The organism is Psychroflexus sp. S27, assembly GCF_002810405.1.
Lineage (GTDB): Bacteria > Bacteroidota > Bacteroidia > Flavobacteriales > Flavobacteriaceae > Psychroflexus > Psychroflexus halocasei_A.
On the sequence record NZ_NEXQ01000019.1, the window covers coordinates 1 to 57,671 of the forward strand.

The 57,671-nt window shown below is 33.3% G+C and carries 53 protein-coding genes, 2 rRNA genes and 1 riboswitch (1 of these 56 running past the window's edge); of the genes, 27 read left to right on the forward strand and 28 right to left on the reverse strand.

The window, feature by feature from the left end; translation table 11 throughout:
- Positions 1-806 (forward strand): 23S ribosomal RNA (locus CAP47_RS02675); the annotation flags it as partial.
- A 76-nt stretch (positions 807-882) separates the two neighbouring features.
- Positions 883-990 (forward strand): 5S ribosomal RNA (gene rrf / locus CAP47_RS02680).
- A 184-nt stretch (positions 991-1,174) separates the two neighbouring features.
- On the opposite strand, the gene CAP47_RS02685 is transcribed toward rrf, so the two are convergent.
- On the reverse strand, positions 1,175-2,581 hold the full coding sequence (locus CAP47_RS02685; protein ID WP_100775280.1) for an MBL fold metallo-hydrolase: 1,407 nt from the start codon (positions 2,579-2,581) through the stop codon (positions 1,175-1,177).
- 160 nt (positions 2,582-2,741) lie between these two features.
- Here CAP47_RS02685 and CAP47_RS02690 point away from each other — a divergent pair, with 160 nt between their 5' ends.
- On the forward strand, positions 2,742-3,191 hold the full coding sequence (locus tag CAP47_RS02690) for a GatB/YqeY domain-containing protein (protein ID WP_100775281.1): 450 nt from the start codon (positions 2,742-2,744) through the stop codon (positions 3,189-3,191).
- A 291-nt stretch (positions 3,192-3,482) separates the two neighbouring features.
- On the opposite strand, the gene CAP47_RS02695 is transcribed toward CAP47_RS02690, so the two are convergent.
- Entirely contained in the window at positions 3,483-3,866 is a 384-nt protein-coding gene (locus tag CAP47_RS02695) for a PUR family DNA/RNA-binding protein (protein WP_100775282.1), read from the reverse strand.
- 66 nt (positions 3,867-3,932) lie between these two features.
- Positions 3,933-5,690 carry an ABC transporter ATP-binding protein gene (locus CAP47_RS02700; RefSeq protein WP_100775283.1) on the reverse strand — a complete coding sequence of 586 codons (1,758 nt, stop codon included), beginning with the start codon at positions 5,688-5,690 and terminating at the stop codon, positions 3,933-3,935.
- 152 nt (positions 5,691-5,842) lie between these two features.
- Here CAP47_RS02700 and CAP47_RS02705 point away from each other — a divergent pair, with 152 nt between their 5' ends.
- The 4 genes from CAP47_RS02705 (at position 5,843) to CAP47_RS02720 (ending at position 8,230) form a co-directional block, all read left to right on the forward strand.
- A complete protein-coding gene (locus CAP47_RS02705) occupies positions 5,843-6,784 on the forward strand; it encodes a transcription antitermination protein NusB (RefSeq protein ID WP_100775284.1) in 942 nt (313 codons plus the stop codon).
- Between the two features lie 46 nt (positions 6,785-6,830).
- On the forward strand, positions 6,831-7,307 hold the full coding sequence (locus tag CAP47_RS02710; protein WP_093241072.1) for a DUF1573 domain-containing protein: 477 nt from the start codon (positions 6,831-6,833) through the stop codon (positions 7,305-7,307).
- Positions 7,308-7,311: 4 nt separating this feature from the next.
- On the forward strand, positions 7,312-7,605 hold the full coding sequence (gene yajC / locus CAP47_RS02715) for a preprotein translocase subunit YajC (protein ID WP_093241069.1): 294 nt from the start codon (positions 7,312-7,314) through the stop codon (positions 7,603-7,605).
- A gap of 73 nt (positions 7,606-7,678) precedes the next feature.
- Positions 7,679-8,230 (forward strand): thioredoxin family protein, encoded by a 552-nt coding sequence (locus CAP47_RS02720; RefSeq protein WP_093241066.1) that lies wholly within the window; start codon positions 7,679-7,681, stop codon positions 8,228-8,230.
- Between the two features lie 86 nt (positions 8,231-8,316).
- Here CAP47_RS02720 and CAP47_RS02725 read toward each other — a convergent pair whose 3' ends face one another.
- From CAP47_RS02725 to CAP47_RS02745, 5 genes are all read right to left on the reverse strand, one after another.
- On the reverse strand, positions 8,317-8,865 hold the full coding sequence (locus CAP47_RS02725) for an HNH endonuclease (RefSeq protein ID WP_093241063.1): 549 nt from the start codon (positions 8,863-8,865) through the stop codon (positions 8,317-8,319).
- 65 nt (positions 8,866-8,930) lie between these two features.
- The gene (locus CAP47_RS02730; RefSeq protein ID WP_093241060.1) at positions 8,931-9,542 is read right to left on the reverse strand and encodes a hypothetical protein; all 612 of its coding nucleotides are present in this window, start codon (positions 9,540-9,542) and stop codon (positions 8,931-8,933) included.
- A gap of 6 nt (positions 9,543-9,548) precedes the next feature.
- Positions 9,549-10,310, reverse strand: coding sequence for an ABC transporter ATP-binding protein (locus CAP47_RS02735; RefSeq protein ID WP_093241057.1), 762 nt, complete (start codon positions 10,308-10,310; stop codon positions 9,549-9,551).
- A 1-nt stretch (position 10,311) separates the two neighbouring features.
- On the reverse strand, positions 10,312-11,328 hold the full coding sequence (locus CAP47_RS02740; protein ID WP_093241054.1) for a FecCD family ABC transporter permease: 1,017 nt from the start codon (positions 11,326-11,328) through the stop codon (positions 10,312-10,314).
- A 6-nt stretch (positions 11,329-11,334) separates the two neighbouring features.
- Entirely contained in the window at positions 11,335-12,486 is a 1,152-nt protein-coding gene (locus CAP47_RS02745) for an ABC transporter substrate-binding protein (protein ID WP_192869927.1), read from the reverse strand.
- A gap of 67 nt (positions 12,487-12,553) precedes the next feature.
- Positions 12,554-12,762, forward strand: a riboswitch (cobalamin riboswitch).
- Between the two features lie 28 nt (positions 12,763-12,790).
- Here CAP47_RS02745 and CAP47_RS02750 point away from each other — a divergent pair.
- Positions 12,791-14,626 carry a TonB-dependent receptor plug domain-containing protein gene (locus tag CAP47_RS02750; protein WP_192869928.1) on the forward strand — a complete coding sequence of 612 codons (1,836 nt, stop codon included), beginning with the start codon at positions 12,791-12,793 and terminating at the stop codon, positions 14,624-14,626.
- A gap of 4 nt (positions 14,627-14,630) precedes the next feature.
- A complete protein-coding gene (locus CAP47_RS02755) occupies positions 14,631-15,674 on the forward strand; it encodes a YncE family protein (RefSeq protein ID WP_100775287.1) in 1,044 nt (347 codons plus the stop codon).
- Positions 15,675-15,725: 51 nt separating this feature from the next.
- On the opposite strand, the gene CAP47_RS12480 is transcribed toward CAP47_RS02755, so the two are convergent.
- Both CAP47_RS12480 and CAP47_RS02760 read right to left on the reverse strand, forming a co-directional pair.
- Entirely contained in the window at positions 15,726-16,142 is a 417-nt protein-coding gene (locus CAP47_RS12480) for a sugar transferase (RefSeq protein WP_238140946.1), read from the reverse strand.
- Positions 16,135-17,109: a nucleoside-diphosphate sugar epimerase/dehydratase gene (locus CAP47_RS02760; RefSeq protein WP_238140936.1), complete on the reverse strand. Its 975-nt coding sequence runs from the start codon at positions 17,107-17,109 to the stop codon at positions 16,135-16,137. Before CAP47_RS02760 ends, CAP47_RS12480 begins: the two co-directional genes overlap by 8 nt.
- Before the next feature lie 130 nt (positions 17,110-17,239).
- Between CAP47_RS02760 and lnt the strand changes: the two genes are divergently transcribed.
- On the forward strand, positions 17,240-18,814 hold the full coding sequence (gene lnt, locus CAP47_RS02765; protein ID WP_100775288.1) for an apolipoprotein N-acyltransferase: 1,575 nt from the start codon (positions 17,240-17,242) through the stop codon (positions 18,812-18,814).
- Here the strand turns inward: lnt and CAP47_RS02770 are convergent.
- A complete protein-coding gene (locus CAP47_RS02770; protein ID WP_192869929.1) occupies positions 18,811-19,518 on the reverse strand; it encodes a CDP-alcohol phosphatidyltransferase family protein in 708 nt (235 codons plus the stop codon). The two genes, lnt and CAP47_RS02770, sit on opposite strands and share 4 nt — an antisense overlap.
- A gap of 206 nt (positions 19,519-19,724) precedes the next feature.
- On the opposite strand from CAP47_RS02770, the gene CAP47_RS02775 reads away from it, so the two are divergent.
- From CAP47_RS02775 to CAP47_RS02785, 3 genes are read left to right on the forward strand one after another with little or no spacing between them, the layout of a single operon-like run.
- The gene (locus CAP47_RS02775; protein WP_100775290.1) at positions 19,725-20,744 is read left to right on the forward strand and encodes a PorV/PorQ family protein; all 1,020 of its coding nucleotides are present in this window, start codon (positions 19,725-19,727) and stop codon (positions 20,742-20,744) included.
- A gap of 52 nt (positions 20,745-20,796) precedes the next feature.
- The gene (locus tag CAP47_RS02780) at positions 20,797-21,561 is read left to right on the forward strand and encodes a LexA family transcriptional regulator (RefSeq protein WP_100775291.1); all 765 of its coding nucleotides are present in this window, start codon (positions 20,797-20,799) and stop codon (positions 21,559-21,561) included.
- Positions 21,562-22,215 (forward strand): DUF2461 domain-containing protein, encoded by a 654-nt coding sequence (locus CAP47_RS02785; protein ID WP_100775292.1) that lies wholly within the window; start codon positions 21,562-21,564, stop codon positions 22,213-22,215.
- On the opposite strand, the gene CAP47_RS02790 is transcribed toward CAP47_RS02785, so the two are convergent.
- Positions 22,212-23,480, reverse strand: coding sequence for a 3-deoxy-D-manno-octulosonic acid transferase (locus tag CAP47_RS02790; protein WP_192869930.1), 1,269 nt, complete (start codon positions 23,478-23,480; stop codon positions 22,212-22,214). The two genes, CAP47_RS02785 and CAP47_RS02790, sit on opposite strands and share 4 nt — an antisense overlap.
- A gap of 42 nt (positions 23,481-23,522) precedes the next feature.
- On the opposite strand from CAP47_RS02790, the gene CAP47_RS02795 reads away from it, so the two are divergent.
- On the forward strand, positions 23,523-24,692 hold the full coding sequence (locus tag CAP47_RS02795) for a DegT/DnrJ/EryC1/StrS family aminotransferase (RefSeq protein WP_100775294.1): 1,170 nt from the start codon (positions 23,523-23,525) through the stop codon (positions 24,690-24,692).
- Positions 24,693-24,783: 91 nt separating this feature from the next.
- On the opposite strand, the gene gldG is transcribed toward CAP47_RS02795, so the two are convergent.
- Genes gldG through CAP47_RS02815 form a run of 4 tightly spaced genes read right to left on the reverse strand, consistent with a single transcriptional unit; the run spans position 24,784 to position 28,310 of the window.
- Positions 24,784-26,448 carry a gliding motility-associated ABC transporter substrate-binding protein GldG gene (gene gldG / locus CAP47_RS02800; protein WP_100775295.1) on the reverse strand — a complete coding sequence of 555 codons (1,665 nt, stop codon included), beginning with the start codon at positions 26,446-26,448 and terminating at the stop codon, positions 24,784-24,786.
- Positions 26,448-27,179: a gliding motility-associated ABC transporter permease subunit GldF gene (gldF, locus tag CAP47_RS02805; RefSeq protein ID WP_100775296.1), complete on the reverse strand. Its 732-nt coding sequence runs from the start codon at positions 27,177-27,179 to the stop codon at positions 26,448-26,450. The genes gldG and gldF overlap by 1 nt, the downstream gene beginning before the upstream one ends.
- A 1-nt stretch (position 27,180) precedes the next feature.
- Positions 27,181-27,477, reverse strand: coding sequence for a putative quinol monooxygenase (locus tag CAP47_RS02810; protein ID WP_100775297.1), 297 nt, complete (start codon positions 27,475-27,477; stop codon positions 27,181-27,183).
- Positions 27,474-28,310, reverse strand: coding sequence for an S-adenosyl-l-methionine hydroxide adenosyltransferase family protein (locus CAP47_RS02815; RefSeq protein ID WP_100775298.1), 837 nt, complete (start codon positions 28,308-28,310; stop codon positions 27,474-27,476). The genes CAP47_RS02810 and CAP47_RS02815 overlap by 4 nt, the downstream gene beginning before the upstream one ends.
- A 95-nt stretch (positions 28,311-28,405) precedes the next feature.
- Between CAP47_RS02815 and CAP47_RS02820 the strand changes: the two genes are divergently transcribed.
- Positions 28,406-29,353, forward strand: a complete 948-nt coding sequence (locus tag CAP47_RS02820; RefSeq protein ID WP_100775299.1) for a PhoH family protein — start codon at positions 28,406-28,408, stop codon at positions 29,351-29,353.
- 4 nt (positions 29,354-29,357) lie between these two features.
- On the forward strand, positions 29,358-30,308 hold the full coding sequence (locus tag CAP47_RS02825) for a phosphoribosylaminoimidazolesuccinocarboxamide synthase (RefSeq protein ID WP_100775300.1): 951 nt from the start codon (positions 29,358-29,360) through the stop codon (positions 30,306-30,308).
- 75 nt (positions 30,309-30,383) lie between these two features.
- On the opposite strand, the gene CAP47_RS02830 is transcribed toward CAP47_RS02825, so the two are convergent.
- Complete coding sequence (locus tag CAP47_RS02830) at positions 30,384-31,169, reverse strand: zinc ribbon domain-containing protein (protein ID WP_100775301.1); 786 nt, start codon at positions 31,167-31,169, stop codon at positions 30,384-30,386.
- A 2-nt stretch (positions 31,170-31,171) separates the two neighbouring features.
- Positions 31,172-32,266 (reverse strand): Nif3-like dinuclear metal center hexameric protein, encoded by a 1,095-nt coding sequence (locus tag CAP47_RS02835; protein ID WP_100775503.1) that lies wholly within the window; start codon positions 32,264-32,266, stop codon positions 31,172-31,174.
- A 43-nt stretch (positions 32,267-32,309) separates the two neighbouring features.
- Between CAP47_RS02835 and lpxK the strand changes: the two genes are divergently transcribed.
- A complete protein-coding gene (lpxK, locus tag CAP47_RS02840; protein ID WP_100775302.1) occupies positions 32,310-33,332 on the forward strand; it encodes a tetraacyldisaccharide 4'-kinase in 1,023 nt (340 codons plus the stop codon).
- Here lpxK and gap read toward each other — a convergent pair.
- From gap to rlmH, 3 genes are all read right to left on the reverse strand, one after another.
- A complete protein-coding gene (gap, locus tag CAP47_RS02845; RefSeq protein ID WP_093240989.1) occupies positions 33,301-34,305 on the reverse strand; it encodes a type I glyceraldehyde-3-phosphate dehydrogenase in 1,005 nt (334 codons plus the stop codon). The two genes, lpxK and gap, sit on opposite strands and share 32 nt — an antisense overlap.
- A gap of 1 nt (position 34,306) precedes the next feature.
- Positions 34,307-35,191, reverse strand: a complete 885-nt coding sequence (gene lipA / locus CAP47_RS02850) for a lipoyl synthase (protein ID WP_093240984.1) — start codon at positions 35,189-35,191, stop codon at positions 34,307-34,309.
- An 88-nt stretch (positions 35,192-35,279) separates the two neighbouring features.
- Positions 35,280-35,753 (reverse strand): 23S rRNA (pseudouridine(1915)-N(3))-methyltransferase RlmH, encoded by a 474-nt coding sequence (gene rlmH, locus CAP47_RS02855; protein ID WP_093241149.1) that lies wholly within the window; start codon positions 35,751-35,753, stop codon positions 35,280-35,282.
- 43 nt (positions 35,754-35,796) lie between these two features.
- On the opposite strand from rlmH, the gene nadC reads away from it, so the two are divergent.
- From nadC to CAP47_RS02885, 6 genes are all read left to right on the forward strand, one after another.
- A complete protein-coding gene (gene nadC, locus CAP47_RS02860) occupies positions 35,797-36,660 on the forward strand; it encodes a carboxylating nicotinate-nucleotide diphosphorylase (protein WP_100775303.1) in 864 nt (287 codons plus the stop codon).
- Positions 36,660-37,586, forward strand: coding sequence for a YihY/virulence factor BrkB family protein (locus tag CAP47_RS02865; protein ID WP_100775304.1), 927 nt, complete (start codon positions 36,660-36,662; stop codon positions 37,584-37,586). Before nadC ends, CAP47_RS02865 begins: the two co-directional genes overlap by 1 nt.
- Positions 37,587-37,602: 16 nt before the next feature.
- Positions 37,603-38,163: a chalcone isomerase family protein gene (locus tag CAP47_RS02870; protein ID WP_100775305.1), complete on the forward strand. Its 561-nt coding sequence runs from the start codon at positions 37,603-37,605 to the stop codon at positions 38,161-38,163.
- 38 nt (positions 38,164-38,201) lie between these two features.
- Entirely contained in the window at positions 38,202-40,646 is a 2,445-nt protein-coding gene (gene priA, locus CAP47_RS02875) for a primosomal protein N' (RefSeq protein WP_192869931.1), read from the forward strand.
- Between the two features lie 86 nt (positions 40,647-40,732).
- A complete protein-coding gene (locus CAP47_RS02880; RefSeq protein WP_100775306.1) occupies positions 40,733-41,674 on the forward strand; it encodes a hydrogen peroxide-inducible genes activator in 942 nt (313 codons plus the stop codon).
- A 122-nt stretch (positions 41,675-41,796) separates the two neighbouring features.
- Entirely contained in the window at positions 41,797-43,374 is a 1,578-nt protein-coding gene (locus tag CAP47_RS02885; RefSeq protein WP_100775307.1) for a SulP family inorganic anion transporter, read from the forward strand.
- A gap of 128 nt (positions 43,375-43,502) precedes the next feature.
- On the opposite strand, the gene uvrB is transcribed toward CAP47_RS02885, so the two are convergent.
- The 7 genes from uvrB to CAP47_RS02920 form a co-directional block, all read right to left on the reverse strand.
- Positions 43,503-45,509, reverse strand: a complete 2,007-nt coding sequence (gene uvrB, locus CAP47_RS02890; RefSeq protein WP_100775308.1) for an excinuclease ABC subunit UvrB — start codon at positions 45,507-45,509, stop codon at positions 43,503-43,505.
- An 81-nt stretch (positions 45,510-45,590) separates the two neighbouring features.
- On the reverse strand, positions 45,591-45,977 hold the full coding sequence (locus CAP47_RS02895) for a T9SS type B sorting domain-containing protein (protein ID WP_192869932.1): 387 nt from the start codon (positions 45,975-45,977) through the stop codon (positions 45,591-45,593).
- Between the two features lie 105 nt (positions 45,978-46,082).
- Positions 46,083-47,918 (reverse strand): choice-of-anchor L domain-containing protein, encoded by a 1,836-nt coding sequence (locus CAP47_RS02900; protein WP_153043478.1) that lies wholly within the window; start codon positions 47,916-47,918, stop codon positions 46,083-46,085.
- 84 nt (positions 47,919-48,002) lie between these two features.
- On the reverse strand, positions 48,003-49,544 hold the full coding sequence (locus CAP47_RS02905; protein WP_100775311.1) for a T9SS type B sorting domain-containing protein: 1,542 nt from the start codon (positions 49,542-49,544) through the stop codon (positions 48,003-48,005).
- On the reverse strand, positions 49,525-50,595 hold the full coding sequence (locus CAP47_RS02910) for a hypothetical protein (RefSeq protein ID WP_100775312.1): 1,071 nt from the start codon (positions 50,593-50,595) through the stop codon (positions 49,525-49,527). The genes CAP47_RS02905 and CAP47_RS02910 overlap by 20 nt, the downstream gene beginning before the upstream one ends.
- Positions 50,596-50,631: 36 nt before the next feature.
- A complete protein-coding gene (locus tag CAP47_RS02915) occupies positions 50,632-51,456 on the reverse strand; it encodes an ABC transporter permease (RefSeq protein ID WP_100775313.1) in 825 nt (274 codons plus the stop codon).
- A gap of 2 nt (positions 51,457-51,458) precedes the next feature.
- Positions 51,459-52,355, reverse strand: a complete 897-nt coding sequence (locus CAP47_RS02920; RefSeq protein WP_100775314.1) for an ABC transporter ATP-binding protein — start codon at positions 52,353-52,355, stop codon at positions 51,459-51,461.
- An 86-nt stretch (positions 52,356-52,441) separates the two neighbouring features.
- On the opposite strand from CAP47_RS02920, the gene CAP47_RS02925 reads away from it, so the two are divergent.
- The 4 genes from CAP47_RS02925 to CAP47_RS02940 all read left to right on the forward strand — a co-directional run.
- Positions 52,442-53,503: a hypothetical protein gene (locus CAP47_RS02925; protein ID WP_100775315.1), complete on the forward strand. Its 1,062-nt coding sequence runs from the start codon at positions 52,442-52,444 to the stop codon at positions 53,501-53,503.
- A gap of 52 nt (positions 53,504-53,555) precedes the next feature.
- Positions 53,556-55,475: a M1 family metallopeptidase gene (locus tag CAP47_RS02930; RefSeq protein ID WP_202820545.1), complete on the forward strand. Its 1,920-nt coding sequence runs from the start codon at positions 53,556-53,558 to the stop codon at positions 55,473-55,475.
- A 33-nt stretch (positions 55,476-55,508) separates the two neighbouring features.
- Entirely contained in the window at positions 55,509-57,362 is a 1,854-nt protein-coding gene (locus tag CAP47_RS02935; protein ID WP_100775317.1) for a CocE/NonD family hydrolase, read from the forward strand.
- 211 nt (positions 57,363-57,573) lie between these two features.
- A protein-coding gene (locus CAP47_RS02940) for a GbsR/MarR family transcriptional regulator (RefSeq protein ID WP_100775318.1) crosses the window boundary here: on the forward strand, positions 57,574-57,671 show its beginning. The gene runs 373 nt beyond the window's last position; only the first 98 of its 471 coding nucleotides appear in the window; the start codon lies at positions 57,574-57,576; its stop codon lies beyond the right edge, outside the window.

Genomic DNA, 57,671 nt, shown 5'->3' on the forward strand with positions numbered 1-57,671 from the left:
CCTTTACTATAGCTTAGTATTGACTTTGGATAAGTGATGTGTAGGATAGGTGGGAGACATTGAAGCTGCATCGCCAGGTGTGGTGGAGTCATTGTTGAAATACCACCCTTTACTTGTTTAAGGCCTAACCCCGCATTTGTGGGGGACATTACTTGGTGGGTAGTTTGACTGGGGTGGTCGCCTCCAAAATAGTAACGGAGGCTTCTAAAGGTTCCCTCAGYACGCTTGGTAACCGTGCGTAGAGTGCAATGGCATAAGGGAGCTTGACTGAGAGACCYACAAGTCGATCAGGTACGAAAGTAGAGCATAGTGATCCGGTGGTTCCGCATGGAAGGGCCATCGCTCAAAGGATAAAAGGTACTCCGGGGATAACAGGCTGATCTCCCCCAAGAGCTCACATCGACGGGGGGGTTTGGCACCTCGATGTCGGCTCGTCACATCCTGGGGCTGGAGAAGGTCCCAAGGGTTGGGCTGTTCGCCCATTAAAGTGGCACGCGAGCTGGGTTCAGAACGTCGTGAGACAGTTCGGTCTCTATCTACAGTGGGCGTTAGAAATTTGCGTGGATCTGACTCTAGTACGAGAGGACCGAGTTGGACAAACCTCTGGTGTATCTGTTGTTCCGCCAGGAGCATCGCAGAGTAGCTACGTTTGGCAGGGATAAGCGCTGAAAGCATATAAGCGCGAAACCCACCACAAGATGAGATTTCTTTAAAGGGTCCCCGTAGACTACGGGGTTGATAGGCTACAGGTGTAAAGGCAGTAATGTCACAGCCGAGTAGTACTAATTACCCGAAGGCTTATAATAGCTAGCTCTTTTATTTATAAATAGAAAATGATTGTATCTGTATTTTATCTTATCTGATATGTTGATATTAATGACTTAAGGTGGTTATAGCAACGAGGCTCACCTCTTCCCATTCCGAACAGAGAAGTTAAGCTCGTTAGCGCCGATGGTACTACTAACGTGGGAGAGTAGGTCGCCGCCTTCCTTTATATACTAAAGCCTGTAAGAGATTCCTTACAGGCTTTTTTGTTTTACTTCATTTTGTATTAAATCTGATCTTAAGATGTTACGGTGAAGTGTAAGGCAAAACTCACGCTCACAATTTTAAACAAAAAAAGCTGACCTTCTATAAAGCCAGCTCATTTCTAAGAAATTTATTATTAATGATTTTATTGTTTCGATGGACAAGTCGATTCAGTTGTTGAGATTTCAAGTTCTTTGAATACTTCAAAACCACCCTCAATGTTGATTAAATTATGCTTACCTCGCATTTTTAATATTGAACTGGCGATGACAGATCGATAACCACCTAAACAATGTAAATAAAAGGCTTCTTTATCAGGGTAAGTTTCTAAGTGATCATTAAGTTCTGCTAAAGGCGTATTAAGTGAATTTATTAAATGTTCTGAATTATATTCTGTTTCTTTACGCACATCGAATATAGGTAGTTGATTAATTTTTAAGTTTTTAAACTCTTCAGCTGATATAGAGTTAACCTTGTCATATTCTTTTCCTGCTTTCTTCCAAGCTTCAAATCCTCCTTTTATTAAGCCAAGTGTATTGTCAAAACCAACACGCGCTAATCTTATCACAGCTTCTTCCTCTTTCCCTTCAGGTGTAACTAATAGAATGGATTGTTTGATATCTGAAATTAGTGCACCAACCCATGGAGCAAAGTCTCCATTTAAACCTATAAAAATAGATTGTGGAATATGACCTTTTATAAACTCATCTTCACTTCTAACATCTAATATTATTGCATTTGTATTGTTAGCCACAGTTTCAAACTCATCAGGTGATAATTCTTTAGTTCCTTTTTTGATAATATTTTTTATATCCTCATAACCTTCTTTATTCATTCTTACATTTAAAGGAAAATACTTTGGTGGAGGAAGCAAGCCATCGGTAACTTCTTTAATAAATTCTTCTTTTGTCATGTCTGATCGAAGAGCATAATTTACTTTCTTTTGGTTTCCTAAAGAATCAACTGTTTCCTTCATCATATTTTTACCACAAGCAGATCCTGCTCCGTGTGCAGGATAAACTGTGATATGATTTTCTAAAGGCATAATTTTATTTTGTAAACTTTCATACAATAATCCAGCAAGTTCTTCTTGAGTCATGCTAGCAGATTTCTGAGCTAAATCAGGTCTTCCGACATCTCCTAGGAAAAGTGTATCACCTGTAAATAGTGAATTATTTTTACCATTTTCATCTTTTAATAAATAACAAGAACTCTCCATTGTATGTCCAGGCGTATGCAAAAGTTCAATGGTAATATCACCTAACTTGAATACTTCATTATTTTTAGCAATATATGCATCAAAGTTTGTTTCTGCAGATGGCCCGTAAACTATTGTAGCTCCAGTTTCTTTGGCTAGAGTTACATGACCACTTACAAAATCAGCATGAAAGTGTGTTTCAAAAATGTATTTAATCTTTGCATTGTTTTTATTCGCTTTGTCTATATAGGATTGAACTTCTCTTAATGGATCTATGATAGCAACTTCACCTTCACTTTCAATATAGTATGCACCTTGGGCTAAACAACCAGTGTATATTTGTTTAATCTTCATTTAATCAATTTATTTTTAAAAGATATTTACGTTTGTTTGACTTACAAATTTAAACTTAATAATAATTTAAGGTCGTAACATTAGTTACAAATCCCTAAGAGGTTGATAAATGACAGTAGTTTCATGTGATCTTTATTTATATTTGTATAAAACTTAAAAAATGGCATTAGAAAAACAAGTAATGGACAAGATGAAAGCAGCAATGAAAGCAAAAGATACGGTTGCTTTAGCTTCTTTAAGATCTATTAAAAATGAAATTATAAAAGAGAAGACTTCTGGAGACTCAACAGGGGAACTCACAGACGACGAAGAGCTAAAGTTGCTTCAAAGACTCGTTAAACAACGTAAAGAAAGTGCTGAAGTTTACAAAGAGCAAAATAGACCAGAATTAGCAGATGCTGAATTAGCAGAGGCAAAAATTATTGAAGAGTTTTTACCTGCTCAGTTGAGTGATGAGGAGATTAAGAATGAAGTAGAAGCTATTATCTTAGAAACCAGAGCTGACTCTATGAAAGATATGGGGAAAGTTATGGGAATTGCTTCTAAACGTTTGGCAGGGAAAGCTGATGGTAAAACTATTTCTAAACATGCTAAGTCAAGCTTATCATAAGCTAACAAGACTCACACATAAATTATAAAAAAGGCAAAGATTATATTTTATTAGCTGAAGTGGAGGAGATGCATTTTTAAGCTTATTTAAAATACGTAAATATTTAAATAGTATAATTTTCATCATTTTAGTTAAGTGATTTTAAAAATCAAAAGGCTTAATAATTTCAAACTTTTGAGTCAAAAACTATAGTTTGATGAGTTGCAGAGGCATATTTAAAATCTAGCACATAAAAAAAGCTGATTTGACAATAAAGACAAATCAGCTTTTAGGTATAAAAATAAGATGCTTTTATATATCGTCGAAGCTTAAATCAGTGAATGCTGCAACTTTATCACTGCTTTCTTTTTCAGTATGAGGTTCTTTTGTATCGGTTTTTTGAAAATCTTTTTGATGACGTTCAGAAATTACTTCTTCACCTTTTTCATTAATAATAAAGTTGCTTGTTTCTTTTAAAGCGTCTTGAAAGCTTTCAAAATCTTCTTTGTACAAATAAATTTTGTGTTTTCTGTAAAAGAAAGATCCATCGTCATTTGTGAATTTTTTACTTTCCGTAATCGTTAGATAGTAGTCGTCAGCTTTTGTTGATCTGACATCAAAAAAATAAGTTCTTCTTCCTGCACGAATAACCTTTGAAAAAATGTCATCGTTCTTCATCGTTGCTTGATCACTCATAATTTAAAAATTGATTGTTGATTGAGAATTCAAAAATCTTAAAAAAAACAAAAAACCTAAGCATTTCTAAGAATCTTTTTCTTCTAATTGCTTTTCGTAAAGCTCTTTGTAATATCCATCAATGTTTATGAGCTCTTGGTGGTTGCCTTCTTGAATTATTTGTCCATTATCAACAACAATAATTTTGTCTGCATTTCTTGCAGAGGAAGCTCTGTGACTCACTATAATAGCCGTTTTTTCTTCAGAAATTTCTTTTAAATTATTAAAAATCTTTTCTTCTGTTTCAGTATCAACAGCCGATAAACAATCATCAAATAAAACAATATTTGGATCTTTAATGATCGCTCTAGCTATTGACACACGTTGTTTTTGTCCGCCAGATAAAGTTAAACCTCTTTCGCCTAAAACTGTGTCGTAGCCTTTGCTGAAGCCCATAATGTTTTCATGAACCGCAGCGTATTTGGCAGCAGCAATGATTTCTTCTTCTGAAGCATCACTTTTACCAAATTTAATGTTTTCACGTATGCTTTCGCTAAATAGAAAAGCATCTTGAGGAACATATCCAATTTGCTGGCGTAACTCACTTAAATTGAGAGATTCAATAGGTTTTCCATCAATTAAAATTTCTCCTTCTGAGACATCATAAAGACGACCGATTAATTCTAAAATTGTAGATTTACCAGACCCTGTGTTTCCTAAAATAGCAAGTGTTTCACCTTTATTTAGTTTAAAAGAAAATTTATCTAAAGCAGTAATATTTGTGTCGTCATAAACAAATGTTACATTTTTAAATTCAATATTTCCCTTGATGCTTTCTTCTTTTTCTGAGTGATTTTTGATGCTTGGTTTTTGTTCTAAAAATTCATTAATTCTTTTTTGAGAAGCTTCAGCACGCTGTACCATTGAAGTAATCCAACCAACAGAAGCGATAGGCCATGTTAACATATTTACATAAAGTAAAAACTCAACAATCACACCGACACTTTCTATTTCACCATTAATATATTGCTTTCCACCTATATAAATTACTATAAGATTACTAAATCCGATTAAAAGAACCATCAATGGAAAAAAAATGGCTTGCACTTTAGCTAGATCTACATTTTTCTCTTTACTTTCATTTGCGAGATTATCAAAATCTGAATTAAATTTATCTTGAATTCCGTAAGATTTAATCACTGCAATTCCACTAAAACTTTCTTGCGTAAAAGTATTCAGTTCAGAAAGAAATTGCTGAACAACAGCCGAACGTTTATTGATTGCCACGCTCAAACGATAAATCGCAATCGATAAAATAGGTAACGGTATCAAGGTGTAAAGCGTCAGAATTGGCGCTGCGGAAATCATGTAAGAAATAACAACCACAAAAAGCGTTACTGTTTGTACACCATACATTAAAGCTGGGCCAACGTACATTCTGACTTTCGAGACATCTTCAGAAATACGATTCATCAAATCGCCTGTTCTGTTTTTTTTATAAAAATCTAGAGAAAGACTTTGATATTGCGTGAAAACCTCATTTTTTAAATCATATTCAATAAAACGTGAAACCACGATAAAGGTTTGTCTCATCAAAAAGGTTAAAACTGCAGATGCAAATACAGCGGCAATAATTAAACCGATATTATAAAGCAGCTCAGACTTAACAATCTCAATATCTACAATCTCGCCATTCACGTATTTTTCAATCGCATTTGTAGAGTTACGAATGAGTTGAGGCGTAAATAAGGCAAAAACTCTCGCGCCAATAGTAATGATTAGGCCGAGTAGAAGGCGCCATTTATATTTTAGAAAATATTTATTTAAGTACCTGAGTGATTTCAAATCTGAATTTTAGATTTTACAAATGTAAGGTTTATGCGGAAATCAAAAATTGAAGTAACATAAGTTTAATAACGAATTTCATCAAAAAAAAATCAAAACAGTCAAAACTCTTATTTTTAATATTATTTTTGCACACTGAAAATTTGAATTCAATGCTGACAAGAAGACACATTCGTGCAAAAGTGATGCAATCGATCTACGCCTTTAAAAAAGGTAACCAGATGAGGATGCAGAATGACAAGAAATTTCTCAAGAAAAGCATGGTTGATATGCATGACTTGTTTCTACTTAATTTGAGTCTGCTCGTTGAGCTGAAAAATTATGCTGAAAATCATTACGAGATTAGTAAGAAAAAATTTTTAGCAACTGATGAAGATAAAAAACCAAATTTAAAATTCGTCAACAACTTATTGATTGAGAAAATTGAAAATGCCACAGACCTCAATGAATTACTCGAAGATAGAAAAATAAGAAACTGGAGAGATGATGATGAAATCCCAAAAAAGCTGTGGGCTAAACTCTTAAAGAGTGACCTATACCAAGATTACGTCAAGGATTCTTATGCTGATTTTAAAGGAGATAAAGACTTTATTATTAAAATTTATAAAGAAATTATCGCTCCAGATGATTTGCTTTATGATTATTATGAAGACGAGAAACTTACTTGGGTTGACGATTTCCCAATTGTCAATACAGGAATTATAAAGTTCATTCAAAAGGTAAAAATGGATGAAGATTTTATCAAAGTGCCAAGCTTGTTTATCAATAATGATGATGAAGAATATGCGGTTGATTTATTCACGAAAACACTTCTCAACGAAGAAGAGTTTACAGATGCTTTTAAAGACAAAACACCAAATTGGGACACAGATCGTATTGCTGATTTAGATAGTATTCTGATCAAGATGGCTTTATGTGAGTTTACAAGGTTTCCGAGCATTCCTGTTCGTGTTACAATTAATGAATATCTTGAGATCGCGAAAGATTACTCAACTTTGAAAAGTGGTATTTTCATTAACGGTGTTCTCGATAAGTTATCAAAAGAATTTCAAGAATCTGACAAAATTCATAAAATTGGTCGTGGATTAATGTAATGAGTTAAAATTTTATACTTTTGAGGAAATTAAAATTCTAATAAAAATGAAAACTACTTTTTTAGCATTAGCTACCGTTTTAGCTTTGGGTTTTACATCATGTAAAGACAATGCTTCTTCTGAGGTCGATACAAAAAAAGCTGAAACAGCTTCAGCCTCGGACTCGCAGCAACAAAAATATCCAAAACTAGTCTTTAACGATATGGTTCATGATTTTGGAACAATCAACGAAGGAGACGTTGTTGAGCACGATTTTACATTTAAAAATGAAGGTGACGCACCTTTGATTATCACAAATGCAAGAGCAAGTTGTGGATGTACAGTTCCTGAATATCCTAAAAACAAAACAATTGCTCCAGGTGATGAAGGTAAAATGACAATCCGTTTTAACTCAAGCGGTCGTCCAAACCAGCAGATGAAAAGCATCCGCGTTTCTTCAAACACTGAAAAAGGCCAAGAAACTTTAAGAATTAAAGCCTTTGTAACACCAAAAAATAAAAATGCTGGATCTCCAGTAAAATAAGCTTATGGCAGAATTAACTCAATTCCTTCCGCTCATTTTGATTTTCGTAGTGCTCTATTTCTTTATGATTAGACCACAAATGAAAAAACAAAAACAGGAAAAAAACTTTATTCACGAACTCAAAAAAGGTGACAAGGTTGTCACTAAAAGTGGTTTGCACGGTAAAATATCAGACTTTAGTGAAAAACTAGATGCTGTGATTATTGAAACTGGATCAGGAAAAATGACTTTTGACAAGTCTTCTATTTCTTTAGAGCTAACGAATAAAGCAACAAAACCTGTGGAAGCTAAAAAGTAATTTACTTTTTGGAATCAAAAAAAATTTAAAAAAGCTATCTTTAACGAGATAGCTTTTTTCATTTATAATATCTATGAAAGACATAATTCAATCCAAAAACGATCTTCAAATTGGTTTTAAAGCGCCAAACTTTAAGTTGCAAGATGTTGTCACAGGAAACTTTTTCAATCTTAATGATTTGAAAGGAAGCAAAGGAATTGTGATTATGTTTTTAAATAATCACTGTCCTTACGCAAAACATGTCAATGAAGAAATTGTGCGTGTTGCTAACGATTATCGCGTGATTGGATTTGGCTTTGCTGCAATCTCTAGTTCTGACATATCTATGTATCCAGAAGATTCTCAGCAACAAATGATAGAAGTTGCTAGAGAAGAGGATTATTCATTTCCTTATTTATTTGATAAAGATTTAAGTGTTGCAAAAGCATATCATGTGAAAGAAACGCCGGATTTCTTAGTTTTTGATAAGGCCATGGAAATGACATATCACGGTCAGCTTGATGATTCGAGACCTCAGAATAATATTCCATTATCTGGTACTTCTTTAAGGCGAGCTTTAGATGCGATTTTATCAAACAGACCACCTTTGAGAAACCAAAAACCGTCAAATGCAAATGACATTTAAATAAATAAAAAATTGCCTTGAGAATAATTGATTCTTAAAAAGAAAATCAATTTCAAAAACTCTCAAGACAATTTTGATAAAACTTATTATTTAACGTGAGACCAGTTTTTACCTTTTTTGATGCGGTAAAGATGCATTTCAGAAATGCCGAATTTTTCAGCAATCTTCTTCATACGCATCGTCCTGTTAGGATCATTCACCATTTTTCTAATTTTTCTAACTTTGGCTTCAGTAAGTTTCGCATTCTTAACTTTCTTAGAATTTTTAATCCATAAAGGATTTTTAAACTGATGCTTTTCTTTTTCTTTTTTATTAGCCCAAGCTAAATTCTCAACATTGTTGTTGAGTTTGTTGTAATCTTTGTGAATTACAAAGTTTTGATCTTCGGAATCTTTTTTAATAAAAGTTTCTGCAATCACCTTATGAAGATATTTAGAGCGATTCCCACCAGCTTCTAAAGTAATTGTGATACTCGCATAGCCATTGATATTTCCAATCTTAATTGGCCAAATCCTGCCAGTCTTTTTAGTACGTCTAGCTCCGCCTAAATTGGAAACTTCAATTTTCTGTTTTTTTTTGTATTCTGGTCCGAGTTTAACCTCTTTCCAGATTTCATTTTCTTTTTCCTTTTTCATTTTAATTTGTGTTGTTTTCGGGGTATGAACAAATATAATGAAAAGTTATGAAAAATTGACTTATGTTAACTAATTGATTTGAAAGCTCTTAGTGTGTTTATTTTTAATCTGTACCAAAAAAAACTTTTCTTTCTACTTATATTATGTCTTTTGTTTAATGTTTTAACAGCAAGCTTCATGTTTCCTTTAGCTTTAATAGCTGTCCAAAATTCAGGAAATTCAGTATGAATAGCATCAATGTCTATCTTTATTTGATTGGGTTTGTCTTTTAAAAAAAACTCAATTGAAGATTCAATATTCATGACCATATCGAGAGAATACTTATAAATCTCTTCTTTAGATAATTTTTCAGTAGGATTTTTTTTTATGCCATCACAGTAGGCTTTAACAATATTATTCGGATAGTAAACGCGTTTAGCATAACTTTCAGCGACCTTATTATGATCTCGCGTCAAATGAACGTAAAAAGCATCTTTTCCGAAATGCTTATCTAAACGGCCTAAGTCCCAAGATAACCTGTTATCAGCTTCGATGTGTTGGTCAGGAAAATCAAATCTTTCTTTTCCGTTTAAATGTGATCTTGATTCATGATCAGCGGTGAAATTATCAATATGTTCACAAGCTTTGATAAAGCTGACAGAGCCTGTTCTTCCTGTGCATAAAACAAAAACATTCATAAATAACTAGACTTTAAAGATCAGTTGCTCTTGATCAAAATTAATTAAATCGTTTGGGAAAAGTTTTTTAAAAACTTGATTTTTAGCCAATTCTTCTGTTGTTCCAAAATAGGCTTTTTTATCATTTAACACGATTATTTTATCGCAAAGTTGCAACGCCAAATTGATTTCATGTGTTGCAAAAAGCATGGCTTTATTGTTTTTTTGACAAATCATTTTGAGCAATTTCAGAATGTATATTTTATGATACATATCTAAATGCGTTGTTGGTTCATCAAGGACAATGAGTTCAGTTTGCTGCGCCAAAGCTCTTGCGAGCATCACTTTTTGAAGTTGTCCATCACTGAGTTTTGCACATTTTTTTTTGACTTTATCAATCAAGCCAACTTGTTCGATGGCTTTTATAATAATTCTTTTATCCTTCTTTGTTAATAAACCCAACCAGTTGGTGTAGGGCTGTCTGCCAAGAGCAACAATTTCAAAAACACTAAGATCTTTATTGATGATTGGGTTTGTTAAAACTAAACCCATTTGTTCTGATTTCTCTTTGAGACTATATTTTTCAATTGGTTTTTGGTTTAAAATAATGTTGCCTTTTAAAGCAGAATTAATCTGTGTAATTGATTTTAAAAGAGTGGATTTACCAGAACCATTGACGCCTATTAAACCGACCAATTCAGAATTTTTGATGCTAAAATTGATGTTTTCAACAAGAGTTTTGTCGTAACCTATATCAAGATTTTGGATGTCTAAAATTATTTTCTCCATGTCAAAATTTGATGTGTCTTTGTTTTACCAAAAGCCAAATGACAAGTGGTGCGCCAATGATTGATGTCACGGCATTAATCGGGATTGTTAATTCTGAAAAAGGAAGTTGCGCTATAATATCACAAATTAACATCAAAATAGCACCGCTTAATAAAACCGAAGGTACCAAAACTAAATGATTATTGGTTTTGATAATCTGTCGCGTTAAATGCGGTACAGCAAGGCCAATAAATGCGATTGGACCTGCAAAAGCAGTGATTGATCCAGCTAAGAGGCTTGTCGAAAGTATAATTAAAAACCTATTGCGCTTAAGGTTTACGCCCAAACTTTCAGCATATTTTTCTCCTAATAAAAGGCTGTTTAAATTTTTAAGAATAAATAAAATAATGAGATAACTAATAAGGCTACAAATGGCAAGTATAGAAACTTCATTCCATGTTAAATCTCCTAGACTTCCCAATGACCAGAAAACATATTTTTGAAGTTCATTGGCAGAGCTGAAAAATGATAAAACATTAACGACAGCTCCTGTTAAGCTTGCAAACATAAGACCTATGATGAGAAGTGCCATTGTGTCTTTAATGCGAGAAGCTGTCATCAAAATGCCAAACATAACGAGTAAACTACCTAAACTCGAAGCGAGAACGATGAGCCAACGTTCGCTTAAAAAATCACCAAAGTTTAAACCTAAAATTCCACTACCTAAAATCAAAATTGCGACTCCTAAACTCGCGCCACTGCTTAAACCTAATACATAAGGACCAGCCAATGGATTGCGAAAAAGCGTCTGCATGAGTAAACCACTTAAAGCCAAACCACCACCAACAAAAATGGCTGTGATTGTTTTTGGCAAGCGATAATCAACGATAATATAATGCCAGTTTTGATTTTCAACTTCTTGAAAAGTAATGCTCTTAAACACTTCACTCAATGGAATACTTACCGACCCCAAGCTCAAACTGATTAGGCAGAGTAAGGTTAGGAGTAAAACGATAAGTAAGCTTGATTTGAGTTGCATCGATAATTATTTTAAAGCTTGAAAAAATACAAATTCATGCTCTTTTATTAATTCTGGATGACAGATTTTAATTAAATCTTTCAAAACCAAATCAGGTCTGTTTGGCGCTAATTCATAATAAATCACGCCACCAGTTTCTCCTTTTTTGCCAGCAATACCATAAATTTCCTTATTCTGAAATGCTTTGAATTGTTTGTAATGCGGATTTTGTTTTGTCATTTTATCATATGTCGTAAAACTACCTGGAGAAATCCAAATATCAGCATCTTGAGCTTTATTTAAAACACTTTCAAAAGATAAACTAAGACTGCCTGTTTCATCGTTATCTGCATAAATATAATTTGTGTTAGCATCATTAAAAAACATGGCTTGCCAACTTGCGCCGCCAGGTAAATACCAAACATCTCTGTATAAGCTTCCAGAAAGAACTGTTGGCTTATTTTTAGCTTTTTGAGCAAGTAATTTCATTTCATTATAGCTTCTCTCAACGGATTCAAATGCTTTGAGAGCTTCATCTTTTTTTCCGAAAAGAACACCAAAAAATTTAATCCATTCTGCTTTGCCTAAAGGTGTTTTTTCAACCCAATCACCGTTGTAAACAATCGGAATTCCAGATTTTTCAATAAGACCGTAAGCTTTGTTTTTTCCATTCATACTGAATCCGACAAAAACATCAGCTTGAGAAGAAATCGTCAATTCAGTATTGAGTTGTTGATTTTGACCGATGTTTAAAACTTTATTGTCATTAATATATTCTCTAGCTTCAGCAGACGAGATGTAGTCAGGCTCAGGAAATGCGACTAAAGTAGAGAGAACATTCAAGTCGATTAATGATGGAATATGTGTTGTCGAAGAGACAATGCTTCTCTCAATCGGTAAATTGATGCGATGTGTATAATTTAAATCTTTGGGTAAATCAACTTCTTTTTTTGTGATGACATAAGTGAAGGTTTGATCACTATTTGGCCATGAATTTTTAACTTTTAAAACATCGTAATTTTCATAAGATTCCACTTCAAAACCTGTTGCATAATCAATGTTGATATCAACTTTGGTTTGTTGTGATGTTGATTTTTCTTGAACTTTATCAGGTTTTTTATTTTGACAGGAGAATAAAAAAACGCTAATGAGTATAAATGTGAGAAAATGTTTTTTCAAAATAATAGAATTTTCAGCAAAAGTAAGATTAATTAAATTTATAGACTTTAGGAAGTTTTAAATGTTTAGTTTTGTCCGCGAAAATGGTTCTTGACATATTTCTGATATGTTAAAGATTAAAAGGGAATTTCGTTTAAAGCGAAAGCTGTTCCCGCAACTGTAAGCTAAATTTATCATTAAGATAAATGCTTTGTCAATACTTCAACCACTGTTTTTTACGGGAAGGTGATGACAAAGACGCAAGCCAGGAGACCTGCCTTTTTTCAGAAATTTAATATGAATTTGTTCGGGATAAACAAAAATGATGATAAAAAGACAGTTACTTCTATTATTTGGTTTATTTGCGTTTTTAGGAAATGCGCAACAGAAAGAAAGACAACAATTAGATACAGTTGTACTGAAACCTTTGCGCCTGATTCAGAAATCTGTAGGGCAAAGTGTTTTGAATATTGAGCAAGATCAAATCAGAAAATACCGTCCGCAATTAACTGATGTTTTAAGTTTTGAAACACCAATTTTTTTCAAAGAAAACGGTCTTGGCATGGTGTCCTCACCAAGTTTCAGAGGAACAACAGCACAACAAACTGCCGTTTTATGGAATGGGATTAATGTGAATTCACAATTTTTAGGGCAAGTTGATTTTAATACAATTTCACCTTATAATTACTCTTCAATTGATGTGAGATCGGGTGGAGGAAGCTCGCAATTTGGCTCTGGCGCTATCGGCGGAACTGTGGCTCTTAATAATTCATTGGATTTTAAAAAAGGACATCAATTTCAGCTTTTATCAAGTTACGGAAGTTTTGAAACCTACAATAATGCTATTGATTATAAATTTTCTGATGAGAAATTCAGTTTTCATTTAGGTGCGAATTATTTTGATTCAGCTAATGATTATGATTTTCCTGATCAAAAAGGGTTTAACGATAATGGACAAATGCATCATTTATCGGTGACAGCAAACGCAGCTTACCGTTTTAAACCGCAACATAAATTGAGTTTTTACTCAGAAATATATGATGGTGAAAGACATTTTTCAATTTTAGAAGAAACGCAATCAAGAACAAAATATCAGGATCAAAACATCAAATCTCAATTGTTGTGGGAATCTTCTTGGCGAAAATTAAAATTGAAATCACGTGCTGCTTATCTCAATGAGAAATACACTTATTTTCCTGAACTAGATAATGATGAAAGTTCGACTTATGGTCGAGCGGAAACCATCATCAATAAAACAAGTTTGGGTTATAAAGTCAAGAAAAATATTTATTTAGAAGCCGAAATAGATTATCAATATACTTGGGCTGATGGCATAGAAATACGTGATGCTTCAAGAAACACAACTGAAGCGCAACTTTTTTTGAAACATCATCTCACGCCAAATTGGGTTTACCAAGTGCATTTGAATCAGAATTTTGTTGATGATTTTGATGCGCCTTTTCTATATAATTTTGGTACAAATTACAGTTTTAGTTCTCAACATGAAGTAAGATTAAATTTTTCTAAAAATTATCGTATTCCAACATTTAATGACTTGTATTGGCCAGGTTCAGGCAATTTAAGTTTGAAACCTGAAACTTCTTTACAAGGTGAAATCAGCTATATTTTTAAATTAAAATCTTTTGAATTCGGTTTGACGTATTATCAAATTGAATTGGAAGATATGATTCGTTGGTTGCCTACACAAGGTGAATTGTGGGAGCCGGTCAATACTGATAAAGTTTCCTCAAAAGGAATTGAAGCGAATGCTTCATATCAGTTTAATTGGGATGGAAATAAATTGAAAGCAAAAATGCTTTACGCTTATACAAAATCAGAAAATAAAGAAACTGGCTACCAGTTAATTTATGTGCCTTACCATAAAGTCACCGCTGGATTTGATTATGATTACAAAAATTGGCATGCTGATGTCAGTGCGATGTATAATGGCAAAGTTTATACACAATCTAACAACAAATCAAAAACTCGGGTTGATGATTATATTTTGGTTAACGCTTCTGCACAATACCAATTTGGAAACAATCAAATGTACGGTCTTGGCGCTCGTGTGAAAAATGCGACTGACAGAAGCTACCAAAACATGATTTACAAACCAATGCCAGGAATTAATTTCGAATTTTTTTTAACCCTAAATTTATAAACAAATGAAACACAATTTTTTGAAGCCACTTTTATTGGCATTGACAATCGGATTCTTTTTTGCATCATGTAGTAGTGATGATGATGGAGGCGTCACTCCTGAACTTCCACAAGGTGATTTTGACTTAGGTTACATCGTTGCGAATGAAGGAAATTTTGGATCGCCTAACGCGTCGGTTTCTTTTATTGATGCTGATTTAATGACAGTTGAGAATTCTATTTTTGAAGCAGTCAACCCTTCTGAAAATTTAGGTGATGTTTTAAATCATATTGCATTTGGTGATGAAAATGCATTTTTAGTGATGAATAATAGTAACAAAATTGTTGTTGTTAATCGTTTTTCGTTTGAATATGTGACAACACTCACGGAGAGCATTGCTTTACCGCGTTATGCAGTTGTTGAAAATGGAAAACTTTTTGTTTCAAACAGTCAGTCTCAAGATATCGCTGTTTATGACACAAGTGATTTTTCGTTTATCACATCAATCGCAATTGATAAGCCTGTAGAATTATTGAAAGCTGATGCAGGTAAATTATTTGTTCAAAATGCGTCTTTTGGAACTGGTAATGAAATAACAGTTATTAATACTGATACTAACGAAATAACAAGTACACTAACAATTGATGGCGTTTTGAATAGTATTGAAGATGAAGATGGAATTCTTTACGCTTTACACTCTGAAGGAATTTCAAAATTCAATATGTCAACAGCTTCTTTAATTGAAACAATCAATTTTTCTGGAGAAATTGAGAAGCCATCAAAACTAAATATTGAAGATGATAAAATATTTTTCATCACAGGGTCTCAGGTTTACGCTTCAGATTTAAATGCTACAGAAATAGGCGTAACACCCTTATTTGATACAGAAGTTGAAGGTAATTCTTTTACTGTTGGTTATGGTTTTTCTGTTGAAAATGGAAATATTTTCTATAGTGATGTCAATGGTTTTACGGCTGATAGTGAGTTACTTATTTATGACTATTCAGGAAATTTAGTTCAGACATTAACGACTGGTGTAGGAACTAACGCCGTATATTTTAATGATTAATCTTCATCTTAGATTATAATTGATAGGCTTGTCAGTTTTGGCAAGCCTTTTTTATTGACCTCTAAAAAAGATAACTGTACTTAGGGTTTTAATTGTGATTCTAAAATCAATAAAAAGCCCTCTATTTTTGATATAATAAAGGTCATACTGAAGTTTTTCTAGAGAGTCTCTATCAGTTGCGGCATATTTTGCATTCACTTGTGCCCAACCTGTTAAGCCTGGTTTAATAACGTTTCTAATTTTATAAAAAGGAATTGTTTTAGCCAATTCTTCAACAAACTCAGGTCTTTCAGGTCTAGGACCAATTAAGCTCATGTCTCCGTTTAGAATATTGATGAATTGCGGAATTTCATCCAAACGTGTTTTTCTTAAAAACTTACCAAAAGCAGTCACACGGTTATCGTTTTTTTCGGCCCATTGTGCTCCACTTTTTTCGGCATTGGTCACCATAGATCTTAATTTATAAATCTTGAATACCTGCCCGTATTTCCCAACTCTTTCTTGGGTATAAAGTAAAGGCCCACGATTTGCCCATCATGTTGCCGATAAGCACTATTGGGAGTAGAGGCAAACTTAATAGCAAACCAAAGCTACTGACAAAAATATTGACCAACCGATTAATTGTCAAGTAGAATTGATTTGAATTGTTTTTGTTAAAAGGGAAATAACAATAAAAATCATTTTCAATATTTTCAACCAAAACTTTATCAGTCAAATTTTCATAAACATGAGAATAAGGTTTGATTGTCAAACCTTTTTCTAAAAGTGGATATAGTAAACCTTGTAGATTTTGATTAACACCTTCATAGGAATTTGTTACTAAAACCTCATTAATTCTATGTTTTTTTATACCATCTAAAAAATTTGATTTATTGAATTGTATGCAGTCATCACAATTTCTTTGATCATCTTTTTCATCTAGAAAACCAATAACGTGAATATTTGAATCCGCATTTTCTAATTCATTTTTAATCTGCTGAGGGTTGAAATTTTCTCCTACAAGAACAACTTTTTTGGTGAAACGAGGTGCAGAAATAAGACCGATATATAAAAATCGCCAAATGGCTATGGGAGCAAATATAACTGAGAATAAAAATAAAACCTCAATTCTATTTGAAGGTAATTGAGGTGTTATGATGGGTGTAAATAAAAACACGAAAATTGTGAGCGTACTTGTTAGAAGTAGATTTTTAACAATAATAAATCTAGATTCCGCTTTTTGTAAATGATACATTTCAAAAATAGTCGCAAAAAGCAAATAGTAAAAGCTTAAAAGACCTAAATAAGGTATGAAATTTTCGTTTAAACTGATATAATAAAAATCAGTGAAATAGTTTAAGGCGTATACACCAGCCCAAATAATGAGAACATCGACAATTCTTAGAAATAATTTTCTCTCAGAAATTTCAAAATGAGTTCCTTGTTTTTGAAGCATTGCGCTTGGTGAGTTTAATTCATGTAGATTGGCCTCGCAAATTTAACAAATAATTAGAAATAAAAAACTAATATCACTTTCCTGTTGTGAAAATATTCAACATTTTTGTTTCTCCCATAATACAAAGGATTTGAAAGCTTTTTTATATTTTTTATCAACTGGTTTGTTGCTCGCACTAGCATGGCCAACTTACGGTTTTTCCCCACTTATTTTTGTTGCATTTGTTCCATTATTACTCATTGCTGAAAAGAAAGTTTTAGAAGGAAAAACAGGTTTTCCTTTTTTCATGTCTGTTTATTTCAGCTTCCTGATCTGGAATTTTATCGCAACTTATTGGCTTTATTATTCCACAGCATTTGGGATGCTTTTTGCCGTTTTAGTCAATTCGTTGTTAATGACTTTAGTGTTTTTTATTTATTCTAAAATCTATACAAAGCTCAATTTTTTAGCCTCAGCGACATTCTTTATTTGCTTGTGGTTGAGTTTTGAACAACTTCATTTTATATGGGATTTTTCATGGCCTTGGTTAAGTTTAGGACATGTTTTTTCTGAAACAACAAGTTTGATCCAATGGTATGAATATTCTGGAGTTTTCGGAGGAAGTTTATGGGTTTTAATTGTCAACTTTACTATTTTTAAATCAGTTTTACTTTTTAAAAAATTTAAAGATCGCAGCATTCTTTACCGTTTAGCCTTGCGTTTGGTTTTATTTATTGGTTTGCCAATTCTTGCCAGTTTCTTAATTAAACCTGATTTAAAGGCTTCATCACATCTAGAAACAATTGCTCTTCAACCCAATATCGATCCTTATGCTGATAAATATGCTTTAACAGATGCAGATATTAAAGATTTACTTTTAGAGCTTTCTGAACCTTATATCGAGCCAGGAGAAAAGCAATTGTTTCTCGCGCCAGAAACCGTTTTTGCAAGTGGTACACAATGGTCTGATTTTGAGGTTTCTCAAGCGAATTATTTTGGGAATCAAATTTTGAAAAAAAATCCTCAAGCTGAGGTTTTATATGGTATTTCAGCTTATGATTTAATTCACAGAAAACCTGATCTAACATTACAAAGTAATTTTCTTAAAGAAGGTTTGTGGTACAATGATTTTAATTCAGCTGTATTTCAATCAGCAAATTCTCCAGCAGAGTTTTATCATAAATCTAAACTCGTTGTTGGTGTTGAAAACTTCCCTTACAAAGGAATTTTACAGCCTTTAATGGGTGACATCATGATTGATTTGGGCGGAACTGTTGCAACAAAAACCACACAAGAAAACCGTGATGTGTTTAATGTTGAAGAAACAGAAGCCGTGGCACCAATTATTTGTTATGAATCCGTTTACGGTGAATATGTTACCGATTATGTTAAAAACGGGGCGACGCTTTTAACCATTATTACAAATGATGCGTGGTGGGGAGATACACAAGGTCATCAACAGCACTGGAGTTATGCAAAACTCAGAGCTATTGAAACACGAAGAGCAGTGGCAAGGTCAGCAAATACTGGTATTTCTGGATTTATAGATAGAGATGGGTCAGTGATTTCTAAAACTAAATATGATGAAAAAACAGCAATTTCAGCGGAGGTTCCTCTTTATAATGAGATGACTTTTTATGTGAAATATGGAAATGTAATTCCGCGCGTGGCTCAGTTTTTAGCTTTATTTATTTTCTTATTTGCTGTTACAAGAAGAAGAGGCTAAGCTTCTTTTTTTGATATAATAATAGACAGAATAATATAAAAAGCGATAATCATCGGAACTGCAAGAAATTGTAAACTGATAATTAAAACAACGCTGATTAATATCAACAAAAAGCGATACCAATTTTCTTTCAAATTAAGATTCTTGAATTTTAAAGCGATTAATTTAATTTCCGCATTAAGAATGTAGTATGATAAAACGCTAATTAAACACAATACATAAACATTCTGAAGGAAAGATAAATCTTGAATGCTCATCGCTAAACTTGTAATAAAAATTGCATTTGCAGGTGTTGGTAATCCTATAAAAGCATCAGTTTGACGCGTATCAATATTAAATTTCGCTAAGCGATAAGCCGAGCCTAATGTGATTAAAAATCCAAAAAGAGCGACTACATCGACTGAAGCAAAATCAAATTCTTGAAAAGAAAAATCAGGATTTACGCTCTTTCCGATGAGGTGAAACATCACAATGCCTGGCACAAGTCCGCTTGTAACCATATCAGCCAAAGAATCTAACTGTAAACCGAGTTCACTTTTTACATTCAAAATCCTTGCAGCCATACCATCAAAGAAATCAAAGAAAATACCGATAAACATAAAAATAAATGCCCACAGAAAATCTGCCTGAAAAGCATATAAACAGGCAATGCTTCCTGCAAAAAGATTTCCGAAAGTAATTAAGTTTGGGATGTGTTTCTTCATGATTTAATTTCACTTTAGGAGTACAAGTTTAATGAGTTTTTTCGAATAGATTTCAACTTTTTGTCAAGAAGTTCAATAAATACTTCTTTGATTTGATTTCTAAACTCTCAAAAGACAATATATTTGAGCTTTTTAAGTTTTAAAATAAAAAAGATTTGCGTAAACTTTTATTATTGTGTTGTATTTTATTCATCAGCCAACTCGCGATGAGTCAAACGGCACGTAAATATTCAAATGAATTTATGAATATTGGTGTAGATGCTCGTGCTTTTGGAATGTCGAATACACTGACGGCTTTTACTAACGATGTCAATTCTGTTTATTGGAATCCAGCTGGATTAACACAGCTTGAAGATAACCAATTGGGCTTGATGCATGCCAATTACTTCGCGAATATTGCAACTTATAATTATGCAGGTTACGCTGCGCCTATTGATGATGTCAGTGCTTTTGGTTTTAGTGTAATTCGTTTTGGTGTTGATGATATTTTGGACACAACGCAATTAATTGATGATCAAGGGAATATTGATTATAATCGCATTGATTTATTTTCTACAGCAGATTATGCTTTTACGGTTTCTTACGCGCGAAATCTTAAACTTGAAGGTTTTTCTTATGGAATTAATGCAAAAGTGATTCGTCGCGTGATTGGTGACTTTGCCAATGCTTGGGGGTTTGGTTTTGATGCCGGAATTCAATTCCAAAATAAAGATTGGAAATTTGGTGTGATGGCACGTGATATCACAACAACTTACAACACTTGGCAAATTGATGAGGAAGAGTTTGATAAAATCAGCAGCGCGGTTCCTGGTCAGAATCAGACGATGCCAGAAACAACAGAAATCACTTTACCGAAATTAGAATTAGGGATTGCGCGTTCTTTTGAAATTAGAAGAGATTTCAGTTTAACGACGGCTTTGAATCTCAATACGCGCTTTGTAGAAACAAATGATATTATTTCAACTTCAAACTTCAGTATTGATCCTGCTTTTGGCTTTGAGGTCGGCTACATCAATATGGTTTATTTACGTGGTGGTGTTGGTAATTTCCAAAATGAAGTTCAAATTGATAATTCTGAATCTGTGAGTTTTCAACCGAATTTTGGTGTTGGTTTCAAGTATAGAGGAATTCAAATCGATTATGCTTTAACTGATTTAGGAGACCAAAGTGGCGCGCTTTATTCAAATGTTTTTTCATTGAAAATCGATTGGCGATTCTTTAGATAATGGAATTTTATAGGATTATTGGATTATTTCCAAAGTTTGATTATATTTGGATATGAAATCAAAACTACCTATTGAATCCCAGCGTTTTAAAAGGATTCGCCAAGATCTTGGCCACACGCAATCTGAGTTTGCAGAATTTCTGAATATCGGAAATACAACTGCAGATATTGAAAGAGGAAAAACACGTATTACAGGTGAAGCTGTTGCAATGTTATTAGATTTATATAAAATAAATCCGTTGTGGCTTTATGGCAAAAGCGAAAGTAAATACCTTAAAACGTCAGGTTTTAACACCATGCCAAAAGTGATTACCACTGAAGATGACGACCAGGAGAATATGCTTTTAGTAAGCCAGAAAGCAGCCGCAGGTTATCCAAGTAATATTCAGGATACCTCTTGGTATAAAAAGTTACCAGCCTTTAATATGCCAATCCCGCAATTTAGAAACTCAACTTATAGAGGTTTTCAGGTTGAAGGAAATAGTATGTTGCCAAATTTACAACCAGGTGATTGGGTTTTAGCAAAGGCTTTAGATTCAATTGAAGATGCATCAACTCAAAGAATGTACGTTGTTGTTCTTGATGATTCAGTATTGGTTAAACGCATCAGCATCAATCCGAAGCGTGAAGAATTGGTTTTAATTTCTGAAAATCCAGAATATCCACCTATTTTTGTAGAACCAGAACGCGTGCTTGAAGTTTGGGAAGTTTCAAGTAAATTGACTTTCAGTTTAGATGCAAATGCGGAAAACTCTGTGCTTAGAAAATTAGAATCCTCAATGGAAGAATTAAAATCACAACTTAAAGAAATTCGATAAATGGATTTTCAAGAAGCTTTTCAATTTTTAAAAAAATTAAATGCCAATAATCATAAAGATTGGATGGATAAAAATCGTGATTGGTATCAAAAAATCCGTCAAGATTTAATTTTATGGTGCAATAAAATGGATGCAAAATTTGCAGAAATTGATCCTGATTATTTTTCGTTGCCAGGTAATAAAGCCTTGAATCGGATCAATAATAATTTGCTTTATCACCCTAATAAGCCGCCTTATAAAGACCATTTCGGAATTGGTTTTGACAAGAAACCAAAACATTGCGATTTCTATTTGCATTTAGGTATTAATGAAAGCTTCTTAGCTTCTGGTTTTTATAAACCGCCATCTAAAATACTTAAAAGTGTACGTGAAGCTATTGATTATAATGGTGAAGATTTTAAAGCAATATTGAATACTAAAAATTTTAAAAAGCATTTTGGTGAGCTTGATAAAAGTCACAGTTTAAAAACGACACCTAAATCTTATTCAAAAGAACATCAGCATATTGACATATTGAGGTTAAAAAGTTTTTTCGTAGAAACTTCCATATCAAAGGATCTCATTTTTTCTTCTGAGTTTGAAGATTTTTTAATTGAAAAATATAAAGTTTTATTGCCTTTTAGAAATTATCTGAATCAAGCAATCACGGTTTAATCTATTATTTGTCTCATAATTAAATCAGTTGCACCTGCATTTTTCTCAATAAATGCTTTTGCGTTTTTACCGATCCCTTGTCTTAATTGATCAGAGTTTTTCAAGCGTTGATAAATCGTTTTTAGATCTTCATGATTTTTAATGTCAAAGCTTGCTTTTGCATTGATTAATTCCTGTGCTTCAGGAAATTTATCGTGATGATGTCCAAATATAACTGGTTTTCCAAAACAAGCTGGTTCCAAAATATTGTGCAAACCAGTTTGTCCAATCGCACCGCCAACATAAGCGATATCAGCGTAACTGTAGAGTTTTGTCAATAAGCCAATACAGTCAATAATTAAGATTTGGAAAGTATTTAAATTGGTTTCTGGTTCAATTTCTGACCAACAGATGCTCTTTTTTTGAAGTAACTGCTCAATATCTTTAATATGATTTGCATCAACTTTATGAGGCGCAATGATGAACTTTTCTTGTTCTTTACTCTTATTAATAACTTTTGATAAAACCTCTTCGTCTTCAGGCCAAGTGCTGCCGCAAACTGTACAAAGTTTATTGTTGATAAATTCATCAATCCTGTCGATATGATTGTTATAAGTTAATTGCTTAATGACGCGATCATATCTTGTGTCACCTGAAATTTCAATAGATTTTAAATGAAGTTCTTGAGCAAGTTTTTCACTTTCTTTATTCTGAACAAAAACTATATCAAAACTTTGAAGTGCTTTTAAAAAGAAGTTGCCATACCATTTAAAGTAAATTTGATTTTCTCTAAAATTGGCAGAAATTAAGTAAGTCGGGATATCTTTTTGCTTCAGAATTTTCATCAAATTTGGCCAAACATCATATTTGATAAACAATGCCATTTTCGGATTGATGATTTTTACAAATTTTTGCATGTCTGACTTTGTATCTAAAGGCAAGTAAGTTGCAACATCAATAAGGTTATCATTTTTTTTGATGTCATATCCCGAAGGAGAAAAAAAACTCACAACGACTTCATAGCCTTTGCTTTTAAAAACTTCAATTAAAGGAACAGCTTGTTCATATTCGCCTAAGGAAGCTGCGTGAATCCAAATAGGATTATTTAAATGTCGCGTGTCTTTTTCGAGTTTTTGAAATAAGTTTTTTCTTCCTTGATAAAATTTAGCAATGCTTTTATTTGCTTTAGCTAAAAGGGGAAGTAAACTTTTGAATATATTGACTGCTATTGTGTAAATCTGTCTTTGGTTTTGACAAAAATACAGCTTTATAAAAAATGATAACACTAAGAAGTCAGATTTTCGTATTTTTGAAGCTAAATTGAAGGTATGAAAAAATTACAAATGGTTGACCTCAAAGGTCAATATACCCATATAAAGTCTGAAGTTGATCAAGCAATTATGGATGTTGTGAATTCAACAGCTTATATTAATGGTCCTGCTGTTCAAGATTTTCAAAAAAGCTTAGAAGCTTACTTAGATGTTAAACATGTGATTCCGTGTGCAAATGGGACAGATGCATTACAAATCTCAATGATGGGACTTGGCTTAAAACCAGGTGATGAAGTTATTACTGCTGATTTTACTTTTGCGGCAACTGTTGAAGTGATTGCGCTTTTAGGTTTGACGCCAGTTTTAGTCGATGTTGATCCTGATGATTTTAATATAGATATTTCTGCCATAGAAAAAGCAATTACACCACGCACAAAAGCAATTGTTCCTGTGCATCTTTTTGGTCACGTTGCTAATATGGATACTGTGATGGAGCTTGCTAAAAAACACGATCTTAAAGTGATAGAAGATAACGCGCAAGCCATTGGGGCTGATTACACTTTTAAAGATGGAAGTCAACAAAAAGCTGGGACGATTGGTGATGTTGGTGCGACATCTTTCTTTCCTTCAAAAAACCTGGGTTGCTATGGTGATGGTGGTGCAATTTTCACAAATGATGATGATTTAGCGCATACAATCAGAGGAATCGTTAACCATGGTATGTACAAGCGATATCACCATGATGTTGTTGGTGTTAACTCACGTTTAGATAGTATTCAGGCTGCAATTTTAAACATTAAGCTTAAAAAATTAGATGAATTTAATGCTGCAAGACAAAATGCAGCTCGAGCTTATTCAAAGGCTTTTGAAAATTGTGAGTTTATCAAAACACCTGTTACAACGACAAATAAAAAATGCGACGTCAAAAATAGTATTTGCGACACTTGTGATTGCCATGTCTTCCATCAATATACTTTGAAAATAACCAACGGAAAACGAGATGCTTTAGCAAAGCATTTACAAGAAAAAGGAATTCCTCACGGTATTTATTATCCAATTCCATTGCATTTACAAAAAGCTTATGCTGATGAACGTTATAATGAAAAAGATTTTGTTGTGACTAATCAACTGGTAAAAGAAGTCATTTCTTTGCCTATGCATACTGAACTTGATGATGAACAAATCAACTTTATCACATCAATAGTGATTGATTTTGTAGAAAAATAGATTGATTTATATAAAACGGCTTTTAAATTTGTTATAAAGAATAAATTTAAAAGCTATTTTGATTTTATTTTCTAATACTTATTAATTCATTTTAAGACTTAACGTATTTTCTTCTTTTAAGGAAAAACATTAGGGCGCCAAAAACAATCATAAGAAAAGGAGCAAGAGCAATATTAATGATTTGCCATTTTGTTTTTGAATTTTTGACCTTAGCCTGATCAAAATTTGCAGTTTTGATAGATTTATTTCTAAGTGAAACAAGGTCTTTATCGCCAAGCATATAATTTGTGAGGTTGACTAAAAACTGTTTGTTGCCATAAGCATTTCCTGAAAGTCTATCGAAACCTAACTCTAGAATTTCACCTTTGCTGACTTCATTTTTAATCACATCACCATCTGAGATAAAAGCTTGAGAAGTGAAAACACCATCATCTTTTTGATTGTTTAAATCAAAGGGCTTTAATCTGTTTTTATAAGCAGACTTAAATTCGCCTTCGACCAAAACAGCGAGATTTTGTCTATCATTTCTAAAATCTTCAGGATTCGGCTTTTGTTGAATAAGATTTAAATTGATTTCTTTAGGTACGCCAACAATTTGCGATAAAGGAGAACTTTGTAATAGGATTTCTTTCTTTAAATCATTTTTAAGTGTGTCGATTGGATTTGCATAATCAAACTTAATCGGCAACAAGTTTTTAGTAATAATATGCGGTTGATTCCGTTGGGATAAAGGCGCATATAACCATGGGAATTGGTTGATCTCAGTATCTCTTCCACTTCCTGTTGCTAAACTTATGGGCGCGCAATACAAATCTTTCACCAATTGCGGATTGATGCGAATACCGTATTCAAAAAATAAATCGTGTAAGTTTAAATCTTTAGGTAAGGCAAATAAACTCTGATTTTTCATCAAGCTGTCTTGCTCAGCAGTAACATGTTCTGTCAACCAAATTGCTGAACCGCCTTGCATAATGTATTGATCAATAAGGTGTTTTTTTTCTTCTGAAAAAGCTTTTTGAGGTTTTGCCTCAACGATTAAATCAAAATCAGAAAGTTCTTCAAAAGTTTTCTGAGGATTACTTTGAACCGAATCTAAAGTAAAAGGAGCTATGTAATAATAATTTTTTAGCGAACGAAAAGCATCCGCGATATACATGTCTTCAAGCTCTCCTTGACCTTTGATAATTGCAATTTTTTTAGACTTATTTTGAGTCAGAATTTTTAAAGCATTTGTAATTTGGTATTCAATTTCTTGAATTGATGTATTGATTAAATTTTCAGTGTCAACTTGCGTGTTTTTACTTAATAATGAAACCGGAATTTTTTGTTCACCAAAACTAGCGACTGCCCACGGAAAAATAATTTTTTCACTCATCTCTCCGTTTTTCATCTGGTTAAGAACCTTTGGCGACATGCCATTTTGATAAAATTGATTGGCAACCTCCATGGCATTTTTGCCATCATCTATGGGATTGATAAAACTGAATTTAATCAATGGGTTGTAAGCAGCATACTCTTCTAAAAGGTATCTGATTTCTCTTTGTAACCTTTTGTATTCACTAGGCATATCACCGTTTAAGTAAATTTCAAGATGAACGGATTTGTTGAGTTTATCAGTTAATACTTGTGAATAATTTGAAAGGCTGTAACGCTTATCATGTGTAAAATCTTGTCGTACAAAAAAACTTGATGAAGTGATATTAATCAAAACAAGAAATATAATTAAGCCCAATATATGTTTGAAACTTTTGCTCATTATTGTCTTAATTTTTCAAGTTTGACTTTTGTTAATTCTAAAAATAGAATACTGATAGAGACTAAGTATATGATATTTCGTGTATCAATAACACCTCGGCTCATCGCTTTATAGTGGTAGCTTAAACTTAAATATTCAATACCGTAAATTTCTGATGCAAAAATCTGATATGTGCTCAGGCCAGCGAAAGCAAAAAACATAATAAGGCATATAAATACACCGATAATAAATGCTGAAATCTGATTTTTACTCAACACTGAGCTAAAAAGACTGATGCTGACAAAAGCGCCGATCATTAAAAGTAAACCAAGATAAGAAGTTGCAATTGCGCTATAATCAATAATAGAAGTTGCTTGCTTTAAGGCATCAATACTGAAAATATAAATTACAGTTGGGATTACAGCAATCGTTGAAAGCGAGAATGCACCTAAAAATTTGCCATAAATCATGGCTCTTGTGCTAATTGGTTTTGTGAAAAGCAGTTCTATTGTACCCTGTTTAATTTCGTCAGAAAAACTTTTCATACAAATTGCTGGAATCAAGAATATAAAAATCCATGGCATTAATTCAAAAAAAGGCGTAAGATTCGCATAGCCGTAATTGAATAAATTAAAGTTAGAGTCAAAAACCCAAATAAATAAGCCAGTGGCGATCAGGAATATAGATATGATCAGATAGCCAATAGTTGAGCTGAAAAACGAATTAAATTCCTTTTTTAAAATTGCGAACATATTAAGTTAATTCTGAATGTTGGTGTAGGCTCCAAGCCTCTGGCTTGTCTGCAAATAACATTTTAGTTTTTGGCCATACTGAGCCAAATAATTCTGATTTTCTGTAGTTGTTTAAATCCTCTTCATTGTCCCAATAGCTGTATGTGAAAAATACTTGCGGCTCTTTAATATCTTGAAGCATGCTTAAATATAAGCAGCCTTTTTGCGATTTTATTTTATTTTTTGAGGTTTCAAAAATTAATTTAAAATCTTCAATTGCTTCAGGTTTAAATATCATTTTTACAACTCTAACAATCATTTTTCAAAATTTATTGTGATCGTGTCACGAAGTTTTAATCCGAATAAGCTTGAAGCGCCACCAACAGTTAATGGATTGCTCTTATAGATCGCAAGCTCTAAAAACTCAGATGAGTTAAACAAAGCCAGCTGTCTGCCATCCTCTGAACCACGTTCTTCTTTTGGAACAGAAAAATCAACGACGCCACTATAAGAATCATGAATCTTTTTGAAAACATTCGATCTTGCTTTGATCTCAAATTTTCGACCTTTTGCAATGTGATGAAAATCTTTTTTTCTCACATTAGTGACAACATTCCCAAAGTTATCAATGTAAATCACGTGCGCAATAATTTGCGAAGAATCCTGATTGATAATCGGTGTGATATTGGTCATTTGCTTGATTTCATCTAGCCTACGGCCAATCACAGAAAGATTACCTCCACGAGCAATGTGTGCAGCAACTTTGACAAAGATATCTAAAACAGTAAAATTCGTTTCAATTCTATCATGTATGTTTATTTCTACAATTTCTTCAGGTTTGACATCTAATGCTAATAATGATAAAATACCATTGTTGGCAGCAATAAAATAATGTCCATCAAGATAAATAGCGAGATGTCTATTTTCTGGCGTTAATTCAGAATCAACTCCGATAATATGAATGCTTCCTTTCGGAAAATTATGATAAGCATTCTTAATCACAAAAGCAGCTTCAGTGATATGAAATGGAGAAATTAAATGTGAAATATCTACGATATGAGGATGATCTAACTCGCTCAAAAGCGCACCTTTAACAGCAGCGACAGAGTGATCTTTAAGCCCAAAATCTGTTGTTAAAGTTAAAATTGACATTTCATATTTTGTTAATCGTTTAAAAGCTTTTTGTGATGTTTTTTCGCTAAATTTGTCCTGCGAATTTAATTAATAATACACAAATTTTAAGGCTTTTGAATGAACTTATTTTAGAACTTTCCGAATTAAATCCCAAAGACTTTTTTGGTCAAAATAACCAAAATTTTGATCTGATAAAAAAATACTTTCCTAAGATAAAACTTGTGACTCGTGGCAATGTTGTTAAAGCTTACGGCGATAAAGAAATGCTAGACGAATTTGAGAAACGCTTTCAAATGTTGACAGACTATTTCAAAAGATATAATGAAATAAATGAAAATAGTATTGAGCAAATCTTAACAAGTCAATCAAAAGCGGATTATCAATCTTCTGAAAAAGCGAGTGATATTTTAGTTCATGGAGTCGGTGGCCGACAAATTAAGGCACAAACGCCAAACCAAAGAAAGTTAGTTGATCTCATGCGTAATAATGATATGGTTTTTGCTATCGGCCCTGCTGGAACTGGTAAAACTTATACTGGCGTTGCTTTGGCGGTTCATGCTTTAAAAAATAAACAAGTCAAAAGAATAATATTGACGAGGCCTGCTGTTGAAGCTGGTGAAAATCTTGGTTTTTTACCAGGAGATTTAAAAGAGAAACTAGATCCTTATATGCAGCCTTTATATGATGCCTTGCGAGATATGATACCACATGAACGCTTGGAAAGTTACATAGAAAAAGGTACAATCCAAATTGCGCCAATGGCATTTATGCGAGGCAGAACTCTAGATAATGCTTTTGTGATTTTGGATGAAGCACAAAATACAACACATGCTCAAATGAAAATGTTTTTGACAAGAATGGGACGTAACGCAAAATTCATGATTACTGGAGATCCTGGTCAAGTGGATTTACCAAAACGTGCAGTTTCAGGATTGAAAGAAGCTATTTTAGTTTTAAAACAAGTGAAAGGCATTGGTATTATTTACCTCAGTGATAAAGATGTTATCAGGCATAAATTAGTTAAAAAAGTCATTGCTGCCTACAAAACAATTGATAATTAAATATATGAAGTCCACTTTACTAGAAACAAACCTTCAGTTTGAAAATCAGATTGATTTTTATAAAGGAAAAGTCAGGGAAGTTTATAGCTTAAAAGATGATCAAATCGTCATTGTTTCAACAGATCGTTTAAGTGCTTTTGATGTTGTCTTACCAAAAGGGATTCCTTACAAAGGTCAAATCCTAAATCAAATCGCTAAAGAAATGCTTGATGCAACTTCTGATGATGTTCCGAATTGGTTGACATCAACACCAGATCCAAATGTTGCAATTGGGCAAAAATGCGAAGCTTTTAAAGTTGAAATGGTTGTGAGAGCTTATTTGGCTGGTCATGCATGGCGAGAATATAAAGCTGGAAAACGTCAAGTTTGTGGCGTGACTTTACCTGACGGATTAAAGGAAAATGACAGGTTGCCACACCCGATTATTACACCAACAACCAAAGCTGATCAAGGTGATCATGATACAGATATTTCAAAGGAAGAAATACTTAAACAAAATATTGTTTCTGCTGAAGATTATGAAATTTTAGAAAATTATTCGCTGAAACTATTTAAACGCGGAACTGAAATTGCTAAGGATCGAGGTTTGATTTTAGTCGATACTAAATATGAGTTTGGTAAAAATAAAGATGGTGAAATCCTGGTGATTGATGAAATTCATACGCCAGATTCATCAAGATATTTTTACTTGAATACTTATGAAGAATACCAGAAAAGTGGACATAAACAAAAGCAACTTTCAAAAGAATTTGTGAGAGAATGGTTGATTGAAAATGGTTTTCAAGGCTTAGAAGGTCAAGAAATACCTGATTTACCTGAAGAATATATAGAAAGTGTAAGTCAGCGATATATTGAACTTTATGAGAAAATCACTGGAAAAGAATTTATAAAAGCATCTGTCGAAAATATTCAAGAAAGAATAAAAGCTAATTTAAAGAACTTTAATTTAGTGTAATTATTTCAATTTAGATATAAAAAAAGCCGTTTTGAATTTTCAAAACGGCTTTTTAACTTTTATATGAAAAATTGATTAAGCGCTTAATTTCTTAAACATCTTATTCATTTTGTCAGTTTCTTCTTCGGCCAAAACTTGGTCAACTAAAATACGACCACTGTGCTCATCGATAATCACCTTTCTTCTTGCAGCGATTTCTACTTGAACTTGCGGCGGAATTGTAAAGAATGATCCACCAGACGCACCTCTTTTAATAGTCACAACGGCTAAACCATTTTTAACGCTTTTACGAATTCTGTCGTAAGCTTTAACCAAACGCTCTTCAATACTTTTCTTGAAGCTATCAGCTTTTTCAATCAAAGCTTTTTCCTCTTTTTCAGTTTCGCTAAGAATGTTATCTAATTCAGATTTTTTATGGTCTAAATGTGCTTTTCTTTCTTCAATGCGTTCTTTGGTTTCATCAAGTACAACTTTTTTGTGTTCTTTTTGAGCCTTAAATTCTTTGATGTGTTTGTTAGCTAATTCAATTTCTAATTCTTGAAATTCAACTTCTTTAGACAAAGCATCAAATTCCCTGTTATTTCTAACGTTATCTTGCTGATCTTTATATTTCTTAATCATCGATTCAGCTTCTTTGATAAAGTGAGTTTTAGCGCTAATGTTTTCATCAACTGAAACAAGATCTTCTTCTAACTTTTCAATTCTTTTTGAATAGCCAGCAATCTCATCTTCTAAATCCTCGACCTCAAGAGGTAATTCACCACGCATATTTCTGATTTCATCAATACGCGAATCAATCAGCTGTAAATCATACAGCGCTCTAAGTTTCTCTTCTACTGTAACCTCTTTTTTCTTTGCCATAATCAAAAATATTGAATTGGATTGGTATTTATATTTGATAAAACGATTGCAAAATTATGAAATTTTTTCTGAAGTAGGGCACATAATAAGTCTTTTGTGTATTGTTCGCTTTCATAATGTCCGACATCGACTAAAGTTATTTTGTTTTCAGCTTTATAAAAGTCATGATATTTCATATCAGCCGTCATGTAAATGTCAGCTTTTTTAGCGATTGCATTGTTGATGGCAAAGGCGCCACTTCCACCTAAAACTGCAATACTCTTGACTTTTTCTTGATGAAATTTTGAATGTCTAATCGATTTTGTATTAAAGATTGACTTTATTTTTTTCATAGCTTCCTCAATAGGGAGTTCTTTTTCAAATTCGCCCATCATGCCAATACCAATATCTTGATTTTTATTGTGTAAAGAAGTGATTTCGTAGGCGACTTCTTCATACGGATGCGCTTTAAAAAGTTGTTTTAAAACTTGACTTTCTAAATGTTTTACAAAAGTAATATTGATTTGCGTTTCTTCACCCAGATGCAATTGACCTTTTTGTCCTGTGTGTGGATCAGCATTTTCGTTTGGTAAAAAACTCCCTTCTCCCTTAATGTTAAAGCTACAATGATTGTAATTTCCTATTGAACCTGCGCCAACGGTAAATAGAGCTTCTCGAACTTCCTCAACATTTTCGTTAGGAACATAAGTTGTCAACTTTTTTATGGTGCCTTCTTGTGGAACAAGAATTTCTCTATTGATCAAGCCTAGCTTGTTGCAAATTTGATCGTTGACGCCATTTTTGTGGTTATCTAAAGCTGTATGAATTGCATAAATCGCAATATCATTTTTAATCGCTTTCTGAACAACACGTTCAACATAAGTTTTTCCAGTCAGTTTTTTTAAGCCACCAAAAATAATAGGATGAAAGCTGATAATGAGATTGCAATTTTTCTCAATGGCTTCTTCAACAACTTTTTCTAAAGTGTCTAAAGTCACTAAAACTCCTGAAACATCAATGTTTGCATCGCCAACTAAAAGGCCAACATTATCAAAATCTTCAGCGTAGTTAAGTGGTGCGATTTCCTCTAAATAATTTGTAATTTCTTTTATCTTCATTGTTTTCTCAAAAATCATAAAATTAAATTTTATTTTAGCATTTATGAAATATATCAGACTTTTATTACTTCCTTTTTCTGCTCTGTATAGTCTCATTATTCGAATGAGGCATTTTTTATATGATAAAGGCATTTTAAAATCTCGTGAATTCGATTTTCCTGTCATTTGTGTAGGAAACCTCAGTTTAGGCGGAACAGGTAAATCGCCGATGATCGAATTTCTGATGCGTCAACTAAAAGAAAATTATCAAATTGCCACTTTGAGTCGTGGTTATAAAAGAAAAACTTCTGGTTTTGTTGAGCTTCGGTCTGAAAGTTTGGCTGCTGATGTTGGCGATGAACCTTTGCAGTTTAAAACGAATTTCCCAAATCAAATCATTGCGGTTGATGAAAGCCGCGTGAATGGAATTGAGCAACTGAAAAAAATATATCCAAGACTTGATGCGGTTTTGTTAGATGATGCTTTTCAGCATAGAAAAGTTAAAGCAGGATTTAATATTTTACTCACCACCTTTGATAACTTATATTTTGATGATTTTCTTTTGCCTGCGGGTAATCTACGTGATTCTGTTGTCGCTGCTAAGCGTGCAGATATTATCATTGTCACAAAATGCCCATCTAAGTTGTCAGAAAAACAAAGAAATGAAATTCAGAATCGATTGAAACCAAAAAAACATCAACAAGTTTTCTTTTCAAAAATTAATTATGATGACAACATTTATTCATTAAAAAAAGAAATCAGTTTGTCAGAAATTGATGATTTTATTTTAGTGACAGGCATTGCGAAACCAAAACCTTTAATTGACTATTTAAATAAAATCAATACGAATTTTGAACATCAAAAATTTCCTGATCATCATCATTTCACCGAAAATGAAATTGAAGATATAAAAAACAAGAAGAAAAAAATATTGACAACAACTAAAGACTTCATGCGTTTAAAATCTTATTTTAAAGATGGAGAACTTTATCATTTACCCATCAAATCTGATTTTTTCGAGCAAGAAAAAGAAATAATGAAATCGATTACTGAATTTATGAATTCATTTTTAGCATCAAATCAATAAGCCTGTTGCTGTAACCTCTTTCGTTATCATACCAACCAATAAGTTTAATTAAGTCACCATCAATAACAGATGTCATACCTGCATCGAAAGTGCAAGAATATGGATTACCAATGATATCAACAGAAACAATTGGATCTTCTGTGTATTTTAAAATTCCTTTCAATCCATTCTCTGAAGCATCTTTAAAAAGCTGATTAATTTCTTCGATGCTCGTTTTCTTTTTGATATTAAGCGTCATATCTGTGAGTGATCCATTTGGTACTGGAACCCGAATACCGCAGCCACCAATGACATCACTGAGTTCAGGAAAAATTTTGGTCAAGGCCTTAGCCGCGCCAGTAGTTGTAGGGATAATGGATTGAGATGCAGCACGCGCGCGTCTTAAATCGCGATGTGGTTGGTCATGTAAACTTTGATCAGATGTAAATGAATGTACTGTTGAAATATAAGCATGTTTTACACCTAGTTTTTCATGAATCACTTTCAACATAGGCGCTGCATTATTAGTTGTACATGAAGCATTTGAAAGAATTTTGTCATTTTTGTCAATTAAATGATCATTCACACCAAGGACAATCATTTTAACAGAATCATCAGATGATGGAACTGTGAGTAAAACTTTTTTTGCTCCAGCAGAAAGATGATCTTGTAATTCTTTTTCAGTTTTATATTTCCCAGTTGCTTCTACAACAACATCAATTTGATATTTTGTCCAATTAAGTTCAGAAATATTTTTAGTGTTAGTTAAAGCAATTTTTTTAGTGCCAATAATAATGTTGTCATTATCACTAGTGACTTCTTTGTCATAAACACCGTGAATACTATCATATTTAAGAAGATGCGCCAGCGTTTTGGCATCAGCTAAATCATTGATCGCGACAATCTCAAAGTTAGGATGATCAAAAGCCAACCTAAATAAACTGCGGCCAATTCGTCCGAACCCATTGATGGCTAATCTGATTTTTTGTGACATTTTATTCTAGGTGTTTTTGAGCTTTATATGAAGATCTCACAAGCGCAGAACTTTCAACATGACGGAAGCCTAATTCTTTTCCGATTGTTTCGTATTTTTTAAACTGATCAGGTGTGATAAATGTTTGAACAGGAAGATGTTTTTTACTTGGCTGCAAATACTGACCAATTGTGACAACATCAACATTAACAGAGCGTAAATCTTCTAAAGTTTGAATCACTTCTTCTTCTTTTTCGCCTAAGCCAAGCATGATACCAGATTTAGTTCTGTTAATACCTTCAGCTTTTAGGTAACGTAAAACTTCTAAACTTCTATCGTATTTTGCCTGAATTCTGACTTCACGTGTCAAACGTCTAACAGTCTCCATGTTGTGAGAGACAACCTCAGGAGCAACTTTAATAATACGATCTATGTTTTTTGTATTTCCTTGAAAATCAGGGATTAAAGTTTCAAGAGTTGTGTTTGGGTTCATTCTCCTTATTGCTTTCACGGTTTCCTCCCAAATGATTGATCCCATGTCTTTTAAATCATCACGATCTACTGAAGTGACCACGGCATGTTTAACGCCCATCAGCTTTATTGAACGTGCAACTTTTTCAGGTTCATCCCACTCAACATCTTCAGGTCTTCCAGTTTTAACGCCACAAAATCCACAGGAGCGTGTACAAATATTACCGAGTATCATAAATGTTGCAGTCCCTTCACTCCAGCATTCTCCCATGTTTGGGCAACTGCCTGAAGTACAGATTGTATGCAAATCGTATTTGTCAACAAGATTTCTAAGATCTCTATATTTTTTACCAGTTGGAAGCTTAACGCGCAACCATTTAGGTTTTCCTGTTCTTTGTTTGGTTTCTGTTTGTGGTTTTTCAATCACAGTTTCCATGAGGTCAATTTTTTACAAATGTATTAAAATAGTCTTAGCATAATTCAGAAGCTTATTGACTTTTTTGGGATTATTAACAAGCGTTTTTTTAATGGTGATGATAAGGTAAATTATTCAAAATTGTAAAGCCGCGATAAATTTGTTCTGTCATAAAAATACGAATCATCTGATGTGAAAAAGTCATTTTTGATAAGGCTATTTTCTGAAAGTTTTGATCATAAATACTTTGGTCAAAGCCATAAGGACCACCAATGATGAAATTAAGCGTTTTAATCCCTGTATTCATTTTCTTTTGAAGGAAGCTAGAAAACTGAACTGAGGTGAATTCCTTTCCTTTTTCATCTAACAAAACTGTCACGCTAGCTTTATTGATATGTTTTAAAATTAACTCTGCTTCCTTAGCTTTCTGTTCTTTTTCTGATGTATTTTTTTTTGTTTTGACATCAGGAATTTCAATCATATTAAACTTCGTAAAATGTTGAATACGCTTGTGATATTCATTAACTAACTCACGAACTGAAGACTGATCTGTTTTACCAATGACGATTAAATTGATGTGCATTTCTTTAAAAAGCTTAGATTTGTGAGACAAAAATAGAGAAGTCATGCTTAGTGAAGAACAATTTGAAAAAGAAATCAATCAGATTATCAAAATAGCGCTTGCCGAAGATATCGGTGATGGCGATCATTCTTCGTTGGCTTGCATTCCTGAAGACGCCGTTGGAGAAGCAAATTTGTTGGTGAAAGAAGATGGCATTATCGCAGGAATTGATTTTGCTCAACGTATTTTTCACACTGTTGATGCGGATATTGAATTTACAGCCTTATTAAAAGACGGAGACAGAGTGAAGAAAGGAGACCTTGCTTTTCGAGTTAAAGGAAGGAGTCAAAGCATTTTGAAGACTGAACGTGTGATGTTAAATGCAATGCAGAGAATGAGTGCTATTGCAACTAAAACAAATTCATTTGTTGAAGTTTTAAAACCTTTTCAAACACAAATTTTAGACACGCGAAAAACAACACCTGGTCTTCGTGTTCTTGAAAAATGGGCTGTAAGAATTGGAGGAGGAGCTAATCATCGCTACGCGCTTTATGATATGATTATGTTGAAAGACAACCATATTGATTTCGCTGGTGGAATTACAAAAGCTATCGCAAAAACTAAAGCTTATTTAAAAGAGAGAAATTTAGATTTAAAAATAATTGTTGAAGCGAGAGATCTAAATGAAATTGAAGAAATATTGAAGTCTCATAAAGATGTTTATCGCATATTAATTGATAATTTTAATTACGCAGATACCAAAAAAGCTGTAGATATAATTGATAAGCGATGCTTGACAGAATCTAGCGGAAATATTACTTTAAAAACAGCATCAAAATATGCAGAATGTGGCGTAGATTTTATATCTTCAGGAGCCTTAACACATTCTGTCTATAATTTAGACTTAAGCTTAAAAGCAGTTTTATAATGCCTAAAAAGCCGAAGAAATCTAATCATATAGGTCCTCAGTCAATCTTATCACGTATTGCCTTGTGGCTGCATCGTTTGAAGTTACCTGGATTAGAAGGTTTATCGGTTTATGATTTACTAAAACTTTATTTTGTTGGAATTATAAAAGGAACTTTTTCAACACGAGCAAGTTCAATTGCTTTTAGTTTTTTTATGGCAATTTTTCCTTTTTTGCTATTTATTTTAAACTTAATTCCTTTTGTGTGGTTTATCGCTGATTTTCAAACTGAACTTTTGAGTTTTATCGAAAGTATCATTCCGCCTCAAACCACAGGTTTTTTTGAAGATATTTTCTTTGATATCGCCAACAACCCAAGAGGAGGTTTACTGTCATTTGTATTTATTTTATCCATTTTTTTGATGGCAAATGGCGTCAATGCAATTTTTACAAGTTTTGAATTTTCATATCACACGGTTGTGAACAGAACGATTATTCGGCAATATGTCGTTGCTGTTGGTGTTGCAATTATTATCGCCATTTTAGTTTTAATCACAGTGATTGCGACAATTTATTTAACCTATTTAATCGAAGAATTCAGAAATTTGAGGATGCTTGATGACAATCTGATTTACGCCCAAATTGGACGATATTTAATTTTTGTTTTCATGTTAACCGTCATAATATCAGTGCTTTATTATTTCGGAACACGAGAAGGACGTCGTTCTCGATTTTTTTCTGTTGGTTCAATTTTTACAACAATTTTAATTATTGTCACGACATATTTATTCACAATTTATGTTGAAAATTTCAATTCTTACAACAAGCTTTACGGCTCGATAGGAACACTTTTAATTTTAATGTTATACATTTGGCTTAATGCAAATGTTTTACTTTTAGGCTTCGAACTTAACGGTGCTTTATATCGTTTGCGAAATAGAAATTAATTTAAAACCATGATTTATGAAACCTATATTATCAATTCTTTGCATCGCGTTTGTTAGTTTGTCAAGCATTGCACAAACTGAAATTTCAGGAATTACTTTACCAGAAAAAACATCTTTTGGAAAAGATGAAGTTGTTTTAAATGGCGCAGGTGTTCGAGAGAAATTCTGGATGGATATGTATGTAAGCGGTTTATATTTGAAAGCAAAATCTTCAAATGCACAAAAAATAATCAATGCTGATGAGACGATGGGGATTCAGTTGCATATTGTTTCAGGGATGATAACCAGTAAAAGAATGATTGATGCTATTGAAAATGGATTTGATAAATCAACTCAAGGGAATAAAGAGCCAATTAGAGAAAAAATAGATAAATTCATTAGCGTTTTTGATGAGAAAATTCAGAAAGGAGATGTCTTTGATTTGACTTATCAACCTAAACATGGTGTTATAGTTTATAAAAACGGAAAAGAAACAGGCCAAATTAAAGGGTTTGAATTTAAAAAAGCTTTATTCGGAATTTGGTTGACTGAAAATCCTGGAGACGAAGACCTGAAAGAAGCCATGCTAGGTCAATAATTTTTTAGAAATAAATCAATATTCAAAAATAAAATCGATTGAGATATATTGACGTTATTTTGCCACTTCCGTTGCAAGATTCATTTACTTATATTCTGCAAGATGAATTTGCAGAGCGCGTAAAAGTTGGCATGCGTGTCGCCGTTCCTTTCGGTAAAACAAAAGTTTACACAGCTGTTGTTTACAAAATTCACGATAATAAACCTCTACATTATGAAGCAAAAATGATTGAAGATGTTATCGATGAAAAACCAATTGTCACACATTCTCAGCTTCAATTTTTTGAATGGATTGCTTCTTATTATCTCTGTCGATTAGGCGAGGTTTTGCGAGCGGCTTTACCAAGTGCTTTTTTGATAGAAAGCGAAACGGTAATCACGCGTCATCCTGATGCAAATTTAGAACAAGATTTAACTGATGAAGAAGTTTTTTTGATGGATGCTTTAGAAATGCAATCTGCTTTAAAAACATCAGATGTCATGTCTATTCTTGGGAAAAAAACGATTTTTCCTTCTTTAAATAAAATGGTTGAGAAGAACTTGATTATGATTAATCAAGAGCTGAATAAGCAATACAAACCTAAAATACTGAAATATCTTCGGATTCATCATCAATATAAATCTCAAGAAGCTGTTGAGAAAACTTTAGAAGATTTGTCAAATGCGACAAAACAAAAAGAAGTTTACTTGAAAATGTTTAGTCTTGAGGCAACTCAAAAAAGAATAAACAGAAAATCACTAAAAAAAGCAGCTGAGGTTTCAGATGGTGTCATCAAAGCTTTAATTGATAAAGACATTCTTGAAGAATATGAATTACGACAAGACCGTGTTGGTTTTGATGAATCTATTTTTGAAGATAAAGAGATAAAATTGAGCTCTCGACAGCAACAAGCTTTTCAGGAAATAGAAGAAAATTTTGAAAATAAAAATATCACGCTTTTCCAAGGTGTAACTTCTTCTGGTAAAACAGAAATTTACATCCATCTGATTGAGCAATACATTAAAGAGGGCAAACAGGTTTTATATCTTTTGCCAGAGATTGCTTTAACAACGCAGCTTATCACGAGGTTACAAGCTTATTTTGGAGATCAAGTTATTGTTTTTCATAGTAAATTCTCTGTCAACGAAAGGGTGGAAGCTTATATGCATGTTCTTAACGGAACAAAAGGAAAGATCATTATTGGTGCGCGATCTTCTATCTTTCTACCTTTTCAAAATTTAGGTTTTGTTATTGTTGACGAATCGCATGAAATAAGTTTTAAACAATATGATCCCGCGCCGCGTTATCAAGCTAGAGATTCGGCGATTGTTCTTTCTCATTTACATCAGGGAAAAACCTTGTTAGGTACGGCAACACCAAGTCTTGAAAGTCTTTATAACGTTAAAATAGGGAAGTATGCTTATACGAATTTAACCAAGAGATACGGTGATGTATTAGCGCCAGTGATTAATATTGTTGATTTACAAGACCGTTACAAAAAGAAAAAAATGAAAGGTCACTTCTCAGAAGATTTACTTCTGAAGATGGAAGAGACTTTGAAAAATGGAGAACAGGTTATTTTATTTCAAAATAGAAGAGGTTATTCTCCAATTCTTGAATGTAATGATTGTGGTCATTCTCCGCAGTGTCCAAACTGTGATGTGAGTTTGACTTATCACAAAAATAATAACACTTTGCGCTGTCATTATTGTGGTTACCACATTGCAATGCAAATTAAATGCATGGCTTGTGGAAGTAAGGATATTACGACAAAAGGATTTGGTACAGAACAGATTGAAACCGAGGCAAAAGCACTTTTTCCTGATGCTGTTGTCAAGCGAATGGATCAAGATACAACACGAGGCAAAACAGCTTATGCAGACTTAATTAGTGATTTTGAGAATAAAGAAATTGATGTTTTAGTTGGTACACAAATGTTGAGTAAAGGTCTTGATTTTAGACATGTGAATCTTGTGGGTGTTATGAATGCAGACTCGTTATTAAATTTTCCTGATTTTAGAGCGCATGAACGTTGCTTTCACTTATTAACGCAAGTTGCAGGACGCGCAGGCCGAACTAAAAAGCAAGGTTTAGTTTTGATACAGTCTTACAATCCGCATCATCAGATATTGCAACAAGTAACAACTTATGATTACAAGAAAATGTTTCAAGAACAACTTCATGATCGTAAGCATTTTAAATACCCACCTTATTATCGCTTGGTAAAATTTACTTTAAAATCACGAGATTTTAATATGGTGAATGAAGCTTCCGATTGGCTGGCAAAATTTTATAGACAAATATTTAAATCTCAAGTTTTAGGACCAGAATTTCCACCGGTTTTAAGAATCAGGAATAATTACCATAAAAATATTATGATTAAAATTCCACCTGAGCATTCATTAGAAAAAACAAAATATTACATCAAGAAAGGACAAGATAAGTTTGAAGCAATTAGTCAATTTAGGTCTGTACGATTAAATATTGATGTCGATCCTTATTAAAATTTTGTTCTTTAAATTTTTCTGAATTTTGAAATAGATATAAATTTAATTAATAGTTTAGTGGTTTAATAATAGGTTTTTATAATATGACGATCACGCAATTAAAATATGTTTTAGCAGTTGCTGAAGCCAAAAATTTTACAAAAGCAGCAGAAAAGGTCTTTGTTACACAGCCAACTTTAAGTATGCAAGTTCAGAAACTTGAAGACGAGTTGGATGTGAAAATTTTCAACAGATCGAAAAAACCTATAGAGTTGACAGCTGTTGGTGTTCAAATTATTGAACAAGCTAAAAATATTGTCAATGAAAGTGACAGAATTTCAGATATCGTTGACCAACAAAAAGGATTTATAGGCGGAGAGTTTAACATCGGCATTATTTCGACTGTGATGCCAACTTTACTACCGATGTTTCTTAAAGCTTTTGTGAATCGCTATCCTAAAGTCAATCTCAAGATTGAGGAAATGACAACTGATGTGATGATAGAGAGAATCAAGAAAGGTCAACTTGATGCAGGCATAGCTGCAACACCTTTAGAAGATGAATTTATTGTTGAGAAACCGGTCTATTACGAGCCTTTTGTGGCTTATATTCCTCAAAATCATAGACTTTCTAATCTAAAAGAAATTAAAGAAAGTGATTTAATTCCAGATGAAATTTTGTTATTGGAAGATGGACATTGTTTTAAGGATAACATTTTAAATTTATGCAAAACGGTTAATTCAGAAGCAAATGATAGAAAATTCTTTTTGGAAAGTGGAAGCTTTGAAACTTTGATGCGTTTATCAGATGAAGGCCTTGGGATGACACTATTGCCGTATTTACACAGTTTAGATTTACCAGAGAAAAAGACATCGAATATTGTTCAATTTTCTAAACCTTATCCCGCGAGAGAAATAAGTATTATTCATCATAAAAATCAATTAAAAATTCAATTGGTAGAAGCACTTCAAAAGCTGATATTAGCAGTTGTAAAAGGTGCGATTCAGTTTCAGAATGTCAAAATCATCAGTCCACAGAAAGCATAATTCATCTTTAGAAACGAATTTTTATAAAAGTTAACTTCACAATACTTTCATAAATATAAATCTTCTGTTTTTTGTGTTAAAAAAAATACTATTTTTGCACGCTAAATTTTAGAAACAAGGCTATGCAAAAAATATTCAACCTTTTTGATTTTAAACAAAAAGTTGATTACAAGATCGAAGTTCTTTCTGGTCTTACTGTTGCCATAGCTCTTATTCCTGAAGCAGTTGCATTTGCGCTCATAGCAGGTTTGTCACCATTAACTGGTTTGTATGCTGCTTTTATAATGGGTATTATAACTGCAATTTTCGGTGGTCGCCCAGGTATGATTTCTGGAGCAACAGGAGCTGTTGCTGTCGTTTTCTTGGGTCTGGTAGAAACATTAAAATCTATGAACCCTGACATCACTATTGATGAAATCACTCAATATGTCTTTATTACAGTGATATTAGCAGGAATCATTCAAATGATTGCAGGCTTTTTGAAACTTGGTAAATTGATGCGTTTGGTGCCTCAACCTGTTATTTTTGGATTCGTGAATGGTTTAGCGATCATCATTTTCATGTCTCAGCTTCCTCAGTTTACTGTTGATAGTACTGTAAAAGGATCACCTTGGATGCAAGGGGAACAACTATATATGTTTTTAGGATTGGTTGCATTGACAATTCTCATTATTTGGACGCTTCCTAAATTGACTAAGGCTTTTCCTCCAGGCTTAGCTGCTATTTTAGTAATTTTCGGATTAGTTTATTTCTTTGGTATTGAAACTTCTACAGTTGGTGACATCGCTTCTGTTTCTGGTGGTTTTCCGATTCCATCGGTTCCTGATATTCCTTTTACTATAGATACACTTTTAATGGTCTTACCATATTCTGCAATAGTTGCAGGGGTTGGTCTTATTGAAAGCTTGTTGACACTTAATATTATTGATGAAATTACTGGAACTAGGGGTAAAAGTAACAAAGAAGCAATTGCTCAAGGTAGTGCAAATATTTTATCAGGATTCTTTCTTGGAATGGGTGGTTGCGCGATGCTTGGACAAAGTTTAATCAACATATCTTCAGGGTCTAGAGCAAGGTTATCAGGAATAATTGCTGCAATAGCTTTATTGATCTTCGTTATGTACGGTGCTAATATTATTGAACAACTTCCAATGGCTGCACTGACAGGACTGATGATTATGGTAGCTGTTGGAACTTTTGAGTGGGCGAGTTTTAAAACTTTACGTCGAATGCCAAAGTCTGATGTTATGGTCATGATATTGGTGACTGTTGTTACAGTTTTACTTCATAATTTGGCCTTGGCTGTTTTAGTAGGTGTTATTATAGCAGCACTTGTTTTTGCTTGGGATAATGCGAAACGTATTAGAGCAAGAAAGCGAATTGACGAAAATGGTGTTAAACATTATGAAATTTACGGCCCATTGTTTTTTGGTTCAACGACTATTTTTAATTCAAAATTTGATATTAAAAGCGATCCAGACGAAATTGTGATAGATTTTCATGAAAGTCGTGTTGTCGATATGTCAGCCATCGAAACTTTAAATAAATTGACAGAACGTTACCAAAAATTAGGTAAAACTGTTCATTTAAAACACCTGAGCCCAGATTGTCGAAAATTGTTGAAAAATGCAGACGAAATTATAGATGTCAACATTCTAGAAGACCCGAATTATAAAGTTATTTCAGATGATTTTGATTGATAACACAATAAATCTTGAATGGTATAGTTCTTGATTTAGACCAGTAAAAGAGGAGTGATTGTCTCTTTTTATTTTAGTTATATTAGTTGATTGTTGAAACCTCATAAAGTTTTTCTTTATGAGGTTTTTTATATCTTTTTCTCATTGAGCTTTTCTTGAAGCATTTTCAATTCATCGCGATATCTTGCAGCTTCCATAAAGTCAAGATCTTTTGCAGCGAGTTCCATTTTACCTCTTGCTTTCTTGATTTCACTTTTTAAATCTTTCTCAGAGTAGAGTTCAGCTGCTTCCTCTGCAGCTGCCAAAGTTGGCTGATCAATAATTTGATATTCATTCTTTTTAGCACCGCCAAAAGTATCATCAATAGCTTTCTTTAAAGCTTTTGGTGTAATATTATGCTCAGTATTGTATTTGATTTGTTTTGTACGTCTGTACTCAGTTTCATCAATTGTTTTTTGCATGCTATCAGTTACTCTATCAGCATACAAAATGGCACGTCCTTCTAGATGTCGAGCCGCACGACCAATGGTTTGTGTTAATGTTCTGTGACTTCTTAAAAAACCTTCTTTATCAGCATCTAAAATAGCAACTAAAGAAACTTCAGGTAAATCTAAGCCTTCTCTTAAAAGGTTGACACCGACGAGAACATCAAAAACACCTTTACGCAAATCTGTCATGATTTCAACCCTTTCTAAAGTATCGATATCACTGTGGATGTATCTTGTTTTGATATTCACACGCGTTAAGTATTTTGAAAGTTCTTCAGCCATTCTTTTAGTCAATGTTGTGACAAGAACACGCTGATCTTTTTCAATGCGTTTGTCGATTTCTTCTATCAAATCATCAATTTGATTTTGACTTGTTCTGACTTCAATTATCGGGTCTAAAAGTCCTGTTGGTCGAATTACTTGTTCTACATAAATGCCTTCAGAGTTTCGCAATTCATAATCTGCAGGTGTTGCACTCACATAAACGACTTGATTTTGTAAAGCTTCAAACTCTTCAAGTTTAAGGGGTCTGTTATCAATGGCGGCAGGTAAACGGAATCCGTATTCAACGAGGTTTTCTTTTCTTGATCTATCACCACCGTACATCGCACCGACCTGCGGAATTGTGACGTGACTTTCATCAACCAACATTAAATAATCATCTGGAAAATAATCTAATAAACAGAAAGGACGCGTACCAGGTTTTCTGCCATCAAGATATCGCGAATAGTTTTCGATACCGGAGCAATAACCAAGCTCTTTGATCATTTCTAAATCAAAATTTGTACGTTCCTCAATACGTTTAGCTTCTATGGGTTTTCCAATGTCTTCAAAATATTTAATCTGTTTCCCTAAATCAATTGCGATTTGATCAATCGCTTTATTGACAACTTCAGGTGAAGTCACAAAAATGTTGGCAGGATAAATATTCAGTTTGTCATAATTTGCCATCACCTCGTTATTAAGAGGATCAAAAGCTTCTATTTCTTCTATTTCATCTCCGAAAAAATGAATGCGATAGGCATGATCAGCATAACCAGGAAAAACATCAAGCGTGTCACCTTTTATTCTAAAATTACCATGTTGAAATTCAGCTTCTGTTCGAGAGTATAAACTTTGTACTAAGCGTTGAAGTAACTTTGTTCTGGATATTTCTTGGTCAATTTCAATGTTAATAACGTTTTTCTGAAATTCACTAGGGTTACCGATACCATATAAACAACTGACTGATGCAACAACTAAAACATCGCGACGGCCAGAAAGAAGGGAAGAGGTTGTACTTAAACGTAGCTTTTCAATTTCATCATTAATAGATAAATCTTTTTCGATATAGGTTCCTGTGGTTGGAATGTAAGCTTCAGGTTGGTAATAATCATAATAAGAAACGAAATACTCAATTGCATTCTCTGGAAAAAAAGACTTGAACTCAGCGTAGAGTTGCGCTGCAAGTGTTTTATTATGTGCTAAAACCAAAGTTGGTTTTTGGACTTTTTCAACAAGGTTCGCCATGGTAAAGGTTTTACCAGAGCCTGTGACGCCAAGTAATGTTTGATAGCGTTCATTTGAATTGATGCCTTTCATTAACTTATCAATCGCCTGTGGCTGATCGCCAGTGGGTTGATAATCAGAAGCAATTTGGAAATTCATTTTTACTGTTTTAACAAAAATACTTTGTCTACTTCATAAACCAAAACTATTTAAGACAGCTTTGGAGTTTGTGGAGAAAGATTATCTCTTGAGCGTAAAATGATCTGAGTAAACTGATCCATCTTTAAACTCTACACGGTACCAATAATCATTACTTGGCATTGGATGACCATTCCTGTCTCCATTCCATGAGCTTCTGTCTTCATTGATCACGTATAATATTTTACCATAGCGATCATAAATATGAATGCTCTCAATTGCATCAATTTGTTGAGCAGTTCCTTTTGGTGACCATATGTCATTATAGCCGTCATTATTGGGTGTAAAAAAGTCTGGAAATAAGATTGTTTTAAAACCTAAAGAGACGGTACCACAGCCATTTAAATCTTTGACATAAATAGTGTTGTCTGTTTCTCTGACATTAAAAATTGGTGATTCTTGAAAATCACCATCATTTAAAGCATACACATAATCTCCGATTCCTGAAGCTATGATTTCTATACTAAAATTGCCTGGAGCTCCACGAAGTTCATAATCTATTTCAGCTTTTTCTGAAACACTGACATTGAATATTTATGTTGTCATACAAGATTCAGATGCATCAGAACTGAAAATATCAACAATATAAGTACCAGCTTCTGAAACTTCTATTGTTGGAGTCGTTTCGCCAGTATCCCATTCGTAAACGAAGTTGCTGTTTGGGTTGTTGATATTTGGGATAAGTTCAATGGAATCTTCATTATTTAAGCATAGAGAAAGGTCTTGTTCCTCAGTATCTAAAATAGGCGACTCAATGTCATTTAGAGTTATTTTGGAAACAGAAGTACAATTAACCATATCATCAACACGATAAAAAACTTCTTGGGGTAATGTGTTTAATGGGTAACTAATTTCTTCAGCATCAACACTATTAATGTTGTTAGCAGCATCGTCATGAGAGTTGAAAAAAGTAATCTGATCCTCAAAATCAAGATTGTTTTCTTGCGTTATAAAATTTTCTAAATCTAGAATGTTGAATACGACATTGTTATTTTCATCTGTACAATTAAGAGACTCAAGAGGATTATATTCTGTTAAAGTTGTGAGTAAATCAAGATTAATAACTGTTTCGCAACCCTGAACTGTTTCGACAAGAATATAAACTCTCGTATTATTTTGAGCTGAAAAAGAGCTGACATTTTCTCCAGAAATAGGATTGACGTTATTTTCAGCATCTGCTTCATCTTCAAAAAAATTGATGATATTTAAGTCTAAACTTTCAATTTCACCTGAAATTAAATTTAAATCAAAAACAGTGTCACCTTGATCGGCTTCACATTGGGTTAATTCAAAATCAGCAAAACTCGGTTCATAAAACTCAACTTCAATTTCATCTGTAGCTGTGCAACCACCAGAGATTTCAACTTCAACTTGGTAATTTCCAGCACCAAAATCTGCTTCAGAAATTTCTAATTCTGAGGCGTTTTCATTTGAAATTAAACTGCCTTCATAATACCACCTAATTGTCGTATTATTTGGAGTGTCTAATAGATTGAGAGAGTAAACTTCATCTTTACACAAGGCATTGTTTCCAGTGAGATCGTTACCTAAATTTGCTCCGATATTAAAACTTTCTGCTTCAAGAAAAACAGCAGAGTCGTAACGGTAATTTGTATCATCAGCGATGACTAACTTAATTTCATAAGCTTGATTAGCCTCAACTTCGGTTTTCGCTGTCAAGACGGCAGTTTGTCCATTAAAGTTTGTTGCAGAATAATAGCCATTAAATTGGCCAAAATATTCCTCGTTTTCAGCTGGGCAACCATTTTGAACATCAATTGCAGGATGAACGGTTGTTACCGAAACCGGTATTGTTGTCTCTGGAATAACAGCAATGTTCTCGTAATTTTGCGTGCCAACTTTTCTGATTAAAAAAGCAAAAGCATCTGAATAACGACAAGTATTTCTGTCAAATTCTTGATATTCCTCTGAAGCAAAAATATATCTAAAGCTCAAGTTTTCAGCTTTTGGCGTGAATTCAAATTGTAGGATAGTTGCATTAGTCGTTTCACCAGCATTCAAACCAACAGCATTTTCGAGATCTTGATCTCCACCCCAATTAATACCATCATCATCACTTAAGTTATCATTTGGACCATTAACATTGTAGAGTTTTCCTGTACTCATCACGATTCCACTTTCAAAAGGGAAGTCAGAACCATTTTGTTCAAAATATCCGTAACTTTTAGTGTTTTCATTAAAGACACCTGAAATTGTGTTAGTGACTTCGATGTCTTCAACACAACCTGTTGTTCCAAATAGGATATCTTCGACAAGCTCATTGTCAGTGTAATTATTAGGAAAGCTAGAAATATATTGCGCATTAGATTGTATGCTGAACAATAAGAGTAAAGCTAAAAAATACTTCAAGGTCATAAATTTTAAAAGGGCTGCAAAAATAGAGAAATTATCAGTTATATAACTATGATTTAAATCAAGTTTTCAGAATTTAAACTAACGTTTTAAAGTAAAATGACCACGGAACAATTCTCCATCGATCATTTCAATTCTATACCAATAATCGTTTGAAGGCATATCTTCTCCATTATAGGTGCCGTCCCAACCTTGTTCGCCTGGTTCAAAGCTAAAAAGATGTTTTCCGTATCTGTCAAAAATATAGATTTCAGCAATGCGATGATCGGTAGCGATAACGCCATTTAGTCTCCAGAAGTCGTTATAGTTATCTTCATTAGGTGTGAAGAACTGAGGAATACCGAGTAAGCCAACCCGGTCAGAAACAATTCCGCAGCCACTTTTATCACGAATAAAAATATCATAAATTCCAGCTCTTAAATTTTCAAAAATTGGACTGTCTTGAAAGTTATCTGGCGTGCCAATCGCATATTCGTATTCACCAAAATTATTATCTGATAATATGATAATGATTTGGTTACTCGAAACTTGTGCTTCTTTAATCTGTATTGAATATTCAGGAGTGCTTGAATAAGAAACTTCATAATTTCTAATGGCACTACATCCAGTAATATTATCAGTGATAATAACTGAGTAACTCCCGTTGGTATTAATTTCTATACTTTCTGAATTTTCACCAGTTGACCATTCGTATGAGAAATTATTGATCTCATTATCTTGAATTCCAGATGTTAAACTGATTGTTTCTGGATAAGAATTTTTACAATAAATCACTTCCAAATCATCAGCTAACTGAGGGCTTTCTGATCGTTTTAAAGTAATATTGGCATAAGATGTACAAACATTATTACTCAAAATCTTTGCAACAACAACTTGATTGTTTTCAAGGCTTTGATAGTTTGTGAAATCAGTGATTTCATTTTCATCGTTAAAAGCGTCATTGTCATTCAAGTAATATTTATAATCAAGTGAGATATCAGTTAAATCTAAATTTTCTGTTATTTGATTGTTGGCTTCATTAAGATTATAAAAAACTAAATTACTATCAACAGGATCACATTCATAAATTTCAGCTTCATTAAACTCGGGTGGAGCAGTAAAAGTAATTTTGGCAGTTCCAACCAAAGGGCAGCTACCATCATTTTTATTGATTTCTAGTTTATAAAAAGCTGTGTAAGGAAAACTCACATTTTCAGGTGCATTGACTTCTAAGTTTTCACTTGTTTCGTTATTCAAAACTTCATCATCTTTAGACCAAGTGTAATCGGCGCCAGTGATATTGTCATATGATAATGTGAAACTTTCATCGTAACAAAGGTTAAGTTCATTAGTATAAAAATCATCTAGATTCACGATATCAATTTTATCTAAAAACAAAGATTGGATAAATGGAGGCAATCCAAATAAGCTGTTATTATTCCCTAAGTTTATTGCGCCTTCTAACTGTGATGAGGTGTAGTTTGCATCAAGTCCGCTTTCTTCTGGATTTTTGATAACTCCTAAAGTACTATCGTTAATTAAAGCAACATAAATTCTTCCATCTGGGCCTAATTGAAGTGCACCTTTTTGATTGTTGTCATTTGATATCATTGTTGCAGAGTCTTCAATGGTGTTTGCTTCCAAATCCCATTTGAAAAATACTCATATTATTAACCGCCGCATATGCTTTGTTTGAAGAAGATGAGAAGGCTGTACCGTAAGCATTAACATTGTCAATTAAAAGGAGTGGATTCGTGACCTGGCCTGTTGTGTTGTCAAAATCAAATAAATAGACATTGCCATCACCACCATCATTTCCGAGTTGATCTTGGCTGTAAGTCATCGCGTTGTTAGCAACAATAATTTTTTGACCATTTGGTGATGCCTTCATATAACCTAAAGCTGCTCGTCTGTAATTATCAGTCGTCACAGCTGGACCTGCTTGACTGATAACAGGATTTGTATCAACACCATTTTCATCAATTTTAAAAGCATAAAAGCGATCAACGAAATGTGTAATCAACCAAATAGAACTACAATCAGAACTTCTCACAGCAGTAATTTTTTCTGATGCTTTATATTTTACCTCTTCAGGGTCATTAACATCATAAGTGATCAAATGAATATTTTTTTGAGTATCAACGACATCGCCTAGACCGCTATCTAAAGTCATGTCAACCAAAGAATAATTTAAGCCATTATTGTATCCATCATCATCTTGTGGGACTTGATGACCAGGCACATCTGAATAGGTGCTAGTCGGATTTCCACTTTCATCAGCTGGTCCTTGATTAGGATACGCGTTAGCATTATCGTGATGAGGTTCATCTAAAGTGAAAACATAATATAAATGACTTTCAGTTGGATGCGGTACAATTAACCCACTTGATGTACTTGAGGGATCGCCGTGTAAACCATCGTAATTAGTTGATGGCGCGTAGTTGGCGTTAGACATGGGTTGGTGGAGTTTGTTCCAAACTGTTCTGCCATCTGTATAAAAAAGTAATTGTCCTGCTGAAGTTGAAATTGAAGAACAACCTTCATTGGTTGATAAGACGCCATCATCTAAGGCTGTTGGTGGGTTTGTTTCAAAACTTAAGCCTGCTCTATTTCCAAAATACCAATTATGCGCCTCATTTTGACTATATGAAGCGCATGTAATAAATAGAAATAATAAAAGTTGATAATATTTCAAATGTATTTTTCTTTGTTGTCAAAGATAAAATATTTGTTAGAGATCACGTTTCTTAAGAATAGCAAATGAGCCGTAAATAAAAATAAATGTCCATACCAGAACAATCATGATGCTAACAAAACTCACATCATAAGACTTAATGAAAGTTGGATCTATAGACTGGGCCCCCATTTTTATATTTTCCATTCTAGTTATAGGCTCGATGATTAAATTTGACATTGACTCTAGCGGAAGAAATTTTAAAATAAAATCTAAACCTTCAGCTTTAAATTTGACAATCAGTGTCACAATGACTTCAAAAACCCAGATTAGAAATAAAAAACCTAATGCAAAAGCTGATCTTTTGACGAGAATACCCAGAAACATGCATAAAGAAAAGAAGCCTAAAAGTTTGACAAAATATGCTAGGAGATATTCTAAGTCAGAAAAAACAATACTTAATTCATTAAAGTCAGAGAAAGAATAACCAAGAATTAAACTCACAATAAAAACCAATACAGTTGAAGCAAAAGCAAAAAAGACAACGTTTAAAAATTTAGATAAAATAAACTCTTTTTTACTCAACCCATCAATTAAGTTTTGTTTTAAAGTACGATTGGTATATTCGCTAGACATCATGGAAACGATAACAATAGCTAAGAAAATTTTGAGTAAAGCTAGTATGTAAGTGTTGAAATGCCAGATATAAGGAAAGTTGAAAATGCCTTGTTCAGCTAACTGAAAGTCTATTGAACCAAAATTAAAACGAATTGAACTAAAAAGTGTAATCCCAAAAAAGAGAGCAAAATAAATGATGCTTAATGTCTTTGCAGAACGGCTATTTTTGAGTTTATGAAACTCTATTAAGAATAATCTTTTCATGATTAGGATTTTGTAAGTTCAAGGAATTGTTCTTCTAATGTTTCTTTTCTTTTGATGAGGTGACTAAAATAGATATCACTTTCTGCAGCAATTTTATTGAATTCATCAGCCATAAAATCTTTATTTAAAAAAGCTTTATAAGTGCCGTTATCATCAATTTTAAAATGCTCAATATATGTTTGTACATTCAGGAATTCTTCTAGCTTTTTGCTGTCATTGGCTGCCACTTCAAAGAAACCATGTGTTGCATTCATTTGGTCAACACTGCCTGCATAAAGCATTTTACCATGACGTATAATGACGACATGCGAACAGACTTTTTCAACTTCATCTAAAAGATGTGAGGCTAATAAAATCGTCATCCCTTCGGCAGCGATATTTTTGATTATTTGCCTGATTTGATGAATGCCCTGCGGATCTAAACCATTGGTTGGTTCGTCTAAAATTAAAATTTCAGGATCATTCAAAAGAGCAGAGGCAATAGCTAATCTTTGTTTCATTCCTAATGAAAAACTTTTAAATTTACTTTTTTGACGATCGGCTAGATCAACTATTTTAAGTTTTTCTTCAATTTTAGAATAAGGAACATCTTTTATTTTACAGACCAGTTTCAGGTTGTCTTCGGCCGACATGTTTGGATAGAAATTAGGACTTTCGATTATCGCACCGACTTTTTTTAGAGCTTCGTGCGTGTTTTCTCTGTTTCCAAACCACTTAAATTCACCTGACGTTTTATTGACAACATTAAGTACAATACCCAAAGTTGTAGATTTTCCACTGCCATTTGGACCAAGAATACCATAAACATTTCCCTTCTCAATTGTGAAGCTCAAATCATTAACTGCTGTTAAATTCCCGAATTTCTTGGTGAGATGGTTTAATTCTAAAATTTTATTCAAAATAAGATGTTTTTTTTATGTGACGGATTAATTCATATATTGTTACATTTATCGCAGATGATTATTCAAATTCATAAAAAGCAGCAATGGAAAAAAAATTGATGTCAAAGAAAAAGCCTAGCTTTCCTATCAATGATACCTTAAATAAATATCTTTCGGACTTTAGTCGAAAAACAAAAATACCTGTTTCTTACGAAGATTTACTTCGTTTTTCAGGTTCTATTGTTGTCTATGATAAAAATGATGATGATACACTTTGGGTGCGTTGCTATTACCCAGATTACGAGCGTGAGGAAATTGACAGAAGCTTGAAGAAAGTTTATTTAATCTTACATTCTGATGGTAAAAGCGCGCAATTGGATTATCTTAATGTTGATGCGATTGATTATTGCACTTTTGGAAATTCAAAACCATTTCGCATTAAGGTCAGAAATGTTTTAAATGATAACTTTACTTATTTCTATATTAAAAAAGCAGATGCTTCACGCATTTATGGTCTTGAGTTTGAACATATTTTATCGCCGCACAGAATCAATTTTTTGGTTTATAAAGATTCCTTAATCGAAGAACATATTGCAGGAATTCCTGGTGATGTTTTTATAAAAGATGAACTGCCAGAATGTGATTATCACGCCAAAGCAGAAATAGCAAAACAGTTTGTGAAATTTAATGAACGATGTACGCTAAGATTGCTCGGTGATATGCGATCTTATAATTATGTGGTGATTCCGACACACGACTTTGATCATGTTGATTATAAAATTCGAGCGATTGATTTTGATCAACAAAGTTATGAGGGTAATCTGAAGGTTTACAAGCCTCAGTTTTTCAAAGAAAATTATAAGATGGTCAAACTCGTTGAAAGGCATCTTGAAGAAGCCTCAATACAACAATATGTTTTAGAAGAAAGATCACAGGTTGCAAAACGATTAATCACTTCACAGAAAAGATTTAGGATGTTGATAAGATGCATGATTAAAGACAAGATTTCTTCAAGGGAAAATGTACTTCAGTTAAGAAGTGAACTCGTTGATTATACGAGAGATATCAAGTTTAAGCGTGCCAAAACTATGGGGCATATTCTTAAAACAGCTTTAGACTTTGTAAAGCGTAATTATCTAGAAATTGAGGAGGATTCCTATAATTAATTTTTGTTTTGTGAAAACACTTTCTATTTTTAGCAAAAAATTCTTTAAAATGATGAAATATAATTTTTTAGCATTGCTTATGGCAGTGTTAAGTTTAAACGCTCATGCCCAACTTGAATCAAATCAAGATGAGTTTAATGATTTTATGTATAGACAAGGGAATACCTTTAGAGCAGCCTCAGGTGAACCTGGCACCAATTATTTTCAAAACTCTTCTGATTATAAAATCGATGTAAGTTTGGATTCTGAAACACATCAGATCAAGGGAAGTTTGACGATGGAGTATGTCAACAATAGTCCTTATGATTTAGATTTTATTTGGATGTATGTTGAACAAAATCGTTTTACTGAAGATTCTCGAGGGACTTTAACAACACCAATTGGAGGAAACCGATATAATGGTGATACAGATAAAGGGATGACAATCTCTAATTTAGTTGCAAAAACACAAGGCTCAAGTTCATCAAAACATTTGATAACTGACACGCGAATGAAAGTTTACTTTGACAAACCTATTAAAGCCAACGGAGGAAAGGCAGAGGTGAATATGGACTTTGAGTACATTATTCCTGTTGACGGGATGGACAGAATGGGGCGTTTAAAAACCGAAAACGGCTGGATTTACGCCATGGCGCAATGGTTTCCACAGGTAGCTGTTTTTGATGATGTTGTGGGTTGGAATACTGAGCCATATCTAGGAGCTGGTGAGTTTTATTTTGGCTATGGTGATTTTGAAGTCAATATCACAGCACCATTTGATCAAATTATCGTGAGTTCAGGTCGGTTAATTAATCCAAAAGAAGTGCTTTCTAAGAAGCTTCAAAGAAGAATGAAAAAAGCTCAAAAAAGTGATAAGACCGTTTATTTGATTAAACCTGATGAGATTTTAGATCAATCTTTAAAAGCCAAACAATCAGGGACTTTAATATGGAAGTTTAAAATTGATAATTCTAGAGATTTTGCATTTGCATCATCACGGGCTTTTATTTGGGATGCAGCAAAAATGAATTTGTCTGATAACAGAGAAGCCTTAGCGCAATCTGTATATCCAATCGAAAGTGATGGACAAAATGCATGGTCACGTTCAACAGAATACACAAAAGCATCAGTTGAGCATTACTCAGAAAAATGGTTTGAATACCCTTATGACGTAGCAGTTAATGTTGCTGCTGAAATCGGCGGAATGGAATATCCGGCATTAAGTTTTTGTAGTTATGACCGTCAATCTGGCCGATTATGGGGCGTCACTGATCATGAATTTGGTCACAATTGGTTCCCGATGATTGTTGGTTCTAATGAGCGCCGTTATGCATGGATGGATGAGGGCTTCAATACCTTCATTAATTATTATTCAACAAAAGCATTTAATGATGGTGAATATCCTGCGGGTCTGGATAACCGAAGAAGAATGGTACCTTGGTTTAAAAGTGATTTTAGAGAAGGGATTGATACATATCCTGATGTTACAAATTTAAGAAACTTAGGAATGACAGCATACTATAAACCAGCTCTAGGCTTGTTGATGTTAAGAGAGTATATTTTAGGGGGAAAACGCTTTGATGAAGCTTTTAAATCTTACATCAATACATGGGCTTACAAACATCCACAACCTTCAGACTTTTTCAATCATATGGAAAATGTAACTGGAGAAAACCTAAACTGGTTTTGGAAAAATTGGTTTTATGGCAATAATAATATTGATTTGGCAATTAGCAAAGTGGAGAAAAAGAATGCTAATTACTTATTGACTTTTGAAAATAAAGGCGACATCCCAATGCCTGTTCGTTATAAAGTTAGTTTTGCTGATGGCTCTCAAGAAATAAAAACACTTCCTGTTGAAGTATGGCAACGTGGTAACTCTTGGACGCATGAGTACCAAACAAATCAAGAAATTATTAAAGTTGAGATTGATCCTGAGAAGAAATTAGTCGATATCAATTCAGCTAATGACATTTGGTCTTCTGAAGATTAATTATCAGGGTTGAAAAATCATTTTAAACATTATATGAGAAATGTAAACAAGAGAATTTTAGTTAGCCTTTTATGTGTTTTTAGTTTTGTGCAAGTTTATGCGCAAACAACTTTTGATGTCAAAAAGCATTATGACAAAAAAGAGGTTAATATTGAAATGCGAGATGGTATAAAATTGCACACAACAATTTATTCTCCAAAAGATAAATCACAAGAATATCCTATCATTATGCAACGAACGCCCTATAGTTCGCTACCATATGGTGAGGACAATTTTAGAAGACGCATCGGTCCCAATGAACAATTGATGAAAGAAGGAAACATTATTGTTTATCAAGATGTGCGTGGACGATGGATGAGCGAAGGTGTTTACGACAATATGCGAGCTTATATTCCAAACAAAAAAGGGAATGAAATTGATGAAGCTAGCGACACTTATGATACAATCGAATGGTTGATCAACAATGTGGAGAATACGAATAAAAAAGTTGGTGTTTGGGGCATTTCTTATCCAGGGTTTTATGCAAGTTATGCATTACTTTCAGAGCATCCAGCCTTAAAAGCAGCTTCTCCACAAGCGCCAATTGGCGATTTTTATTTTGATGATTTTCATCACAATGGAGCTTTCTTGCTTTCATACTGGCGCGCGTCTTATTTATTCGGCGCGATGAAAGATGAACCAAAAGATAAACCTTGGTATAAATTGCCAAAAGTCAATACACAAGATCAATATCAGTTTTTCATGGAACACATGCCATTATCTAAACTCGATGTTCATGATGATGGCCAAAATGTTTTCTGGAATCAAATTAAAGAACACCCTAATTATGATGAGTTTTGGCAGAAAAGAGGCTTGATTCAGCATTTGGAAAAAGTTGATATCAAACCTGCTGTGATGACAGTTGGCGGTTTGTTTGATGCTGAAGATTTGTACGGACCATTTAACACTTATAAAGCTATCGAAAAAAATAACGACAACTTTAATATGTTAGTTTTCGGACCGTGGAGTCATGGTGACTGGGCAAGAAAATCTAAAAGACAAGTGATAGGAAATATTCATTTTGGAGATGATCTTTCTGAGGAATATCAGAACAATTATGAAACTGTATTTTTTAATCATTTCTTAAAGTCAAACTCTGAAAATATTGATTTAGCTGAAGCTCATATTTTTAATACAGGCACAAAAAAGTGGAATGATTTTGATGCTTGGCCTCCAAAAAATGTTTCTAAGAAAAGCTTTTATTTAGGTGCTAATCAAAAATTGACACCTCAGAAAAATGAGAAGTCAGAAGTGAAATTTGTAAGTGATCCTCAAAAACCTGTTCCATATTCTGAAGATATCAAGTTCGGGTTTACACCAAGAAAATTCATGACTGATGATCAAAGATTTGCAGCAAGAAGACCTGATGTTTTGGTTTTTGAAACAGAAGTTTTTGATGAAGATTTTACCATTTCAGGAGAAGTTTTAGCAGATTTAAAAGTTGCAACAACAGGAACTGCCGCTGATTGGATTGTGAAAATAGTAGATGTTTTCCCTTCAGATACTGAAAACACTAAAGATGTTCAAGACCATCTGAAGTTATCAAACTATCACATGATGGTGAGAAGTGAAGTTTTTAGAGGACGCTACCGAGATGGATTTGATCGACCAAAAGCTTTTAAGCCTAATAAAAAGGAAACAGTTAAAATTACTTTGCAGGATATTAATCATACATTTAAAAAAGGACACAAGCTACAAGTTCAAGTACAAAGCAGCTTTTTTCCATATATAGATATGAATCCACAAACTTATGTTGATAACATATTTGAGGCTAAAAAAGAAGATTTCAAAAAACAAACACATACAATATTTGGTGATTCGAAAATTATTTTCGATTTTGCTGAATAATTACAATCAACTAAAATAACTATCAAGGCTGTCAATTTTGGCAGCTTTTTTTTGTTGAGATAATTCATCTTTAACATTTATTATGATCACTTCTGTTTTTTGTTAAGTGTGAATATTTCTTGAGTTAAATATTTTTAACATATTTTTAGTCTAAGTTAGTTCGGTTTTTTCGGAACTAATATTATTTTTGCATCGTTTTAAATTTAACGGTATGAATCAGCAACTTGAAGAGAGAAGATCAGTTTTGATTGAGAAGTTGGGTGTGTTCTTTGAAAAAGAGCACCACTTAGCGCCAGTTGCTGCTCGTAT

What these genes read in the sequence shown, in the direction of transcription:
- gap (WP_093240989.1), bottom strand. Translation starts at nt 34,305, where the DNA reads ATGTCACAAAAAATCAGATTAGCCATCAATGGGTTCGGACGAATTGGC.
- CAP47_RS02705 (WP_100775284.1), top strand. Translation starts at nt 5,843, where the DNA reads ATGCTGACAAGAAGACACATTCGTGCAAAAGTGATGCAATCGATCTAC.
- CAP47_RS02725 (WP_093241063.1), bottom strand. Translation starts at nt 8,865, where the DNA reads ATGAAAAAGGAAAAAGAAAATGAAATCTGGAAAGAGGTTAAACTCGGA.
- CAP47_RS02785 (WP_100775292.1), top strand. Translation starts at nt 21,562, where the DNA reads ATGGATTTTCAAGAAGCTTTTCAATTTTTAAAAAAATTAAATGCCAAT.
- lpxK (WP_100775302.1), top strand. Translation starts at nt 32,310, where the DNA reads ATGAAATATATCAGACTTTTATTACTTCCTTTTTCTGCTCTGTATAGT.
- gldF (WP_100775296.1), bottom strand. Translation starts at nt 27,179, where the DNA reads ATGTTCGCAATTTTAAAAAAGGAATTTAATTCGTTTTTCAGCTCAACT.
- CAP47_RS02795 (WP_100775294.1), top strand. Translation starts at nt 23,523, where the DNA reads ATGAAAAAATTACAAATGGTTGACCTCAAAGGTCAATATACCCATATA.
- CAP47_RS02835 (WP_100775503.1), bottom strand. Translation starts at nt 32,266, where the DNA reads ATGAAGATAAAAGAAATTACAAATTATTTAGAGGAAATCGCACCACTT.
- CAP47_RS02815 (WP_100775298.1), bottom strand. Translation starts at nt 28,310, where the DNA reads ATGTCAATTTTAACTTTAACAACAGATTTTGGGCTTAAAGATCACTCT.
- CAP47_RS02780 (WP_100775291.1), top strand. Translation starts at nt 20,797, where the DNA reads ATGAAATCAAAACTACCTATTGAATCCCAGCGTTTTAAAAGGATTCGC.
- CAP47_RS02810 (WP_100775297.1), bottom strand. Translation starts at nt 27,477, where the DNA reads ATGATTGTTAGAGTTGTAAAAATGATATTTAAACCTGAAGCAATTGAA.
- uvrB (WP_100775308.1), bottom strand. Translation starts at nt 45,509, where the DNA reads ATGAATTTCCAAATTGCTTCTGATTATCAACCCACTGGCGATCAGCCA.
- CAP47_RS02825 (WP_100775300.1), top strand. Translation starts at nt 29,358, where the DNA reads ATGAAGTCCACTTTACTAGAAACAAACCTTCAGTTTGAAAATCAGATT.
- CAP47_RS02750 (WP_192869928.1), top strand. Translation starts at nt 12,791, where the DNA reads ATGATAAAAAGACAGTTACTTCTATTATTTGGTTTATTTGCGTTTTTA.
- CAP47_RS02710 (WP_093241072.1), top strand. Translation starts at nt 6,831, where the DNA reads ATGAAAACTACTTTTTTAGCATTAGCTACCGTTTTAGCTTTGGGTTTT.
- CAP47_RS02760 (WP_238140936.1), bottom strand. Translation starts at nt 17,109, where the DNA reads ATGCTTCAAAAACAAGGAACTCATTTTGAAATTTCTGAGAGAAAATTA.
- CAP47_RS02690 (WP_100775281.1), top strand. Translation starts at nt 2,742, where the DNA reads ATGGCATTAGAAAAACAAGTAATGGACAAGATGAAAGCAGCAATGAAA.
- CAP47_RS02915 (WP_100775313.1), bottom strand. Translation starts at nt 51,456, where the DNA reads ATGAAAAGATTATTCTTAATAGAGTTTCATAAACTCAAAAATAGCCGT.
- CAP47_RS02830 (WP_100775301.1), bottom strand. Translation starts at nt 31,169, where the DNA reads ATGGCAAAGAAAAAAGAGGTTACAGTAGAAGAGAAACTTAGAGCGCTG.
- CAP47_RS02925 (WP_100775315.1), top strand. Translation starts at nt 52,442, where the DNA reads ATGGAAAAAAAATTGATGTCAAAGAAAAAGCCTAGCTTTCCTATCAAT.
- lipA (WP_093240984.1), bottom strand. Translation starts at nt 35,191, where the DNA reads ATGGAAACTGTGATTGAAAAACCACAAACAGAAACCAAACAAAGAACA.
- rlmH (WP_093241149.1), bottom strand. Translation starts at nt 35,753, where the DNA reads ATGCACATCAATTTAATCGTCATTGGTAAAACAGATCAGTCTTCAGTT.
- CAP47_RS02885 (WP_100775307.1), top strand. Translation starts at nt 41,797, where the DNA reads ATGCAAAAAATATTCAACCTTTTTGATTTTAAACAAAAAGTTGATTAC.
- CAP47_RS02930 (WP_202820545.1), top strand. Translation starts at nt 53,556, where the DNA reads ATGAAATATAATTTTTTAGCATTGCTTATGGCAGTGTTAAGTTTAAAC.
- nadC (WP_100775303.1), top strand. Translation starts at nt 35,797, where the DNA reads ATGCTTAGTGAAGAACAATTTGAAAAAGAAATCAATCAGATTATCAAA.
- CAP47_RS02735 (WP_093241057.1), bottom strand. Translation starts at nt 10,310, where the DNA reads ATGGAGAAAATAATTTTAGACATCCAAAATCTTGATATAGGTTACGAC.
- gldG (WP_100775295.1), bottom strand. Translation starts at nt 26,448, where the DNA reads ATGAGCAAAAGTTTCAAACATATATTGGGCTTAATTATATTTCTTGTT.
- CAP47_RS02755 (WP_100775287.1), top strand. Translation starts at nt 14,631, where the DNA reads ATGAAACACAATTTTTTGAAGCCACTTTTATTGGCATTGACAATCGGA.
- yajC (WP_093241069.1), top strand. Translation starts at nt 7,312, where the DNA reads ATGGCAGAATTAACTCAATTCCTTCCGCTCATTTTGATTTTCGTAGTG.
- CAP47_RS02935 (WP_100775317.1), top strand. Translation starts at nt 55,509, where the DNA reads ATGAGAAATGTAAACAAGAGAATTTTAGTTAGCCTTTTATGTGTTTTT.
- CAP47_RS02730 (WP_093241060.1), bottom strand. Translation starts at nt 9,542, where the DNA reads ATGAATGTTTTTGTTTTATGCACAGGAAGAACAGGCTCTGTCAGCTTT.
- CAP47_RS02870 (WP_100775305.1), top strand. Translation starts at nt 37,603, where the DNA reads ATGAAACCTATATTATCAATTCTTTGCATCGCGTTTGTTAGTTTGTCA.
- CAP47_RS02740 (WP_093241054.1), bottom strand. Translation starts at nt 11,328, where the DNA reads ATGCAACTCAAATCAAGCTTACTTATCGTTTTACTCCTAACCTTACTC.
- CAP47_RS02685 (WP_100775280.1), bottom strand. Translation starts at nt 2,581, where the DNA reads ATGAAGATTAAACAAATATACACTGGTTGTTTAGCCCAAGGTGCATAC.
- CAP47_RS02720 (WP_093241066.1), top strand. Translation starts at nt 7,679, where the DNA reads ATGAAAGACATAATTCAATCCAAAAACGATCTTCAAATTGGTTTTAAA.
- CAP47_RS02880 (WP_100775306.1), top strand. Translation starts at nt 40,733, where the DNA reads ATGACGATCACGCAATTAAAATATGTTTTAGCAGTTGCTGAAGCCAAA.
- CAP47_RS02865 (WP_100775304.1), top strand. Translation starts at nt 36,660, where the DNA reads ATGCCTAAAAAGCCGAAGAAATCTAATCATATAGGTCCTCAGTCAATC.
- CAP47_RS02770 (WP_192869929.1), bottom strand. Translation starts at nt 19,518, where the DNA reads ATGAAGAAACACATCCCAAACTTAATTACTTTCGGAAATCTTTTTGCA.
- CAP47_RS02775 (WP_100775290.1), top strand. Translation starts at nt 19,725, where the DNA reads ATGAGTCAAACGGCACGTAAATATTCAAATGAATTTATGAATATTGGT.
- CAP47_RS02695 (WP_100775282.1), bottom strand. Translation starts at nt 3,866, where the DNA reads ATGAGTGATCAAGCAACGATGAAGAACGATGACATTTTTTCAAAGGTT.